At 55.7% G+C, this 57479-nt stretch carries 56 protein-coding genes and 1 pseudogene (1 of these 57 running past the window's edge); 30 read left to right on the plus strand and 27 right to left on the minus strand.

The window, feature by feature from the left end:
- The 4 genes from RT613_RS12730 to RT613_RS12745 all read right to left on the minus strand — a co-directional run.
- Window positions 1-919, minus strand: a 919-nt coding sequence (locus RT613_RS12730) for a histone deacetylase family protein (protein ID WP_313615853.1), incomplete at its 3' end; no start/stop codon positions are given.
- Window positions 920-968: 49 nt separating this feature from the next.
- Window positions 969-1532, minus strand: coding sequence for a biotin transporter BioY (locus RT613_RS12735; RefSeq protein ID WP_313615854.1), 564 nt, complete (start codon window positions 1530-1532; stop codon window positions 969-971).
- A gap of 4 nt (window positions 1533-1536) precedes the next feature.
- Window positions 1537-2169 (minus strand): energy-coupling factor transporter transmembrane protein EcfT, encoded by a 633-nt coding sequence (locus tag RT613_RS12740; RefSeq protein WP_313615855.1) that lies wholly within the window; start codon window positions 2167-2169, stop codon window positions 1537-1539.
- Complete coding sequence (locus tag RT613_RS12745; RefSeq protein WP_313615857.1) at window positions 2166-2846, minus strand: ABC transporter ATP-binding protein; 681 nt, start codon at window positions 2844-2846, stop codon at window positions 2166-2168. Before RT613_RS12745 ends, RT613_RS12740 begins: the two co-directional genes overlap by 4 nt.
- A gap of 151 nt (window positions 2847-2997) precedes the next feature.
- Between RT613_RS12745 and RT613_RS12750 the strand changes: the two genes are divergently transcribed.
- Entirely contained in the window at window positions 2998-4191 is a 1194-nt protein-coding gene (locus tag RT613_RS12750) for a winged helix-turn-helix domain-containing protein (RefSeq protein ID WP_313615858.1), read from the plus strand.
- A 32-nt stretch (window positions 4192-4223) separates the two neighbouring features.
- Here the strand turns inward: RT613_RS12750 and ribB are convergent, their stop codons facing one another.
- From ribB to RT613_RS12765, 3 genes and pseudogenes are all read right to left on the minus strand, one after another.
- A complete protein-coding gene (gene ribB, locus RT613_RS12755) occupies window positions 4224-5333 on the minus strand; it encodes a 3,4-dihydroxy-2-butanone-4-phosphate synthase (protein ID WP_313615859.1) in 1110 nt (369 codons plus the stop codon).
- 10 nt (window positions 5334-5343) lie between these two features.
- Complete coding sequence (aroC, locus tag RT613_RS12760; RefSeq protein WP_313615861.1) at window positions 5344-6441, minus strand: chorismate synthase; 1098 nt, start codon at window positions 6439-6441, stop codon at window positions 5344-5346.
- A 132-nt stretch (window positions 6442-6573) separates the two neighbouring features.
- Window positions 6574-8666: pseudogene (locus tag RT613_RS12765) on the minus strand (EAL domain-containing protein); the annotation flags it as partial.
- Between the two features lie 1177 nt (window positions 8667-9843).
- On the opposite strand from RT613_RS12765, the gene RT613_RS12770 reads away from it, so the two are divergent.
- Window positions 9844-10005: a hypothetical protein gene (locus RT613_RS12770; protein WP_313615862.1), complete on the plus strand. Its 162-nt coding sequence runs from the start codon at window positions 9844-9846 to the stop codon at window positions 10003-10005.
- Between the two features lie 4 nt (window positions 10006-10009).
- Window positions 10010-10270, plus strand: coding sequence for a DUF1344 domain-containing protein (locus RT613_RS12775; protein WP_313615863.1), 261 nt, complete (start codon window positions 10010-10012; stop codon window positions 10268-10270).
- 47 nt (window positions 10271-10317) lie between these two features.
- Here the strand turns inward: RT613_RS12775 and RT613_RS12780 are convergent, their stop codons facing one another.
- The 4 genes from RT613_RS12780 to RT613_RS12795 form a co-directional block, all read right to left on the minus strand.
- Window positions 10318-10908, minus strand: coding sequence for a histidine phosphatase family protein (locus RT613_RS12780; RefSeq protein ID WP_313615865.1), 591 nt, complete (start codon window positions 10906-10908; stop codon window positions 10318-10320).
- 34 nt (window positions 10909-10942) lie between these two features.
- Window positions 10943-11761 carry an enoyl-ACP reductase FabI gene (gene fabI / locus RT613_RS12785; RefSeq protein ID WP_313615867.1) on the minus strand — a complete coding sequence of 273 codons (819 nt, stop codon included), beginning with the start codon at window positions 11759-11761 and terminating at the stop codon, window positions 10943-10945.
- A gap of 232 nt (window positions 11762-11993) precedes the next feature.
- The gene (locus tag RT613_RS12790; protein ID WP_313615869.1) at window positions 11994-13121 is read right to left on the minus strand and encodes a DnaJ C-terminal domain-containing protein; all 1128 of its coding nucleotides are present in this window, start codon (window positions 13119-13121) and stop codon (window positions 11994-11996) included.
- A 204-nt stretch (window positions 13122-13325) separates the two neighbouring features.
- On the minus strand, window positions 13326-13688 hold the full coding sequence (locus tag RT613_RS12795) for an RT0821/Lpp0805 family surface protein (protein WP_313615870.1): 363 nt from the start codon (window positions 13686-13688) through the stop codon (window positions 13326-13328).
- Between the two features lie 148 nt (window positions 13689-13836).
- Between RT613_RS12795 and pdxH the strand changes: the two genes are divergently transcribed.
- Together pdxH and RT613_RS12805 are read left to right on the plus strand one after the other, a co-directional pair.
- Window positions 13837-14457, plus strand: coding sequence for a pyridoxamine 5'-phosphate oxidase (gene pdxH, locus RT613_RS12800; RefSeq protein WP_313615973.1), 621 nt, complete (start codon window positions 13837-13839; stop codon window positions 14455-14457).
- 123 nt (window positions 14458-14580) lie between these two features.
- Window positions 14581-15183, plus strand: coding sequence for a hypothetical protein (locus RT613_RS12805; protein ID WP_313615872.1), 603 nt, complete (start codon window positions 14581-14583; stop codon window positions 15181-15183).
- Here the strand turns inward: RT613_RS12805 and RT613_RS12810 are convergent.
- The 3 genes from RT613_RS12810 to RT613_RS12820 form a co-directional block, all read right to left on the minus strand.
- Window positions 15175-15843 carry an HAD family phosphatase gene (locus tag RT613_RS12810; RefSeq protein ID WP_313615874.1) on the minus strand — a complete coding sequence of 223 codons (669 nt, stop codon included), beginning with the start codon at window positions 15841-15843 and terminating at the stop codon, window positions 15175-15177. The two genes, RT613_RS12805 and RT613_RS12810, sit on opposite strands and share 9 nt — an antisense overlap.
- Window positions 15840-17255: a metalloprotease TldD gene (gene tldD / locus RT613_RS12815; RefSeq protein WP_313615876.1), complete on the minus strand. Its 1416-nt coding sequence runs from the start codon at window positions 17253-17255 to the stop codon at window positions 15840-15842. Before tldD ends, RT613_RS12810 begins: the two co-directional genes overlap by 4 nt.
- A gap of 156 nt (window positions 17256-17411) precedes the next feature.
- Window positions 17412-17945: an invasion associated locus B family protein gene (locus tag RT613_RS12820; protein ID WP_313615877.1), complete on the minus strand. Its 534-nt coding sequence runs from the start codon at window positions 17943-17945 to the stop codon at window positions 17412-17414.
- 322 nt (window positions 17946-18267) lie between these two features.
- Here RT613_RS12820 and coxB point away from each other — a divergent pair, with 322 nt between their 5' ends.
- From coxB to RT613_RS12875, 11 genes are all read left to right on the plus strand, one after another.
- Complete coding sequence (gene coxB / locus RT613_RS12825; RefSeq protein ID WP_409558819.1) at window positions 18268-19164, plus strand: cytochrome c oxidase subunit II; 897 nt, start codon at window positions 18268-18270, stop codon at window positions 19162-19164.
- A gap of 16 nt (window positions 19165-19180) precedes the next feature.
- A complete protein-coding gene (ctaD, locus tag RT613_RS12830) occupies window positions 19181-20881 on the plus strand; it encodes a cytochrome c oxidase subunit I (protein ID WP_313615879.1) in 1701 nt (566 codons plus the stop codon).
- Between the two features lie 72 nt (window positions 20882-20953).
- Window positions 20954-21907 carry a heme o synthase gene (cyoE, locus tag RT613_RS12835; protein WP_313615881.1) on the plus strand — a complete coding sequence of 318 codons (954 nt, stop codon included), beginning with the start codon at window positions 20954-20956 and terminating at the stop codon, window positions 21905-21907.
- A gap of 277 nt (window positions 21908-22184) precedes the next feature.
- A complete protein-coding gene (locus RT613_RS12840) occupies window positions 22185-22790 on the plus strand; it encodes a cytochrome c oxidase assembly protein (RefSeq protein WP_313615882.1) in 606 nt (201 codons plus the stop codon).
- A 74-nt stretch (window positions 22791-22864) separates the two neighbouring features.
- The gene (locus RT613_RS12845) at window positions 22865-23740 is read left to right on the plus strand and encodes a cytochrome c oxidase subunit 3 (protein WP_313615883.1); all 876 of its coding nucleotides are present in this window, start codon (window positions 22865-22867) and stop codon (window positions 23738-23740) included.
- Window positions 23741-23877: 137 nt separating this feature from the next.
- Complete coding sequence (locus tag RT613_RS12850; RefSeq protein WP_313615885.1) at window positions 23878-24261, plus strand: DUF983 domain-containing protein; 384 nt, start codon at window positions 23878-23880, stop codon at window positions 24259-24261.
- Between the two features lie 7 nt (window positions 24262-24268).
- Window positions 24269-25006: an SURF1 family protein gene (locus tag RT613_RS12855; RefSeq protein ID WP_313615887.1), complete on the plus strand. Its 738-nt coding sequence runs from the start codon at window positions 24269-24271 to the stop codon at window positions 25004-25006.
- Window positions 25007-25046: 40 nt separating this feature from the next.
- On the plus strand, window positions 25047-26099 hold the full coding sequence (gene ispH / locus RT613_RS12860) for a 4-hydroxy-3-methylbut-2-enyl diphosphate reductase (RefSeq protein WP_313615888.1): 1053 nt from the start codon (window positions 25047-25049) through the stop codon (window positions 26097-26099).
- An 18-nt stretch (window positions 26100-26117) separates the two neighbouring features.
- A complete protein-coding gene (locus tag RT613_RS12865) occupies window positions 26118-27086 on the plus strand; it encodes a homoserine kinase (RefSeq protein WP_313615890.1) in 969 nt (322 codons plus the stop codon).
- Window positions 27083-27523 carry a ribonuclease HI gene (rnhA, locus tag RT613_RS12870; RefSeq protein ID WP_313615892.1) on the plus strand — a complete coding sequence of 147 codons (441 nt, stop codon included), beginning with the start codon at window positions 27083-27085 and terminating at the stop codon, window positions 27521-27523. Before RT613_RS12865 ends, rnhA begins: the two co-directional genes overlap by 4 nt.
- Before the next feature lie 79 nt (window positions 27524-27602).
- Window positions 27603-27911, plus strand: a complete 309-nt coding sequence (locus RT613_RS12875) for a Dabb family protein (RefSeq protein ID WP_313615894.1) — start codon at window positions 27603-27605, stop codon at window positions 27909-27911.
- Window positions 27912-27991: 80 nt separating this feature from the next.
- On the opposite strand, the gene RT613_RS12880 is transcribed toward RT613_RS12875, so the two are convergent.
- A complete protein-coding gene (locus RT613_RS12880; RefSeq protein ID WP_313615896.1) occupies window positions 27992-28477 on the minus strand; it encodes a peroxiredoxin in 486 nt (161 codons plus the stop codon).
- A gap of 89 nt (window positions 28478-28566) precedes the next feature.
- Window positions 28567-29394, minus strand: a complete 828-nt coding sequence (locus RT613_RS12885; protein ID WP_313615898.1) for a protein-disulfide reductase DsbD domain-containing protein — start codon at window positions 29392-29394, stop codon at window positions 28567-28569.
- Between the two features lie 150 nt (window positions 29395-29544).
- On the opposite strand from RT613_RS12885, the gene RT613_RS12890 reads away from it, so the two are divergent.
- The 3 genes from RT613_RS12890 (at window position 29545) to RT613_RS12900 (ending at window position 31694) form a co-directional block, all read left to right on the plus strand.
- Entirely contained in the window at window positions 29545-30150 is a 606-nt protein-coding gene (locus RT613_RS12890) for a YqgE/AlgH family protein (RefSeq protein ID WP_313615899.1), read from the plus strand.
- Between the two features lie 133 nt (window positions 30151-30283).
- On the plus strand, window positions 30284-30475 hold the full coding sequence (locus RT613_RS12895; protein WP_313615901.1) for a CsbD family protein: 192 nt from the start codon (window positions 30284-30286) through the stop codon (window positions 30473-30475).
- A 130-nt stretch (window positions 30476-30605) separates the two neighbouring features.
- Window positions 30606-31694 carry a putative zinc-binding metallopeptidase gene (locus RT613_RS12900; RefSeq protein WP_313615903.1) on the plus strand — a complete coding sequence of 363 codons (1089 nt, stop codon included), beginning with the start codon at window positions 30606-30608 and terminating at the stop codon, window positions 31692-31694.
- Here the strand turns inward: RT613_RS12900 and RT613_RS12905 are convergent.
- The 4 genes from RT613_RS12905 to thrC are packed head-to-tail and all read right to left on the minus strand — an operon-like array spanning window position 31673 to window position 37964.
- The gene (locus RT613_RS12905; protein ID WP_313615977.1) at window positions 31673-34576 is read right to left on the minus strand and encodes an EAL domain-containing protein; all 2904 of its coding nucleotides are present in this window, start codon (window positions 34574-34576) and stop codon (window positions 31673-31675) included. The two genes, RT613_RS12900 and RT613_RS12905, sit on opposite strands and share 22 nt — an antisense overlap.
- A gap of 11 nt (window positions 34577-34587) precedes the next feature.
- On the minus strand, window positions 34588-35196 hold the full coding sequence (locus RT613_RS12910) for a GNAT family protein (protein ID WP_313615904.1): 609 nt from the start codon (window positions 35194-35196) through the stop codon (window positions 34588-34590).
- 51 nt (window positions 35197-35247) lie between these two features.
- Window positions 35248-36546, minus strand: coding sequence for a pitrilysin family protein (locus RT613_RS12915; RefSeq protein ID WP_313615905.1), 1299 nt, complete (start codon window positions 36544-36546; stop codon window positions 35248-35250).
- A 20-nt stretch (window positions 36547-36566) separates the two neighbouring features.
- The gene (gene thrC / locus RT613_RS12920; RefSeq protein WP_313615907.1) at window positions 36567-37964 is read right to left on the minus strand and encodes a threonine synthase; all 1398 of its coding nucleotides are present in this window, start codon (window positions 37962-37964) and stop codon (window positions 36567-36569) included.
- Window positions 37965-38171: 207 nt separating this feature from the next.
- On the opposite strand from thrC, the gene RT613_RS12925 reads away from it, so the two are divergent.
- Window positions 38172-38735, plus strand: a complete 564-nt coding sequence (locus tag RT613_RS12925) for a PilZ domain-containing protein (RefSeq protein ID WP_313615909.1) — start codon at window positions 38172-38174, stop codon at window positions 38733-38735.
- A gap of 104 nt (window positions 38736-38839) precedes the next feature.
- On the opposite strand, the gene RT613_RS12930 is transcribed toward RT613_RS12925, so the two are convergent.
- Window positions 38840-39529, minus strand: coding sequence for an HAD family hydrolase (locus RT613_RS12930; RefSeq protein WP_313615910.1), 690 nt, complete (start codon window positions 39527-39529; stop codon window positions 38840-38842).
- Between the two features lie 113 nt (window positions 39530-39642).
- Between RT613_RS12930 and RT613_RS12935 the strand changes: the two genes are divergently transcribed.
- The 4 genes from RT613_RS12935 (at window position 39643) to RT613_RS12950 (ending at window position 42848) form a co-directional block, all read left to right on the plus strand.
- Entirely contained in the window at window positions 39643-40323 is a 681-nt protein-coding gene (locus RT613_RS12935; RefSeq protein WP_313615912.1) for a GntR family transcriptional regulator, read from the plus strand.
- Window positions 40324-40504: 181 nt separating this feature from the next.
- The gene (locus RT613_RS12940) at window positions 40505-41080 is read left to right on the plus strand and encodes a biotin transporter BioY (protein WP_313615914.1); all 576 of its coding nucleotides are present in this window, start codon (window positions 40505-40507) and stop codon (window positions 41078-41080) included.
- Window positions 41077-41529 (plus strand): DUF1284 domain-containing protein, encoded by a 453-nt coding sequence (locus tag RT613_RS12945; protein ID WP_313615916.1) that lies wholly within the window; start codon window positions 41077-41079, stop codon window positions 41527-41529. The genes RT613_RS12940 and RT613_RS12945 overlap by 4 nt, the downstream gene beginning before the upstream one ends.
- A gap of 173 nt (window positions 41530-41702) precedes the next feature.
- Window positions 41703-42848 carry a site-specific DNA-methyltransferase gene (locus tag RT613_RS12950; protein ID WP_313615918.1) on the plus strand — a complete coding sequence of 382 codons (1146 nt, stop codon included), beginning with the start codon at window positions 41703-41705 and terminating at the stop codon, window positions 42846-42848.
- Between the two features lie 340 nt (window positions 42849-43188).
- Here RT613_RS12950 and RT613_RS12955 read toward each other — a convergent pair whose 3' ends face one another.
- Window positions 43189-43800 carry an HAD family phosphatase gene (locus RT613_RS12955; protein WP_313615919.1) on the minus strand — a complete coding sequence of 204 codons (612 nt, stop codon included), beginning with the start codon at window positions 43798-43800 and terminating at the stop codon, window positions 43189-43191.
- The gene (mutY, locus tag RT613_RS12960; RefSeq protein WP_313615920.1) at window positions 43797-44900 is read right to left on the minus strand and encodes an A/G-specific adenine glycosylase; all 1104 of its coding nucleotides are present in this window, start codon (window positions 44898-44900) and stop codon (window positions 43797-43799) included. Before mutY ends, RT613_RS12955 begins: the two co-directional genes overlap by 4 nt.
- A gap of 157 nt (window positions 44901-45057) precedes the next feature.
- Here mutY and RT613_RS12965 point away from each other — a divergent pair, with 157 nt between their 5' ends.
- From RT613_RS12965 to smc, 4 genes are all read left to right on the plus strand, one after another.
- Complete coding sequence (locus RT613_RS12965) at window positions 45058-46278, plus strand: O-antigen ligase family protein (RefSeq protein WP_313615922.1); 1221 nt, start codon at window positions 45058-45060, stop codon at window positions 46276-46278.
- Complete coding sequence (locus RT613_RS12970) at window positions 46265-46780, plus strand: DUF721 domain-containing protein (RefSeq protein ID WP_313615924.1); 516 nt, start codon at window positions 46265-46267, stop codon at window positions 46778-46780. Before RT613_RS12965 ends, RT613_RS12970 begins: the two co-directional genes overlap by 14 nt.
- 174 nt (window positions 46781-46954) lie before the next feature.
- A complete protein-coding gene (locus tag RT613_RS12975; protein WP_313615925.1) occupies window positions 46955-47635 on the plus strand; it encodes a DsbA family protein in 681 nt (226 codons plus the stop codon).
- 84 nt (window positions 47636-47719) lie between these two features.
- The gene (gene smc, locus RT613_RS12980; RefSeq protein WP_313615926.1) at window positions 47720-51184 is read left to right on the plus strand and encodes a chromosome segregation protein SMC; all 3465 of its coding nucleotides are present in this window, start codon (window positions 47720-47722) and stop codon (window positions 51182-51184) included.
- On the opposite strand, the gene RT613_RS12985 is transcribed toward smc, so the two are convergent.
- Complete coding sequence (locus RT613_RS12985) at window positions 51185-52162, minus strand: VOC family protein (RefSeq protein ID WP_313615928.1); 978 nt, start codon at window positions 52160-52162, stop codon at window positions 51185-51187. It lies immediately after the preceding gene.
- A gap of 230 nt (window positions 52163-52392) precedes the next feature.
- On the opposite strand from RT613_RS12985, the gene ppdK reads away from it, so the two are divergent.
- Window positions 52393-55068: a pyruvate, phosphate dikinase gene (gene ppdK / locus RT613_RS12990; RefSeq protein ID WP_313615930.1), complete on the plus strand. Its 2676-nt coding sequence runs from the start codon at window positions 52393-52395 to the stop codon at window positions 55066-55068.
- A 13-nt stretch (window positions 55069-55081) separates the two neighbouring features.
- Here the strand turns inward: ppdK and RT613_RS12995 are convergent, their stop codons facing one another.
- Entirely contained in the window at window positions 55082-55354 is a 273-nt protein-coding gene (locus RT613_RS12995; protein WP_313615931.1) for a hypothetical protein, read from the minus strand.
- Window positions 55355-55605: 251 nt separating this feature from the next.
- Here RT613_RS12995 and RT613_RS13000 point away from each other — a divergent pair, with 251 nt between their 5' ends.
- On the plus strand, window positions 55606-56517 hold the full coding sequence (locus tag RT613_RS13000; RefSeq protein ID WP_313615933.1) for a DUF1499 domain-containing protein: 912 nt from the start codon (window positions 55606-55608) through the stop codon (window positions 56515-56517).
- 13 nt (window positions 56518-56530) lie between these two features.
- On the opposite strand, the gene RT613_RS13005 is transcribed toward RT613_RS13000, so the two are convergent.
- Together RT613_RS13005 and RT613_RS13010 are read right to left on the minus strand one after the other, a co-directional pair.
- Window positions 56531-57439 carry an MBL fold metallo-hydrolase gene (locus tag RT613_RS13005; protein ID WP_313615935.1) on the minus strand — a complete coding sequence of 303 codons (909 nt, stop codon included), beginning with the start codon at window positions 57437-57439 and terminating at the stop codon, window positions 56531-56533.
- A 17-nt stretch (window positions 57440-57456) separates the two neighbouring features.
- On the minus strand, window positions 57457-57479 hold the 3' end of the coding sequence (locus RT613_RS13010; protein ID WP_313615936.1) for a cupin. It continues 274 nt past the right edge of the window; only the last 23 of its 297 coding nucleotides appear in the window; its start codon lies beyond the right edge, outside the window; the stop codon is at window positions 57457-57459.

A 57479-nucleotide genomic window follows, 5' to 3' on the forward strand; every position in this document is an offset into this window, starting at 1 on the left:
TCAAAATATGCATGGCTGCCGATTCCGCCAGCCCTTCCAGATCATAACCGCCTTCAAGCAGGCTGACGACCCGGTTCTGGCAATATTTGTCGGCCATCTCCAGAAGACGACCGGTTGCCCAGTCGAAATCATCACCCACCAGATTGATATGCGCGAGCGGATCACGGTGATGCGCATCAAAACCGGCAGAGATGATGATCAGATCAGGCGAGAAATCTGCAATGGCCGGCAAAACGCGGGATTTGAAGGCTTCGCGGAAATGATCGCTGCCGGTGTTGGGTGAAAGCGGGGCGTTGACAACATTGTCTTTGACGCCAGTCTCGTTCTTGGCGCCACTCCATGGATAAAGTGGCATTTGGTGGGTGGAGCAGAACAGGACTGACGTATCGTCCCAGAAAATGTCCTGTGTACCATTGCCGTGATGAACATCCCAATCGACAATCGCCACCCGTTCGGCACCGTGAACCTTCTGGGCGTGGCGTGCAGCGATTGCTGCATTGTTAAACAGGCAAAACCCCATGGCCTTGGATTTTTCGGCGTGGTGACCGGGTGGCCGTGACGCAACGAAAACATTGTCGGCTGCACCTGTGAAAACGTCGTCCACTGCAGCCATGGCAGCACCGATACCGGTCAACGCGGTCTGCAGGCTTTTGGGCGAAGCATAGGTATCGGCCTCAAGCCGGTTGATCCTGCCTTCTTCCTCGGGAATTTCACGCATCACACCGATGAGATGCTCTTCCGGATGCGCCAGAAGCACCGCATCCTCATTGGCCTGTGGCGCCTGCTTGCGCTCGAGGCCAACGAAATTCGGGTGCTCCAGCGCAATGTTGAGCGACCGTAACCGATCGGGGCGCTCAGGGTGTCCCTCCGGTGTCAGGTGTTCGAGAAAAATAGGATGCTCATAAAGACGTGTGGCCATGGTCTATCCAGGTGTCTTTTCGAAAAATGATCGGACGTGAAAACGGGGATCAGGCGCGTTGTGGCAAAAGCGGATAGCCCGCCAGAACTGCACGTCCGGCAAGCGCTGCTAGAACAGCCTTGACGACGTCACCTGGAATGAAAGCCATTGAGCCCCAAAAGGCGTTACTGAAACCAGTGCCTGTCGCAATTGCCAAATAGGTGATGCCGAAAACATACAGGACGACAACACCGCCAGTTAAGCTGGCCATGAAAAAGCCGACGCCTTGAACGAGACCGGATTGCTGGCGGTTGACCAGCATTTCAGACAAGTAGCCAGTCACGAAGGCAGCGGCGACCCAGCCGATCAGAAAACCGGTTGTGGGTGTGTAAAATATCGACATACCACCGCGGCCACCCGACAGCACCGGCAGGCCAATGGCGGCAATCAGGATCGTCAACAGCACGGCCAATGTGCCACGTTTCGCACCGAGCACGACGCCGGCCAGCATGACGCCGAGCGACTGTGCGGTGATGGGAACGGGGATAAAACCGAGCGGGATCGGTGGCAGCAATCCAAGCGCGATGATGATCGCTGAAAACAACGCAATAAGAACGATGTCACGGGTCTTCATGGGTTTAGTCTCCCCTCAAAATATCTGGAGATGAGGTTTGGCCTCTGAAACCGCGCGCGTCAATGGCGTCGGCAATCGCATCAGCATCCTTCAACGTCATTATAACAAGCGGAACAAGGATCGTGTGCAGTTTCGTGCGTATCCCGCGAGCCCGGTGGGCATCCTGCAACAACTCGTAGCGATGAATAACCTCCGGCACGAAACGGATGACCAGCCCCACGGCAAGGCCAATGTCGGCCGCCTTTACCAGCCCCAGTTTTTCCAGGGGACGAAGGGCAAGCGTAATTTCATCCATGAACTGCGAAATACTGACGCTGGCGGTCACCGCAGTTGCCAGCAGTGTCAATGCGGTCAGGCGTAGCAGGGCGATGATTGCGTCGAGCGGCGAGGCAAACACGAAACTGAAAAGAGCAATAATGCCAATGGTCAACAGCACTGGCCGCAGCCGTGACAGGGTCTCACGCAGCCCCAGACGAGCCTGCCACAGAACAATTCCACCGACCAAAACGCCTGTTGCCAGAAGGGGGAGGTCTCTGGTCAGAAAAAGCGCAATACTGAAAGCCGCAAGACCAAGCAGCTTGACGCGTGGCGAAAGCCGATAGAGCCAACCGGTTCCTTCGACGTGAAGGCTCCTCATGACAGGGCCAGCTTTTTATAAAGCTCGATAGCCTCGCCAGGCGATGTATCGGCGTGCAGATGGCCCTGATGAAACCCCAGGACCCGGTCGAAACTTGCAAGCAATGGCAGGTCATGGGTGATGACGATCAGATCCTGCTCCAGTCCCGCCATGGTGTTCTCCACCAGCGCCCGGTTCTTCAGATCAAGCTGGTTGGTTGGCTCATCCATGATCAGGATTTTGGGGCCGGTGATGGTGAGTGCTGCCAGTGCTGCAAGCTGCAATTCGCCGCCGGAGATTTCATGAGCGCGGCGGGTTGCCAGATGTTCAATGCCAAGGCGCTGAAGCGTTGTATCGACTGCCGCATCGATTGCAGCCTTGTCCATGCGCCGGTTTTTCAGGCCAAAGGCTATGTCATCACGAATGATCGGCAGGATGATCTGGTTTTGCGGGTTCTGGAATATGAAGCCCACCTGTCTTAGAACCGCGGCATCGTCCTTGACCGTATCAAGACCATTGACAGTGACAGTGCCACTCGTCGGTTTGGTCAGGCCATTGACCATGCGGGCGAAGGTGGTTTTTCCGGAACCATTCAGGCCGATAATGCCGATACGTCGCTCGGTCAGCGTCAGGCTGAGGGGGTGAAGAGCGACCCGATTTTCAAACTGTGCGCCCGCTTGGCTGAAGCAGATATCCAACCGCTCCGTCTCCTGAACATGCGATGACTGTATCAATTGCGTGCGGCACGTTTGGAACATTGCGCTCAACCTGTAAAGGTCCCGCCATGTAGCGAATGTGAACAAAAAAAGAACATTGCATTTCGAAATATATCGCACTAACCTTTCGACCATGGCTATTCAGATCGAAAATCAGCTGGCGCGACGGTTGTTTCTGGCAAAGCAGGGGCTTTGTGCAGCACCGGCACGCGCCATGAACAAGCAGGGTCTGCTGCAACTTGTCGATGATATCGGTTTTGTGCAGGTCGACAGTATTGCGACCGTGGAGCGCGCCCACCACCAGATCATCTTTTCGCGCAATCGCACCTATAAACCCAAACATCTGACCGAACTTCTTGAGAAGGATCGGTTGCTGTTTGAGCACTGGACCCACGACGCCTCCATTCTGCCGGCGCGGTTTTTCCCTTACTGGAAACATCGTTTCCGTCGCCGCGAACCAGTGATCATTGAGCGCTGGAGCAAGTGGCAGGGGGAGGGGTTTCGTCAATCTGTCGATGAAACCTATGCCCGCATTGTGGAAAATGGCCCGGTGATGTCGCGTGACATGAAGGCTGAGGATCATAAGTCGGGCGGCTGGTGGAATTGGCACCCCTCCAAAACGGCACTGGAATTTCTGTGGCACACCGGCAAACTGTCCATTGCTGGTCGGGTGAATTTTCAAAAGGTTTATGACCTGACCGAACGCGTGCTTCATCAGCACCACCATGAACCTGATGTTGAACACGATGAATTTCTCGACTGGGCATGCCGGGAGGCGCTCAAGCGGCTTGGTTTTGCGACATCGGGCGAGATTGCCGCCTTCTGGGATATCGTTACGCCGCAGGAAGCCAAGGAGTGGATTGAAACACACCGCGATGAGCTGACCGATGTGACCATCGCATCCTCCGATGGCAAGACATTGCGCTCGTGTGTTGCTTTCCGCGAGATCTCCGATGATCTGCAAGCCATGCCCGAGGCGCCGAATGGAATTCGCGTTTTAAGCCCATTTGATCCGCTATTGCGAGACCGGGCGCGGGCCGAACGGCTGTTTGGCTTTTTTTATCGCATCGAGGTGTTCGTGCCCGAACCGAAGCGGCAATATGGCTATTACGTCTTTCCCCTCCTGGAAAAGGACCGGATGATCGGGCGGATCGACATGAAGGCGGATCGCAAACAGGGAACGCTGGATGTGCGCCGCCTTTGGCTGGAGCCGGGTATCCGTGCCTCCGCAGGGCGCCTTGACAAGCTGGACGCCGAGCTGAAGCGGTTGGCCCGATTTACCGGTGTTGAAAGCGTCAATTATCTGGATGGCTGGAAAGGGGAATGATCCCCTTTCACCGGCAATCTAAAACTCTGTTATCAGCAGATTTCGGTTTCCGTGATATTGATGCCAAACCCTTCAAGGCCGACATAATGGCGCTCGCGGCTGGCCAGCAGCTTGATTGACGTGATGCCAAGATCCTTGAGGATCTGCGCGCCAAGACCAATTTCCAGCCACTCATGTTCACGTGACCTTGCCTGTGCATGGTCTTCGTCAATCGTTGTCTTTTTGCGATTGCGGCTTGGATCGCTTGACTGTCCAACACCAACAGAACCTTCGCGCAGGTAGACGATAACACCGCGTCCCTGTTCGGCAATCTTCTGCATGTAATGCTGCACGGGCTGTTTGTTGCCAAAGATATCGTCGGCAACATTTTCTGGATGCAGGCGAACTGGAATATCGACGCCGTCACGGATATCACCGAAGATGATCGCCATATGCTGCATCGGATCCCAGGGCAGGGAGTAGGTTTGTGCCTTGGCAGGCCCATAGGGCGTGTCGATGGTGAAAGCCGATTCCATGTCCACCAGCGTTTCCTTGCGCTGGCGGTAGGCGATGAGATCGGCAACAGACACCTGTTTCATGCCGTGGGTTTCGGCAAAAGCCGACACCTGCGGGCCACGCATGACGGTGCCGTCATCATTGACCAGTTCACTGATCACGCCAATCAATGGCAGGCCTGCGAGCTTGCACAGATCAACGGCTGCTTCCGTATGGCCGGAGCGCATCAGAACGCCGCCCTCACGCGACACCAGCGGGAAGATATGGCCGGGGCGAGTAAAATCGGCCGCACCGACATTGGGGTTGGCGAGATTGCGCACCGTCAAGGTGCGATCATCGGCCGAAATGCCTGTTGTGGTGCCGTGTTTGAAATCCACAGAAACGGTAAAGGCCGTGGTGTGGGCGCTGTCGTTTTCAGCCACCATGGCATTGAGGTTCAGGCGTTTCGCTTCTTCACGGGGCATTGGCGCACAGACGATGCCGGAGGTGTGGCGCACGATGAAGGCCATCTTTTCCGCTGTGCAATGCACGGCAGCTACGATCAGATCGCCTTCGTTTTCGCGGTCGTCATCATCCATGACCACAACGATTTCGCCAGCTTCGAAGGCACGAATTGCTTCAACGACGCGTTTTTGATCATAGGCCATGCTTACGCTCCTATTTCAGACGGCCGGTCTGGCCACGATCTCTCAGATAATGATCGGCAACAGTGCAGGCAACCATGGCCTCACCGATTGGAACAGCGCGGATACCAACGCATGGATCATGCCGACCCTTGGTGCGGACATCGACATTCTTGCCATCGGCATCGATCGACTGGCGTTCCGTCAGAATGGAGGAGGTTGGCTTGATTGCGAAACGTGCCACGATAGGCTCGCCGGTAGAAATACCACCAAGAATGCCACCTGCATGGTTGGACAGGAAGATAGGCTTGCCATCATTGCCCATTCGCATCTGGTCGGCATTTTCTTCTCCGGTCAGTTCCGCAGATGCAAACCCCTCACCAATCTCGACGCCCTTGACGGCGTTGATAGACATCAGGTTGCTGGTGATGTCCTGGTCGAGCTTGGCGTAGATCGGTGCGCCCAGACCTGCCGGTACATTTTCCGCGATAACCTCGACAACCGCGCCGATCGACGAGCCAGCCTTGCGAATACCGTCGAGATATTCTTCCCAAACTGGAACCATCTCGGCGTCAGGGCAGAAGAACGGGTTCTGGTCGATCTGGTCCCAGTCCCAATTGTCACGGTTGATCTTGTGTTTGCCGATCTGCACCAGTGCGCCTCGCACCGTCACCTGCGGCAATATCCGGCGGGCGAGTGCGCCTGCGGCGACACGGGCTGCGGTCTCGCGCGCCGATGAACGGCCGCCGCCGCGATAGTCACGAATGCCATATTTCAGGTCATAGGTGTAATCGGCATGGCCGGGGCGGTATTGGCGGGCGATCTCGCCATAATCCTTGGAGCGCTGGTCTGTGTTTTCGATCAGCATGGAAATCGGTGTGCCGGTGGAAATGAATGTCTCGCCATCCTCATCCAGCATGACGCCGGAGAGAATTTTGACGATATCGTCTTCGCGGCGCTGGGTCACAAAACGGCTTTGACCCGGTTTGCGCTTGTCGAGAAAGTCCTGAATGTCCCGTTGTGTAAACCGGACGCCGGGAGGGCAGCCGTCAACGACACATCCCAAGGCTGGACCGTGGCTCTCGCCCCAGGTGGTAACGCGGAAAAGATGACCGAAAGTATTGTGCGACATGTATTCAGACCAAGGCAATCGCGGCCTGTTGTGTCGGCCACATTGTTGATGAAAGCAAAGCTGTCATAGTGGAAAAAGGAAAGAAGGCAAAAGCCTTTCTTCTCCTTTTGGGATCAGAAAGGCATTTCCGTCTCACGACGCCATCGACCAGACGCCTGACTTGGCCTGTGCAGAAAAGTCTTCCGCACTCAGTGGTTTGGCAAATGCGTATCCCTGCAAAATGTCACATCCCATCTGCGCCAGCATGGTGGCATGGTCCATGCTTTCCACACCTTCCGCCACGGTTTCAATGCCCAGTGAGCGGGCAATATCTATGATGGAGCGGACAAGCGCGCGTTCCTGCGACGCCCCAAGAATGGGCATGACGAGCTGGCGGTCAATCTTCAAACGCTTCGGTTTCAGGCGCAGCAGGCTGACAATGGAGGTATGACCGGTGCCGAAGTCATCGACCTCGATATCGATGCCCAGCGCCTTGATCCGTTCGATGTTTGAGGAAACCATGTGTTCGCTATCGTCGAGGAAGATGGATTCGACCAGTTCGAACGCTACTTCGCCGGGCATGATGTTCAGATCGGCAAGACTTTCAATCAGGTTTTCATTGTTGAGCCGCCGCAGCGAAACATTGACCGACACCCTCGGCAAGGTCACGCCCTTGAGGTTCCACAGGCGTTTGTCGGTCAGCGCCGTTTCCAGCACCTGCCGGTCGAGAGACGCCATCACATTGAGATCTTCGGCAATTTTCAGGAACTTGTCGGATGACGCCAACGGATCAGTGCCTCTGCCCCGGCAATTTCCCGGGTCTTGGCGCAGAATTGCGGCTGATACCAGGTTTCGAATTCACCGTTTTCGATGCCGGACAGAATCTCGTCCGCTATACGTTTGTTGTTGATGACTTCGGCCTGCAGGTTCTGCGTGAAGAACTCATAACGATTACGACCCATGCTCTTGGCCCGGTAAAGCGCAAGGTCTGCATTGATCAGAGTCTTGCGGGCATCGACATTGTGGCCTTCGGCAAAGGCAATACCGATGGAAACGCCGCAGCGACAGGAGAAGCCTTCAAAATCCATCGGCTGGCGGAAAGCTCCGATAATATTGAGTGACAAGGTCTTGAGTTTTTCCCGTTCGCAATTGTTGTGCACCACAATCACGAACTCATCACCGCCAATACGCGCAACAAGATCATCCTCATGCACGTGGTGCTTGAGAATTTTGGCAGCATGCACCAGCATCGCATCACCGGCCGCATGGCCGAGCGTGTCGTTGATCTGCTTGAAACGGTCGAGATCCAGATGGATGATGGCAAAGCGGCTCCGGTTGATGGACTTGTGCTGTGACAGCGCATCCAGTTCCAGATCCAGCTTGCGACGGTTGAACAGTCCGGTCAGTGGATCATGCAGCGAATTGTGCTCGATGCGGTTCTTGGCAATTTCCAACTCGGCATTCTTGGCTTCTGCGTCTTCCTTGGCCGTTTGCAACTGCTGGGCCAGCAGCATGTCAGTGGTGATATCAAAGGCAATACCGACGATTTTGCCTTCGCCACTGCGTCCCCTGTAAATCTGGCCAACCGAGCGGACATAGCGTACATCACCGGACGGCATGCGCACACGCTGGATATCGGACAACTGCGTATTGTTGGCGGTAGAGGTGTCGGCGCGTTCTGCTGCCGTCTCGCGATCTTCAGGCACTAGACATTGCAGCCAGCGCTCGCGGGTAACATGGCCGTCGCCAACATAGTCCAGCTCGTAAAGCTGGTGCATGCGTCGGTCCCAGATTGCTCCGCTCTGGTTGAGGTGCGATTCCCAGGTGCCACACTGATAAGAGGCAAGCGCCAGATCAAGGCGGCCAGACAACTGCTCAAGATCCTGTTCGCGGCTGAACAGTTCCTGCAAGGCAAGCTCCAGCTCTGCGTTCTTGATCTCGGTGGTGGACATGGCGTCGCGCAGATTCTGCTCCATGACGCTGTCGGCCGACACATCCCAGGCAATGCCTGTGGTGCGCCGTGTGCCATCCGGTCTGGTATAATTTGCGCCAGCCGAGCGAATATAACGGATCGTGTTGTCTGCCAGTTTCAGGCGGTAAACCTGCGAGAAGGTCTTGGTGCCAAGCATGCAGTTAAAGACATAGGCTTCGGTCGCGGCCCGATCTTCCGGCACCACCATGTTCAGCCATTGCTGCAAGGACACGTCCTGTTCCAGCATCTGCAGGCCATGCAGGCCACAGGCGCGTTCATCCCAGAAACAGCGTTCGCCGTGCTCATCCAGTTCCCATATGCCGATGTTGGATGATTCCATTGCCAGTTTGAAACGTTGGGAAATTTCCTGCAGCCGGCTTTCGCGGGCACGCAAAACCGCGATGTTGCGGTTGCGTTCGGAAATCAGGAAACTGGCAATAAAGATTGGCAGGATCATTGCGATGGCGGCGGAAGACAGCGCCAGCCGGAACGTGCCTTTGCCTTCAGGCATAGCGTCCCAGCCGTTCTTCGGGCTGGCCATGATGTCCCAGGACCCGCCGGGAATATTGAGCTGGCGGATGGCGGGATCGGCATTGACGATATGCCCCGCACCACTGAAAGCCGATACCGCATCGGTGTTCTTCAGGGCAACTTCAAGCCCGTCCATTTCTCTGGCAACGTCATTGTCCGGATGGGCATTGGCCGCTTCCAGGAACTTGTCCTGATCAATGACCAGAACAACCGCGCCGTGGGCATTGGCATCATCCGTTTCGCTGTCCATGATCGGGACAACCAGAATGAGCGTGCCGTCTTCGGCATTGGTCATGATGGGGGTGGTGAGTTTGCCATCCCCTGCAGCGCCTTGACGGATTTCCTCAAGCCGCTTTTCCATCATCTCCCGGATTTTTTCCTTTGGAAAATCCGAGACCCAGCGAGCAGGGTAGATATTCTGCAATTGGAAGCCAGGCGCTATGCCAATACTGATGAAATGACCGCTTGAATTGAGGTTGTGTTCGGCGAGGCTCCCGAAACGCTCGATTGGATCGGCGGACAGATTGATGGTTGAATGCGCCAGAGAGCGTATCAGACTGACGTCATGGTTAATGCGCTTAGACAATCTGTTGTGCAGCAGTTGCGACAGCTTATGCGCCGTCGTGCGCAATTCGGCGCGGAAATTATCGGTATGGCGCATGTCCACGATAATGACGGCAACAATCACCACGAAGGAAAGCAACAGCGATGCGACGAGCGAACCACGGTAAGTGCTAGAAATTTTTGTATATTTTTGCTGAAAAAAAGATGCTGCACTCAAATCGGGAAAATTCTCCTCGCCAGAAAGTGTGCCTCATCGGTGAAATACTGTGAAATAAAACACAGTTTTCATAGGCATTCTCAATTTACCCAAGCCAGCATAATAGTGGACACGAGTTAATATAGACTTGAAATTTTACTTGGCAGCAGTTGGTGGGGAAATCCCGTTGCGGCAACTTGATTGCTTTTGGAAATCAGGTCATCAATTGCGCCAAAATGTCATTGTTAAGGGCGAATTCCGCCACAATCAGGAGGCAAATCTTGTCACAGGTTTTGATGGCGAATGCGCTTGGGAAGGTTAAGTCAATGCGTTTGATGATTGCGGCACTTTTGGCGACGGCAAGTCTCCTGTCACCCATCAACGGCTTTGCACAGAGCGCTGACGTGGAATCCACCATCAGCAAGGTCGACGAAAACGGCCTGAGCATCACCCTGAGCGATGGCAAGAACTACAAGGTTCCGGAAGAGTTCAATTTCGAAGGCCTGAAAGCTGGCGTGAAAGTGGTCGTTTTCTACACTGAGGTTGACGGCAAGCGCGTCATTGATGATCTGGAAGTTCTCCAGTAACATCAGGCTGATCTAACCAGTTCAGCTCAAACAACGAACTGGCTGGTTCACAGCCAGTTGGCTGACTTTTCAGCAAGGGAAAGTTTCAGGATACGATCCTGGGGGATTTCTGTATTGGCCGCAATGGCGGTGTCCATTCCCGTTACCAGCCTGAAAATCGACCTGATAACGCCGCCATGGCACACGCAGACCGTTGGCTTATCGACCGACGACAGCCAGGCGCCAATCCGCCATGACAGGATCTCGTAGCTTTCGGCGTGTTTGCCCGGTGGAATGAAGTCCCACTTGGCCTTGTTGCGGGCCTTGACGCGGTCGGGCACATCTAGTTTCAGCTCGGGAAGGGTGCGGCCTTCCCAGTCTCCAAAAGAAATTTCCACCAAGCGGTCGTCGGTCCTGTAATCCAGTGGAGGCAGCTGCATCGCACCACGGATAAGCTGCATCGTTTCCCGGGTGCGGCCAAGCGGACTGGCCACAAAATCATATTGCGGGACCGTATCTCCCAGCAGGTCTCCGAGAGCTTTGCCATTTGCGACTGCCTGAGAGCGGCCGAAATCATTCAACGGTATGTCTTTTTGCCCTTGAAGGCGGCGTTCGGCATTCCAGTCGGTCTGTCCATGTCTGATTACATAGATAAGCACGCGTATCCTTTCGCCGCCTTCCGGCGCATTACAGTCAGTCTTTGACGACAGAGATGTCTGGTGCATCCACTGCCTTCATGCCGATGGTATGATAACCCGAATCGACATGGTGAATTTCGCCGGTAACACCGGTCGAAAGATCAGACAGCAGATATAGTGCTGACTTGCCGACTTCCTCGATGGAAACGGTACGCTTGAGCGGCGCGTTATATTCGTTCCACTTGAGGATATAGCGGAAGTCACCGATGCCGGATGCAGCCAGTGTCTTGATCGGGCCTGCCGAAACGGCGTTGACGCGGATACCACGGTTGCCGAGGTCTACCGCGAGGTAACGAACGCTCGCCTCGAGAGCTGCCTTGGCAACACCCATGACGTTGTAGTTCGGCATGACCTTTTCCGCACCGTAATAGGTGAGGGTAATGATGGAGCCGCCATCATTCATGATTGGCTCGGCGCGCTTGGCAACAGCGGCCAGCGAGAATACCGAAATGTCCATGGTGCGGTTGAAATTGTCGCGGCTGGTGTCGAGGTAACGGCCTGTTAGTTCGTCCTTGTCGGAAAAGGCGATGGCGTGCACCACGAAATCGATCTTGCCCCAGTGCTTCTCAAGCGCTGCAAAAACCTCGTCAATCGTTGCTAGGTCCGTGACATCACAGTGGCCGGCCATGAACGCGCCCAGCTCTTGTGCCAGCGGTTCAACACGCTTTTTCAAGGCGTCGCCCTGCCAGGTCAATGCAAGCTCTGCACCTGCGTCAGCGCAAGCCTTGGCAATGCCCCAAGCGATTGAACGGTTGTTTGCGACGCCCATGATGAGGCCGCGTTTGCCAGCCATGAGACCGGATGCCTGAGCCATTTTATGCCCCCTGATACTTGCAGCGTCGTGCGGTTTGTAAAACGCACCAAGGACACCGCAACATTTTACGTTGCTGCATAATTTTTGCCTCCAATCGATTCCGATTGAAGGAACTACGCAGTGGATTGACCTGCCTATGGCATAGCCTGCTTTCCGGTTCAAGCAGGCAGCAGATCATCTCCTGTTTGGGAGCGTAACAAAGGGTGCGCCACCAACAGCTTTCGTGAAAATGTCACAAATAAAGGCCCTGACGCATGTGGCGCATCAGGTCGGTGACCTTCTCGTCCGGCTTTTCGAGCAGGACAATACGGATTTCCATCACCAGGTCTCCACGGCCGCCCTTGTCGTCATAAAGGCCTTTGCCGGGAATACGGATGGTCTGGTCGGAACCGGACCAGGCTGGAACGGTGACCGAAATTTCGCCTTCCGGTGCCAGCAATGTGGTTTCGCAGCCAAGCACGGCATCCTGAAGCGAGACGGAAAGCGGCGTGTGAATATCAAAGCCGTTGATGCGGAAATTGTCGCTGCGTGCCGCAAGCAAAGTGATGGTGAGATCACCGCGCTGCATGCCTGGAATTTTCAGGCCCTGGCCTTTCAACCGCACGACATGACCATCGGTCATACCGGGCTCAATCTGGAAGCGGACTTCGCGTTCATCGCTCAAGGTCAGGCTGATGGATTTCTTTTCCAGGAAATCGCTGACACTGACAGTGGCCTCGGCGGTGATATCTGGGGCTTTTTCAAGCACCGGCGCCGTATTGCCGGTCAAGCGCTTGAACAGCGACGTGATGAAGGAGCCGGCTGCCAGAATGGCAGCGGGTGTCTTGTCGGCATTAGGGTCAGTCTCGGCACTTGCTTGTGCCTCGTCCGAAGAAGCTGTCGAGCCCGAATTACCTGTTGTTGCCGTATCACTAGGCGAGGCTTTTGCTTGCTGCTGGCGTGCCTGCGCTCCGAAAATACGCTCGAGCATATCTTCTGGCGCTTCGGGAGCGGCCTGGTCACTGGTCTTGCCGGCTGTCGCACCTTGTGGTTTGCGGGCTTCGGCCTTTGCCAGCTCTTCCATCAGTTTTTCGGCAGCCTTGGCACGCTCGACGGCTTCACGCGCAGCTTCACGCTGTTGCATGATGGTTTGCTCACGTTTGTGCGCGGCGGCCTTGCGGGCCTGGTCGTAAAGATCACGTTTCTTGGGATCTTTCAGCATGTCGTAAGCCTGCCCGACTTCGGCAAAACGTTGTGTTGCGTTTGGATCATCCCGGTTCTGATCGGGATGGACAGACTTGGCCTTGGAGCGCCATGCCGCTTTTATTTCATCTGCGGCCGCGTCTCTTTTAACGCCGAGTACGGAATAAGGATCACGCATACGAACCACCGGTAACGCTTTTCCCTGTCCTTCTCGTCATGAGAACAAGGGTGAAAATACACTTGCGGTAAGCTGGTCGCGATCATTCGCGCCCTCTCCCTGCTTAAACTGCACATGATTTTGGCGATAAGTTGCTAATCAGACCTTTACGCATCGGGGTCTGCGGTCGTCGCGGTGGGTTTTCGCGTGGATAAGGTAAATAGTTTATTTCTGGTTGAAGCGGGTCATCAACCATTCGCCAGTCTCGGAAAGGCATGTCTGCCCCGAATAGCTGGCGATGCCCTCATAGGAATGGCGTGTCGTATCGAAATTGCGGCAAAGAAAGCCGCTTGTACTGTCTTCACGGATGGCAGTGATCACACCTGCACTACCGGTCGTGGTGTTGGCCCAGGGAAGGGGGCTGTTGGACAGTTTGGAAAGATCGGCCGAGGTGACGGCATTGCGCACGGTGACATCATCTGTCTGTGCATTGGAACGGCTGGTGCCGGAAACCGATCCGGTTGACAAGCTGCTGTCAGCCTTGTCGCCACCGAACAGGTTCAGGCTGCTGACGCAGGAAGTAAGCATCAAAACAGCCGACATGCACAGCAAAACACCTGCGCCTGTTTGTACGCTGCTCTTTGTTCGCCTGTTCGACTTTGCTATGACGTTCACCATCTTCATGCCGGAGATCATCTCCGGGTTTGCCAATCAGTTCTGGAGCTTTTTATTCAATATGTCTGAAAGTGGGTTAACAACCGGTGACTTCACCGAGGAAAACGAACCCTTTGCTCTTTTCGGGCAATGGCTGAACGACGCAACTACGTCTGAAATCAACGATCCGAATGCGGTCGCATTGGCAACTGTCGATGAATACGGCATGCCGAGCGTCCGCATGGTTCTCCTCAAGGATTTTGATGAGCGAGGTTTCGTATTCTATACGAACTTCGAGAGCCGCAAAGGACTTGAAATTCTTGGCCAGAAAAAGGCGGCCATGTGTTTTCACTGGAAATCGCTGCGCAGGCAGGTGCGCATTCGCGGCGAAGTCGAAGTGGTCAGTAATGAAGAGGCGGATGCCTATTATGCATCGCGACCACGGGGCAGCCGCATCGGCGCATGGGCGTCCAAACAGTCCCGTCCGCTGGAAAGCCGCTTTGCACTGGAAAAGGCAGTTGCCGAATATACAGTGCGGTATGCAGTTGGCGACATTCCGCGCCCGCCACACTGGTCCGGCTTTCGCATTCGCCCGGTCACCATCGAATTCTGGCATGACCGCAATTTCCGTCTGCATGACCGTGTCGAGTTCCGCCGTGAAACGGTAGAGGGTGACTGGAACAAGGTTAGGATGTATCCGTAATCTCTTCGCAGATGCATGGCCGAAATTCCGTCATGCATCTGCAAGCTATCTGCTTGTCATCAAGGCGCCCGGTCTCGTTCCGGGCTGCATCGCCTTGGGCAGTGCAGTTTTCCGAGGAATGAAATGAAGCGTCTTATGGCCTGCACGAAGGCTCTGGTATATGTGCAGTCGCTTGCTATTGTGGTTTTGGTATCTGGTTTTGCATCTGTCGCACCCGCACAGGAGTTGAACGAGGCGACACTCAAGGCAGGCGTCGCAGCCTATGGTGATGCGAAGGAAGCCAGACGTGTTGAAGCCGAAGTTTCCGGTTACGTAAAGTCAGGTGATATGGAGGGGCTCATTCGTTTGGCTGAAGATATTCAGACGAGGGATGGCGAGCTTTTGAATATCCTCACCGCAATTCTCGAACAACAGGGAGAAGGTGTGAGTGAGGAGTTTGCTGCCTTGGCGGTTGATCCTCACCAGATCGCGCTGTCGATAGGCCCGTGCCATCACGCCAATGTGGCCATCCGCATGCTGGCCATGATGATTGCCGATAGTGCCGAACCGGTGATCCAAAACGACGTGATAATGGTCGATGGCACCCAACTGGACGATGTCTTTGCGGACTCGATGAATCACTGCGAACGCATGAACCAGCTTCCGCAACGCGCCACAGAAATCGGTTCCAGTTGCGCCGTGACCGCTGCGTGCGAAATCGAGACGGAGGTTAGCCCGTCACCCTGACCTGAAAAAATCTGCGACATTAAATAGACTGTCGCAGATCGCCACGCATTTTTCCTGCATCTCGTCTGTTACATGCAAAATGTCAGGGATCATCACGGTCATCGCACCTGCCGCCGAAGCTGAGCGGACACCGGTATAGGAATCTTCCAGCGCGAGACAAAAGCGCGGTTCCACACCCAGTTTTTTTGCGGCCAGCAGATAGGGTGCAGGAGAGGGCTTTGGCGCATCATAATCGCCACGCGCCACAATGTGATTGAAACGTTCAATCAGCCCGAAATGGCCAAGACGCTGTTTCACCGTTTCATGGCCGGAAGAGGTGGCGACGGCGCAAGCCACACCCGATGCCTCAAGCACATCAAGGCATTCAACCACACCGTTTTTCAGCGGCACAACATCCCTCGACATCAACCCATGATGTTTCAGCCATGAACTCTTGAACGGCTCGACGGGAAAATCCGTGCCGTGGTTTTTGACGAGCAGTGTGGTGATGTCGGTCCATGTGCAGCCGCACAGACTATTATAAGCGTCCGGCTGCATGTCATGCCCGCATTCAGCCGCAGCCGCCATCATCGATCTGCGATAGAGCGCTTCACTGTCGATCAGCAGGCCGTCCATATCGAATATGACGGCCTGGGGGCGGTGGGGTAAAACAGCGATCAAGCCTGCGTGCCGCCCACAGTGACCTGATCCATGCGCAGGTGCGGCTGACCAACGCCAACCGGCACCCACTGGCCGGCCTTTCCACAATTGCCAATGCCGGTGTCGAGCTTCATGTCGTTGCCGACCATCGAAATGCGTTTCATGGCATCTGGACCATTGCCAATCAGCATGGCACCCTTGACCGGTGCGCCGATTTTGCCGTTCTCGATCAGATAGGCCTCGGTGCAACCAAACACGAACTTGCCGGAGGTGATGTCCACCTGGCCGCCACCGAAGGAAACGGCATAAATGCCCTTCTTGACCGAGGCGATGATTTCTTCCGGCGTCTTGTCGCCACCCAGCATATAGGTGTTGGTCATGCGTGGCATTGGCACATGCGCATAACCCTGACGTCTACCGTTGCCGGTCGGCGTCATGCCCATCAGGCGCGCATTCTGACGGTCCTGCATATAACCAACCAGCTTGCCGTTTTCGATCAGCACATTGTAGGCCGATGGTGTACCCTCATCGTCGATGGTGATGGAGCCACGGCGATTGTCGATGGTGCCATCGTCAACCACGGTCACACCAGGTGCAGCAACCATTTCGCCGAGCAGGCCGGCAAAGGCTGAGGTTTTCTTGCGGTTGAAGTCACCTTCTAGACCGTGGCCAACAGCTTCGTGCAACATCACGCCGGGCCAGCCCGAGCCGAGCACGACATCCATGGTGCCGGCTGGCGCATCGATGGCGCTCAGATTGACCAGCGCCTGTCGCAATGCCTCATCTGCGCCGCGCTGCCAGTTGTCGGTTGCAATGAAATCGCCAAAACCGATGCGTCCGCCGGAGCCGAAGGAGCCAGCTTCCTGACGATCACCTTCACCGGCGATAACGGAAATATTGATGCGGGTCATCGGGCGGATGTCGCTAACCCGGTGGCCATCGGCGCGCAGAATATCGACAACCTGCCAGCTTGCCGATACCGACGCCGTGACCTGACGGACCTTCGGATCCTTGTCACGAAGATAGGTGTCGATGTCCTGCAGCAGCTTGACCTTCTCTTCGAAGCTCGGCGAGCCGATCGGGTTCTCGTCACCATAGAGTTTACGGTTGGTGCCTTGTGGTGCCGCAGCGTAAGAACCGGAGTAACCCTTGGTTACGGCCGAAACCGCATCTGCAGCACGTTTGAATGCGCCCTCGGACAATTCGCCTGCATGGGCATAACCGACGGTTTCACCGGCAACGGCGCGCAAACCAAAGCCCTGGTCTGTATTGAAGCTGCCACCTTTCAGGCGGCCATTGTCGAAAGTCAGCGATTCCGCCTGGGCGTGTTCAATAAAAAGCTCGCCGTCATCCGCTCCTGAAAGAGCATCTGCCACAAGCGAGCGCATCTTTGCTTCGTCGCAATCAAACAGGGACAGAAGATCTTTCGTCATCACTTGCTCCATCGGTTTGCCATGGTTGCCGTAAAACTAGGGATTTACCGCACACTGCCAACCACAACGTAAAATTATGAAGGGCGTCCGCCGGGTCTGCGAACGCCCTTGTCATGATGTAGGCTCTGGTGCTCGCTGGTGCAAGCAGGAGATGAATTACGGCAGCGCGTCATAACCTTCCGCAAAGCCGGAAAGTTCGATCGGAATACCGACGCGGTCCTGATCGACCGATTCACGCAGCGCAAAAACGGCGTTCTTGCCAGCGCGCAGCACCTTCATCAACTCGTCGTCAATGTCCACTTCAACATAGCAGCCTTCGGAAAAGCAGCGTGTAAAATAGGCGCGACCAATATTGTTGTTGTCGACGTAAAGCTCCATGCCGTCCTTCAACAGAACGCCCAGCGGTGCGAGAATACGCAAAATACGCGACTTGCGGTCAGCGGTTTTCAGAACGACGACCGAAAGGCCAACTTCCGGCCTGTCATCAGCAATCACGTTCTGCATCAGCGCGCATTGTTCTTCGGATGCACCGGCAGGTTTGTCGCAGATAACCGACCATGAACCATGGTTGGAGCGTGCCATGCCAGGGGCGGCTGGCTGCTGTTGTTGCGCCATAACCGAAGCGGTAGGCATGATGATCGCAAGTCCCGCTGCTGCAAGGACAGTACGGGCAAACGGGGTGAAACCCATGAGTACCTCTGGAATTCGAATCAATGCGGCTATTTTGCCCTTCGCTCAAGGAAATGAAAGCCTTAATCCTTCAATTCCAGTTGAGTGCGGCGGAAATTGGACTGAGCCGCGAATTCTTCAAACGGGACGGGGCCTGCGCCTAGTCCCTGTTTTTAAGATATAAACGATGAAAAACATTCTGAAGTTGATGAATGGCAAAAAGCCGCACCCGCTTTCGATTGCGGATATTGCGGCAACGTGCAAACTATGGTTTGAGTTTATTCTATAGCATGGATTCTGCGTTTGAGTTTGAGATGGATCAAACGCGTGAGGGAGAGATACCGTGATTAACAGAATTTACGTGGCGCTGGGGGCATTTTTCTGTCTGCTCACGGCTGGCGGCGCCCATGCCGACCAGCCGGTACATTGGCAAATGGGGATGCAGGAAGCCGCTACATCTATCATGCACGACATTCGTGCATTCGAGCAGTACACCCTGTGGTTCATTGTGCCGGTTACGCTTTTTGTACTTGTGCTGCTGATTCTCGTGGCAGTAAAGTTCCGCGCATCGGCCAACCCGGTGGCATCCAAGACCAGCCATAACACGGCCATTGAAGTGGTCTGGACGCTGGCGCCAGTGTTGATTCTGTTGCTTCTGGCATTCCCGTCGTTCAAACTGTTGAATGCACAGCTTGTTCAGCCGGAAAACCCTGACCTGACATTGAAGGCGACGGCCACCCAGTGGCTGTGGAGCTATGAATACGAGGCGGTGGAGGGGGCCGAACCCGTATCTTTCGATAGCTACATGTTGAAGGAAGAAGACAGAGCGGCCATCGGCAAGACCGACAAGGCTGTTTATCCGCGTCTTCTCGCCGTTGATAATGAACTGGTTGTTCCGGTTGGCAAAACCGTTCGCCTGCTGGTGACGTCTGCACCGACCGACGTTATCCATTCCTTTGCAATGCCAGCCTTCGGTATCAAGATCGATGCTGTGCCGGGCCGTTTGAACGAAACCTGGTTCAAGGCAGATCGTGAAGGTCTTTATTATGGTCAGTGTTCCGAGCTTTGCGGCAAGGACCATGCCTATATGCCAATCGCCATACGGGTGGTTTCCGAAGATCAGTACAATAGCTGGCACGCTGCTGCAGGTTCCGACCTCGGCGCGGCCAACAAGGCACTGACTGCTTCTGTCGAGGGTGGGGAACGCACCGTCGAAGTGGCTGGAAACGAAACCAAGTAAAGGTAGGGTGAGGCAAATGGCTGGACATTCCGCACACGACGACCATCACTCTCATGGTCATTCCGCTCACGATGAGCACGCGCATGACGAACATCATGCACATACACCAGGCTTTTTTGCGCGCTGGTTCCTGTCGACCAACCACAAGGATATCGGCACGCTGTATCTGATTTTCGCGATCATCGCGGGTATCGTCGGCGGCGGCCTTTCGGTTGTCATGCGTATGGAACTGCAAGAGCCGGGCATTCAGATTTTCCACGGCCTTGCGGCCATGGTTTATGGGTTTGAAGGTGATGCCGCCATCGACGGCGGTAAGCACATGTTCAACGTGTTCACCACCGCGCACGCCCTCATCATGATCTTCTTCATGGTGATGCCTGCGCTGATCGGCGGTTTTGCCAACTGGATGGTGCCGATCATGATCGGTGCGCCTGATATGGCGTTCCCGCGTCTGAACAACATTTCTTTCTGGCTGATCGTACCGGCCTTTATCCTGCTGATCCTGTCGCTTTTTGTGGAAGGACCTGCAGGTGCCTATGGTGTCGGTGGCGGTTGGACGCTTTATCCGCCACTCTCAACGACTGGTATGCCCGGTCCGGCGGTTGACCTTGCGATCTTTGCGCTGCACGTTTCTGGTGCGTCGTCGATCCTGGGTGCGATCAACTTCATCACCACCATTCTCAACATGCGTGCGCCTGGCATGACCCTGCACAAGATGCCGCTGTTTGCATGGTCGGTGCTGGTCACTGCATTCCTGCTTCTGCTCTCTATGCCAGTTCTGGCTGGTGGCATCACCATGCTGCTGACCGACCGTAACTTCGGTACGGCGTTCTTCTCGCCGGAAGGCGGCGGTGACCCTATCCTGTACCAGCACCTGTTCTGGTTCTTCGGTCACCCTGAAGTGTACATTCTGATCCTGCCTGCATTCGGTATCATCAGCCACATCGTGTCCACCTTCTCGAAGAAGCCGGTTTTTGGTTACCTCGGCATGGCTTATGCCATGGTGGCCATCGGCGCCGTTGGCTTCATCGTCTGGGCGCACCACATGTATACGGTTGGCCTTTCGCTCGAAGCACAGCGTTATTTCGTGTTTGCAACGATGGTGATCGCCGTTCCGACCGGTATCAAGATCTTCTCGTGGATCGCCACGATGTGGGGTGGTTCCTTGACCTTCCGCACACCGATGATCTGGGCCATCGGCTTCATCTTCCTGTTCACCGTTGGTGGCGTCACGGGCGTGCAGCTCGCCAATGCCGGTCTCGACCGCTCGCTGCATGACACCTATTACGTGGTTGCACACTTCCACTACGTACTGTCGCTGGGTGCGGTGTTTGCGATCTTTGCTGGCTGGTACTACTGGTTCCCGAAGATTACCGGTTACATGTACAACGAAACCATTGGTAACATTCACTTCTGGGTCATGTTCGTGGGCGTGAACCTGGTGTTCTTCCCGCAGCACTTCCTCGGTCTTGCAGGCATGCCGCGTCGTTACATCGACTACCCGGATGCCTATGCCGGCTGGAACATGGTTTCATCCTACGGTTCCTATATTTCCGCAGTGGCTGTTCTAATCTTCCTTTACGGTGTATGGGAAGCCATGGCGAGGAAGCGTGTTGCGGGTGATAACCCGTGGGGCGAGGGTGCGACCACCCTCGAATGGCAGCTTTCGTCGCCGCCTCCTTACCACCAGTGGGAACAGCTTCCGCGCATTCGCTAAGGCGAAGTGACGTAGGCTCAAGGATATCGCGCCGATGCGCGGTATCCTGTTTGAATCAGGATTAAGTTTGAAATGACCGTTATCGACAATCACGACGTATTGGACGCTAAAGGCGCTGGCCTGTCAGAAGCCGGTGCGCGTGATTATTTCGAATTGCTCAAGCCGCGTGTGATGTCGCTTGTGGTGTTCACGGCCTTTGCCGGCCTTATTGTTGCCCCTGGCAGCCTGAACCCTATACTCGGCTTCATTGCCGTTCTGTGTATTGCCGTTGGTGCTGGCGCCTCCGGTGCACTGAACATGTGGTATGATGCGGATATCGACGCCGTGATGACCCGCACCGCCAAACGCCCGGTTCCCTCCGGACGGATCGCGCCGGGCGAGGCACTGGCTTTCGGTCTGACGTTGTCGGCCTTTTCCGTGATGATCCTTGGCCTGGCCCTGAACTGGCTGGCCGCAGGCATTCTCGCCTTTACAATATTCTTCTATGCTGTGGTCTACACGGTTTGGCTGAAGCGCTCGACACCGCAGAACATCGTTATCGGTGGCGCGGCAGGCGCGTTTCCTCCGATGATCGGCTGGGCCTGCGTTACCGGTGACGTGACGCTGAACAGCGTTCTCCTGTTCCTTATCATCTTCCTGTGGACGCCTGCGCATTTCTGGGCGCTGGCGCTGTTCAAGATGAAGGATTATGGCTCTGTCGGTATTCCTATGATGCCGAATGTTGCGGGCGAAGCCTCGACCAAAAAACAGATGCTGGCCTATACGCTGCTGACCTCGGTTGTCGCTGTTGCGCCATCCTTTACGGGCCTTGCAGGTGTTGGGTACGGTATTTTTGCCGGCGTGCTCAGCATCATCTTCATCTACTTTTCGCTCATCGTTCTGCGCATGCCGGATGGTGATGAGAAGATGGTGCCCGCAAAGAAGATGTTCGCCTATTCGGTATTTTACCTGTTTGCGGTTTTCTCGGCTTTGCTGGCCGATCATGTCGTGCCGTCGTTCCAGACACTGATGGCGGGGTGGGCCTGATGGAAACTGTAAAGCCGAGCGAAGCGCAGAAGAAATCCCGACGTGCGAGAAACATCGCCCTGGGCCTCGTCCTGGCCGGACTGGTGGTACTTTTCTACGTCATTACGATCATCAAGATCGGATCGCATTAGACCATATCGCGTAAAACATGCTGCAATTGTGTAATGCGGCCATGCGAGGAAAGAAGACTGAGACGGCAGTAGCGGCATTTGAAAATTCGAAACATGCTTTGAAGGGTCGCCTTCGTAGAGTGTGGCGAAAATGGGAGGAGGAGCAGATGACGACGGCAAATGTGGAGCCCGCCAAGCGGACAAGTAACAGTACCATTCTGGTGCTGTGCCTTGTGTTTGTCTGTGGCATGGTCGGCATGGCCTATGCAGCCGTTCCTCTCTACCGGCTGTTCTGTCAGGTTACCGGCTACAATGGAACGACGCAGCGCGTTGAGCAATATTCAGAAACCATTCTTGATCGCACCGTAAAGGTAACATTCGATTCCAATACATCGAACGGCCTGAACTGGGATTTCCGCCCGGCGCAACGCGCCATCGATCCAAAGATTGGTGAAACGGTCGAGGTGCGCTTTACGGCCACCAATCGCTCTTCGGTGCCAACGACAGGCACCGCAGTCTTTAACGTCACGCCGATGGAGGCTGGCGCCTATTTCAACAAGGTGGAATGTTTCTGCTTTACGGAAACCACCTTGCAGCCGGGTGAAACACTGGAAATGCCAGTGGTGTTTTTCGTGGACCCGGATATCGTCAAGACACGCGAAACGAAAGACATACATACACTGACTTTGTCCTATACCTTCTATCCGTCAAAAACGGATAAGCCGGTGGCAGCGCTGCCAGCGAAAACGGAAGGTCAGGAACAGAAACTTTGAGAGAGGGAATCACAACGCCACCGATCAGCGGCGGGTGATTTTGGGAAAGCAGTCAATTCGGGGAATTGTCGGTTATGGCAGACACGCACGAAAAGAAACATGATTACCACATTATAGATCCCAGCCCATGGCCGTTGCTGGCCGCTGTTGGTGCATTTGTGCTGACTTTTGGTGGCGTCTGTTACATGCGCTACCTCTCGGGTAGTTCGATGAAGCTGTTTGGTCTGGAAATGGCCAATCCCTGGCTGTTCTACATCGGCCTCGTGCTGGTGCTCTACGTCATGTACGCCTGGTGGGCCGACACGGTGAAAGAAGCGCATGAAGGGCATCACACTCGCGTTGTGTCGCTGCACCTGCGTTACGGCATGATCATGTTCATCGCCTCGGAAGTCATGTTCTTCGTGGCATGGTTCTGGGCGTACTTCGATGCAAGCCTTTACCCGCATGAGGCAATTCAGGCATCACGCCTTGAATATACCGGCGGTCAATGGCCACCAAAGGGCATCGAGGTCATCGATCCATGGCACCTGCCGCTGTACAACACCGTTATCCTGCTGCTGTCGGGCACCTGTGTTACCTGGGCGCACCATGCGATTCTGCACAATGACCGCAAGGGTCTGATCAACGGTCTGGCACTGACGGTGGCTCTTGGCGTGTTGTTCTCGTCCGTGCAGATCTATGAGTACATGCACGCACCGTTTGACTTCAAGAACTCCATCTATGGTGCCACCTTCTTCATGGCGACCGGTTTCCATGGTTTCCACGTGTTTGTCGGTACCGTGTTCCTGCTGGTCTGCATGTTCCGCGCCATGGCGGGGGACTTTTCGGCAAAACAGCATTTCGGTCTCGAAGCCGCCGCCTGGTACTGGCACTTCGTGGACGTGGTATGGCTGTTCCTGTTCTTCGCGATCTACATCTGGGGCGGTTGGGGCGCACCAGTTCACGGTTGATGGCCTTGTGCCGGATCGTATCGGGCGGCAGAGATGCCGCCCTTTCTATTTGTGGAAGCATGTCCCGCCGTAAACCGCTGGCCACTTTCGAAGGGCTGGTTTTCGTGCGAGGATGACGCAGTGGCAGAGGAACACCCATGCAGGATGACAGCGCACTTTACCCGCCGGTTGACCCGGTAAAATGCGGTATGAGGGGACAGTGCCCCCGGTGCGGGCAGGGGAAACTGTTTGACGGTTTGCTCAAGGTTAAACCGGCCTGTTCAGCCTGTGGTCTTGATTATTCCTTTGCCGATGCAGGTGATGGCCCTGCGGTGTTCGTCATGCTGATTGTCGGTTTTCTGATCGTGGGCCTTGCCTTGTGGCTGGAGGTGACCTTTGAGCCACCGGCCTGGGTGCATGCCGTAATATGGTTGCCTTTGACAATAGGGGTGTCTCTTGCACTTTTGCGGGTTCTTAAAGGCATCATGATTGCCCTGCAGTACAGAAACAATGCCAGCGAGGGCCGCATAGATCGTGCCTGACATCAACATGACGACAGCTGGAAAATCCCGCAAGCTCGTGGCCGGTGTAAGCGTGCTAATAGCGCTCGCAATTCTCCTGGGGCTTGGCACATGGCAGGTGCAGCGCCTGCACTGGAAAGAAGCGCTGCTGGCGGATATCGAAGTTCGCCGCACGTCGGAGCCGTTGACACTTCAGCAGGCTGAGCTGATGCTGGGTAACCAGCCGCTGGAATATCGCCGGGTCAAGGTTGAGGGCAGGTTCGATCACAGCCGCGAACGCCACTTCTTTGCCACCCATCGCGGCCAGACCGGTTATTATGTCTATACGCCGCTGCGGCTGGATGATGATCGTTTCATCTTCATCAATCGTGGTTTTGTGCCTTATGAATTGAAGGATCCGGCAAAACGGCTTGCCGGCGAACTGGCAAGTGGGCCGGTCGCCATCGAAGGGCTGCTGCGTGAAAAGCTGGAAGGCAAGCCATCCTCCATGGTGCCAGACAATGATCTGGCCAAGAATATCTTCTACTGGAAAGATTTTGACGCAATGGTGATGAGTGCCGGTCTTGATCCGGCCAAGGTCGTAGGCTTTTTTATCGACGCCAACGACGCGCCCAATCCCGGTGGATGGCCGCAAGGTGGCGTCACGCTGATCGATTTGCCAAACAATCATCTGCAATATGCGATAACGTGGTACGGACTGGCCGCTGCCCTTGTCATTGTCTCAGGATTTGCCTATTTCCGAGGGGCAAAAGGTAAAACCGGGTAGCATATGGCCGGCTCGCCATGGAGAAGGCCAAGGAGAAGGAATGAACACCATAGTTTCCAAGTCGCCCCTGACGATACGGCTTTGCGGCCCGCGCGGTTTTTGCGCCGGCGTGGACCGGGCAATCCAAATCGTCGTTCTGGCGCTGAAAGCCTATGGTGCTCCTGTCTATGTGCGCCACGAAATCGTTCACAACCGCTACGTGGTTGAAGGCCTTGAGGCAAAGGGTGCAATCTTCGTTGAGGAACTCCACGAAATTCCGCCGGAGCATCGTGAGCAGCCGGTGGTGTTTTCCGCTCATGGTGTGCCGAAATCCGTGCCAGAGGATGCTCAGGCTCGTAACCTCTTTTATCTCGATGCAACATGCCCGCTGGTTTCCAAGGTGCACAAGCAGGCCATGCGTCACCAGCGTCTGGGTCGCCATGTCGTGCTGATTGGCCATGCCGGCCACCCTGAGGTCATAGGCACCATGGGGCAATTGCCGGATGGCACCGTTTCGCTTGTCGAAACGATTGAAGATGCCGCCGTCTATGAGCCTGCGGATGCAGAAAATTTGGGTTTTGTGACCCAGACCACGCTGTCGGTTGATGATACGGCTGGTGTTATTACCAAGCTGCAGGAGCGTTTTCCGTCCATTCAGTCACCAGCGGCAGACAGCATTTGTTATGCAACCACCAACCGCCAGGAAGCCGTCAAGCAGGCAGCACCCGGTTGTGACCTGTTCATTGTGGTTGGCGCCCCCAACTCGTCCAACTCCAAGCGCCTGGTTGAAGTTGCGTTAAGAGCAGGGGCCACGCGCTCGGTTCTGGTCCAGCGTGCCTCCGAAATCGATTGGGATACGATCGGTGATATCCGAACCGTTGGCCTGTCGGCGGGCGCGTCTGCTCCCGAAGTGATTGTTGACGAGATTATTGCTGCATTCCGCGAACGTTACGACACGACGCTTGATCTGGCCGTCACGGTTGAAGAAACCGAACATTTCCTTGTCAACAGAGAGCTGCGTAGCATTGAACTGACCACGGCAGATATGGCATTCGTGAATGGCGATTCCCGCGACATCATGCCTGCAAAATCCGTTTTTGCTGCAAACCTCTGATATTTAAGAGACTTCAAATTGGCAGTTTACACTGATATCACCGAAGACGATCTCAAGACCTTTCTGGAAGCCTATGATGCAGGGCAGTTAACGTCTTACAAGGGCATTGCGGAGGGCGTGGAAAACTCTAATTTCCTGTTGCATACCACTCAGTCGCCACTCATCCTGACGCTGTATGAAAAACGCGTGGAAAAATCGGACCTGCCGTTTTTCCTCGGCCTGATGCACCATCTTGCCGACAAGGGGCTGTCCTGCCCGCTGCCACTGCCACGTAACGACGGTGAATTGCTGGGTGAGCTCTCCGGCCGTCCTGCCGCGCTGATTTCCTTCCTTGAAGGCATGTGGCTGCGCAAGCCGGAAGCCAAACATTGCCGCGAAGTGGGCAAGGCGCTGGCTGCCATGCACCTGGCAGGCGAAGGTTTTGACATCAAGCGTCCAAATGCTCTCTCCGTCGAAGGCTGGAAAGTTCTCTGGGAAAAATCCCGTGAACGCGCTGATGAGGTGGAAACCGGTCTGCAAAAGGAAATTCAGCCGGAAATCGAATTCCTGGCCGCCAACTGGCCGACAGACCTGCCAGCTGGCGTCATTCATGCCGACCTGTTCCAGGACAATGTGTTTTTCCTTGGCGATGAACTCTCCGGCCTGATCGACTTCTATTTCGCCTGCAACGACTTCCTGGCCTATGACGTGTCCATCTGCCTCAATGCCTGGTGCTTTGAGAAGGACGGCGCCTATAACGTCACCAAGGGCAAGGCGCTGCTGGAGGGCTATCAGTCGGTCCGTCCGCTGAGCGCTGATGAGTTGAATGCCTTGCCGCTGCTGGCACGTGGTTCTGCTCTGCGCTTCTTCCTGACGCGCCTTTATGACTGGCTGACGACGCCGGAAGGTGCGCTGGTCGTCAAGAAGGACCCGATTGAATATCTGCGCAAGCTGCGCTTCCACCGCTCGATCGACAATGTGGCCGAATACGGATTGGCCAGCCAATGAAACATGTCGATATCTTCACCGATGGCGCCTGTTCGGGGAACCCTGGGCCGGGCGGTTGGGGTGCTGTGCTGCGTTACGGTGAAATAGAAAAGGAAATGTGCGGCGGGGAGGCGGAAACGACCAACAACCGCATGGAGTTGATGGCGGCCATTCAGGCCCTGAATGCGCTCAAGTCACCTTGCGAGGTCGATCTTTACACCGACAGTTCCTACGTTAAGGACGGCATTTCCAAGTGGATTTTCGGCTGGAAGAAAAAAGGCTGGAAGACCGCTGATAACAAGCCGGTCAAAAATGTCGAGCTGTGGCAGGCGCTGGAAGAAGCGCGTGATCGGCATAAAGTGACGCTGCACTGGGTCAAGGGCCATGCCGGTCACCCGGAAAACGAGCGTGCCGATGAGCTTGCGCGCAAGGGCATGGAACCGTTCAAGACACGGTAAGCCCGGTTTGCGCCTGATTTAATCTTGCCAAAGCCTCATCTCGACCTATCTTGTCGTCAAAGAACAGGAGAGGTCATTGATGATTCAACACTGCGTATTCCTGCGTCTGAAGGCGTCGACCACGGCGGATCAGAAGCAGGCAATCTATGACGCTATTGCCGCCTTGAAGGATGTTGTTCCGGGAATTCTGGACGTGAAATCCGGGCAGAATGTGTCACCTGAAGGGCTCAATGGCGGCTTTCTGGACGGGTTTATCGTAACCCTTGAAAGCATCGAGGCACGTGATGCCTATCTGACACATCCACAGCATCTCGAAGTTGGCGACCAGATCATAACGCTGACCGATGGCGGTCTCGCCGGCATTCTCGTGTTCGACATGCTGGTCTGAAAACGTAGCTACAAAAGAATAGAACGCATTCCGGTCTGATCGAAATGCGTTCTAAAACGATCTTCAGTCGATAGAACTGATTAAAGCTGTTCGATCATCGTGGCAGCAGAGGAAACGGTCGCCTGACCAGGGTTTTCCTCAATATTGAGAGATTTCACCACGCCGTCCTCAACCAGCATCGAGTAACGCTTGGAGCGAACGCCGAGGCCACCGCCGGACAGATCAGCATCAAGGCCGAGTGCCTTGGTAAAGGATGCGTCCCAATCCGCGAGGAAGTGGATCTTGCCCTGACCGCCTGACGATTGTGCCCATGCGCCCATCACGTGCCAGTCATTGACCGCGATGACGGCAATATCGTCAACGCCGCGCGACAGAATGGCGTCGCGGTTTTCGAGGTAACCGGGCAGGTGATTGAGAGAGCAGGTCGGGGTAAATGCGCCGGGAACGGCGAAGAGAACGACCTTCTTACCTTTAAAAAGGTCTTCCGTGGTGGTTTCCACCGGGCCATCTGCTGTTTTTTCCTTGAACGTGGCCGAAGGCAGCTTGTCACCGATTGCGATGGTCATAGGATGCTCCTGTTGTGTCAACGCATTGTATATAGCGGTTTTCCTGATGGAGCGTACTGACTAAATCACGCTCTCAAATATGATTTTTGTTAAAAATTCAGCGGGCTTTCAATGGCCCTGCCACCTGATTTTATTAAAATACGCCAGTTGCTTCCCTGCATGGTAAAACGTTTGGGAAGCCCGCTAATATCCATGTCGAATACGGCGTTTCTGCCGCTCTTTTTGAACCCTGACAGGCTGGAAAAGGCATAACCATCCGGTCCGGTCAGGAAAACCTCCGGCGTGTCGCCAGGACCTTCCGGGAGCAACACGTCGAAGGAAATTGTGTTGTCCTTTTTGTATTCGTAGGCTGTGACCCTGAAGCTGTCGTCCGGTTGCTGTGGCAGCTTCTTATAGGTGTTTTCGATGCTGAGGCGTTCATCCGCTGTAGCGGTGGATGTTTTCCCAACCTTGATGTCGAATTCCGCCTGGAACGGTATGCAGATGTTCTGGCAGACGCCAATGAAGGCAGACAGTTTGACGGTCTTTTCCTTGCCAATCTCGAAGGTGCCGATCTTGAAGGGCAGAAGCACGGACTGGTCGTACCCGATATCGCGCAAATCGCCGTTCAGGATGAGTTTTGGGACGGGATAGAGAACAGTACCAACGGAAACACCACTGTCTGGCGGGCTTGAAATATGCGGTGGGATTCCGGCTTCACCGGGTTCGCGCCAATAGGTGATCCAGCCTGGAGTAAGCTCGATTTCCAGAGCAGCCTGTAGCATACCATTGTCGTTGACATCCAATGTCACCACCCGCATGCGGCCGCCTTCGCTTTGCGCCCACTCGGTCACAGCGGCATTGCCGGTGGCAGCAGTCAGGAAAAAGCTGATGGCGGCAAATGAAAACAAAGCCGGGACTGATTGAAAAATACGCATGGGCTCTGATTTACTCCACCCGCCTGCGCTCTGCCACTTGATATCAAAATATTTCAATCATTTTCAGTTGATTGATTGGCCGCTATGCCGCATCCTGAAAGAATTGAGCGAAGGGCAGGGCCGATAGTTTCTAACGATCCGGAGGTGAATATGAAATTTTCAACTCTCATGGACAAGCGAGAACGTGGCTTTCTGGATGGGCAATTTCTGATTGCCATGCCGGGAATGAACGATGGCAATTTTGATCGTTCGGTTATTTACATTTGCGCGCATTCGTCTGCTGGTGCCATGGGCTTTATCATTAACCGGCCGCAGCAGATTACCTTTACCGACGTGCTGCTGCATCTCAATCTGATGGATAGCAATGATGCGATCATGCTGCCAAACCATACGCGAGAATTCCCGATCCAATGCGGCGGTCCGGTGGAAAGTGGCCGTGGATTTGTGCTGCATTCTGACGATTATTCCAGTGAATCCAGCATTCCGGTCAGTGACGAGATTTCCCTGACGGCAACGTTGGACATTGTCCGTGCCATCTCCAATGGCAGCGGTCCGGACCGCGCAACCATGTTGCTTGGTTATGCAGGCTGGGGCCCAGGCCAGCTTGAGGAAGAAATTGCCCAGAATGGCTGGCTGAACTGCGCAGCCAATGACGCGATGATTTTTGACCGCTCACTCGACAATAAATACGAGCGTGCGCTTTCCCTAATGGGTATCGAGCTTTCCGCATTGTCTACCACCGCCGGGCACGCATAAGTGCCCGTGCGCCTTGTGATGCGTGCAAGGCGCTTCATTTGAAATTCTACGATGTGATTGGAACCAGCTAGCGGCATCGGCGTTTTCTCCACGCTGCCGGGATAGACGGCAGAAAAGTTAAAGGAGAATTCCAATGGGTAGCATGTCTGATAAGGTTACTGGCAAGGCAAACGAAGTTGCTGGCAAGGTAAAGCAGGGCGTTGGCAAGGCTACAGGCAATGACCGTCTGCGCGCCGAAGGTACTGTTCAGGAAACCAAGGGCAAGGTCCAGACAGCAACCGGCAAAGCGAAAGACGTTGTCAAAGATGCTGTCGACCGCATGTAAGGTGCAAAACGCCCGGCCTACCGCTTGAGCGGCATGCGTCCGGAACTGGCTGTTCCCACAGCCTCAAGTGCAGGTAAATTTTTGCCTGCACTTTTCTTTTCTCTAGAGCTGTGACGACAACGGGGTTGAGATGAGACTCTTCAATTGCGCTACCTGCGGCCAATCCATTCACTTTGACAATCGTTTTTGCGTGAAGTGCGGCAGCCGCCTGGCATTTGTGCCGGAGATGGCGTCGATGCAGGCGCTGCAGCCTATTGGCGAGCCCTTGTGGAGCGTGATGTCGTCACCGGAAAGACAAATCCGCTTCTGCGCCAATGAGGTGCATGACATCTGCAATTGGGCGGTACCAGCAGAGCATGACGGCGAGTTTTGTCAGGTGTGCAAACATAACCGTCTGGTGCCTGACGCGGCGACACCGGTTGGGCTGGAACGATGGAGGCGTATCAGCCAGGCACAGCGCCATCTGTTCTATTCCCTGTTACGGCTGAACCTGCCCGCTCCAGACCGTCTGGAGGACCCTGAGGGCGGTCTGGTGTTTGATTTTCTGGTGGATGAGGTTGCGCCCGATGGCAATATCATTCCGGCCATGACCGGCCATGAGGAAGGGCTGATCGCCATTCGTGCGGCCGAAGCCGATGATGCGACGCGCGAGCAGGTCCGCACCAACATGAACGAACCCTATCGCACCATGCTGGGGCATTTCCGGCATGAGACCGGCCACTTCATCTGGAACAGGCTGGTGCGTGATGCCAACCGGCTGGAGGCGTTCCGGTCCGTGTTCGGTGATGAAACACTGGACTACGCCGAGGCGCTTGAGCGCAATTACCAAAGTGGTCCAACGGAGGGTTGGCAGGAGAGCTATATCAGCACCTATGCCGCCAGCCATCCTTGGGAGGATTTTGCAGAATGTTTCGCGCATTATCTGCATATCATCGATACGCTTGAGACTGCGGGCTCATTTGGCATGGCAATCGAACCGGAAGGTCATCGGGAAATGGCGACCGAGGTCGAGTTCGACCCCTATAATGCCCGCAATGCCGAACAGCTGGTATCCGTCTGGATCCCGCTCAGCGTTGCGCTGAACTCCATTCACCGCTCCATGGGGCAGGGGGATCTATATCCCTTCGTGCTGACCCCAGTGGTTGCCGCCAAGCTCCAGTTCATTCACGAACTGGTGCATGGCGGAATAGCCGCGGATCAGGCGCGTTTGGCAGGCTGAAAACGCTCGCGCAGCAATTTGAGTGAGGCGTCGGCATTTTCAGGTGTGCCGAAAATGAAGCTCTGACCGTAATGGCAATTCATGCGTGCCAGTTCGGCTGCATCTTCTGGCGTCTCAATGCCCTCTGCCACCACATGCATTTCAAGCGCGCGCGCCATGGCAATAACCGACATCAGCAGAATGTTGCGCTTTTCGGTGGAGTTGGCGACCAACGCCTTGTCCAGCTTGATGGTGTCGAACGGGAAACGCGTGAGATAGGCGAGCGATGAATAACCCGTGCCGAAGTCATCAAGGGCGAGGCTCAAGCCAGTTTCCTTGAGTTTGGCAAGCACAAGCCGCGCTTGTTCCGGATTTTCCATCACGATGGATTCGGTCAGTTCCAGCTTCAACTGCGCAGGGTTGCAGTGGGTGCGGGCCAGCATGCTGCGAACATCATTATAGAGTTCGTTGTTCAGAAGCTGGGCGCTGGAAATATTGACAGAAACGAAAATCGGCAGCTTGTCGATTGCCTGTTGCCATTCCACCAGATTGGTGGCTGCACGCTCGAGCGCAAACATGCCCAGTTGCTCGATTAGGCCTGAGGCCTCGGCAATCGGAATGAATTCGCTTGGCGGAATATTGCCTCGCTTGGGGTGCTCCCAACGCATGAGCGCTTCGAAACCGGCAATATCGCCATTATCCAGCCTGATGATCGGCTGATAGGCGAGATAAAGCTCCTTGCGTTCCAAGGCACGACGCAGATCGCTTTCCATCTGCAAGCGATCAGTCCCGGAACTGCGGAAGGCCGGACGGAACGGTTCGACGCGGTTACCGCCAGACCGTTTGGCGCGGTACATGGCCAGCTCGGCGTCGCTCAGAAGTCCGGCAGCGCTGTCCTGCTGATCGATCCAGGAAACCAGACCAACCGAAGCCGTCAAAATGATTTCACGACCGGCAAAGTTGATCGGCACCATGATTGCCTTGTTCACCGCATCAGCGAAATCAGCAATACGGGCTGGATCGCGTTCCGACACTAGGATCAGACCGAATTCATCGCCGCCAAGTCTCGCAAGCGTGTCCTGTGGTTTCAACAGGCGGCGCAGACGGCGGGTCAATGCGATCAGGATATTGTCACCGGCGGCAATGCCAAGCGTGTCATTGACCAGCTTGTAGCGGTCGATATCGATCGCCAGCACGGTTGGGCGAACATTGTCGCCATCGGCTGTGAGGTTCAGGATGGACTGCAAACGGTCAAGGAACACCTGACGGTTCGGCAGGCCGGTGAGATTGTCGGTCAGTGCGTCCTGCAACAGGCGCTCGACCGAATTCTTCTGTTCGGTGATATCTGTGATCGTACCGACGCAGCGGATGATTTCGCCATTCGAGCCAAGAACCGGCCGGGCTCTGATCTGCAACCAGTGGAAATGACCATCTTCGGCACGAATACGGAATTCATGGTTGAAACGGCCCTTGCGGTGATCCAGCAGCACGTCGAGTGTTGCCTTGAAGCGGTCGCGGTCATCCGGATGCAGGCGTGGCAACCAGTTGCGAGCAGCGCCATGCATGCTGCCGGGGTGCAGGCCAAGCTTGATGGAAATATCAGGTGTGGTGACAATACGGTCGCGGGTCACGTCCCAGTCCCACACGGTATCACCACTGCCGGTCAGAGCAAGTGACTGGCGCTCGAGGTCTGAAAACAGCCCTTGCTGGTAGGCGCTGCCAGCAAAGGCGTGCTGGATGACCGTAAAGCCAATCAGCAGCACGATCAGGACCAGACCACCGCCAAGTGCCGGCTGGATTATGTCATTGTCCAACTGTCCGGTAACGGTCAGCCAACTGCCGAACAGCCAGGCAAGGATCAGCGCCCATGACGGCACCAGCAGAATGGCGCGGTCGTAGCGGTTGAAACCGAGATAGATGATCAGCGCAATGCCGACAATGCCGGTCAGTGCAAAGGAAATGCGCGCGATACCAGAGGCCACGGACGGATCGTAAATCGCAACGCCGAACAGCAGGGTCAGACCCACAACCCACGCAAATGTCGCGTAACCGAGATGCGCGTGCCATCGGTTGAGGTTGAGATAGGTAAACAGGAAGATCACAAGGCTGGATGCGAGAGCGACCTCCGCTCCCGCGCGCCATATTCGCTGGTCGCTCGAGGTGACGCTGATCAACTTCTCGAGGAAGCCGAAGTCCACGCAGATATAGGCAAGAACCGCCCAGGCAAGGGCTGCTGAAGCTGGAAGAACCGATGTACCCTTGACCACGAACAGAATGGTCAGAAGAACCGCGAGCAGACCTGCAATACCAAGCACGATACCGCGATAAAGCGTAAAGGCGTTGACTGTGTCCTTGTAGGCTTCCGGTTCCCAAAGGTAAATCTGTGGCAATTGCGGGGTGGAAAGCTCGGCAACAAAGGTAATGACCGAACCGGGGTTCAGGGTAATGCGGAAAACATCGGCATCCGGGCTTGGCTGGCGATCAAGCGCAAAACCTTCACTGGGGGTGATGGCGATGATACGCTGCGAACCGAGATCCGGCCAGAACAGCTTGGAATTTACCAGACGGAAATGCGGGGCAACAATAACGCGCTCAAGCTGCTCTTCCGAGACATTGGCGAGTGCAAAAACTGCCCAGTCACCCTGGTGAGTTGGGGAACTGGCACGAACTTCAATACGGCGGCGAATGCCATCGGGGCCGGGTGCAGTGGACACCTGAAAGGCCTCACCCTGATTGACATGAATGTCGGTTGTTGCCGTCAGGTCGAGTGCGGTGGCATCGCGCGAAATCTTCACCGGTTCAAAGGCAGCGGCCGTCGTTGCGAAGCCAGCCACCGCGAGCAAGGCCGAATACAGGATGGCGATTGCCGCGATCAGCCGTGAAAAGTGCGTTTTTGAATACATGCCAGCCATAATCAGTCCGGTTTCCTGCCGTCACGGCGACCATCAGCGATTAGGGAGAACATGGCATGGTCGCGCCACTCACCATTGATCTTGAGATATTCTCGCAAGAGACCTTCCCGCTGAAAGCCGGCATTTTCGAGCAACCGGATGCTTTTGAAGTTATCTGGAATACAGGCTGCCTCAATTCGGTGCAACTGTAGCCCGTTGAAGATGTAGGGTATTACCAGTCTTAATGCGGCAGACATATGGCCTTGTGCCGCATATCGTTCGCCCATCCAGTATCCGATCATGCAGCTTTGGGCCGCACCTCTGCGTATGTAGCCGATTGTAAGACCGCCGAGAAGTAACATTTCGGGCTGTTTGAAAACCAGAAGCGCAACGGCGCTGCCAGAATTGAATTCCTGACCGTTGCGGATAACGCGGGTGCGGAACGACCCTTCGGTAAGTTCATCGGGCCGCCAGGTCGGTTCCCACGGCTGCAGGAACTGACGGCTTTCGGAGCGAAGCACATGCCACTGCCGAAAATCGGAATATTGCGGCAGGCGCAGGAGATAGGACGAATCGCGAATTTCCGGTTTGTCGCCGTTTCGTAGGAAAAAACGCAACATGGATCGGCTCATTCAAGTCCCCGTCACGACCACTGCCTCCTGATCGCTGTCAGGGGCATCGACCTAGGCATTCGCCTTTTTCTGTATGTGCTGCGGCGCTGCGAGCGCAGCCGCGATATCATCCATGGATGCAAGATTTTCCAGCGGGCCGATGGCGGACAAGGTCGGGGCCTTGTCAAAGAACAGCCGTCCGGCAAGATCGGTCAATCGGTCGGTGGTGATGTCATGCAGGCGCTGCATCATCTCGTCATTGGGGATGGGGCGGCCGTAAAGCATCATCTGCCGGGCAATCTGTCCTGCACGGGCAGCCGGGCTTTCCTGGCCCATCAACAACTGCGCGCGGATCTGGGCGCGGGCGCGCTCGATTTCCTGGTTGTGGATTTTCTCCGACGACTTGCGCAACTCGTCTAGAATGACAGGAACGAGTTCCGGCAGGTCATTGGCACCAGTTGCAGCGTGAATGCCAAAAATCCCGGTGTCGGAAAAACCCCAGTGGAATGCGTAAACCGAATAACACAGGCCGCGATATTCACGCACTTCCTGAAACAGGCGCGATGACATGCCGCCGCCAAGAATATTGGCAAGGATCTGCGAGCAGTAGAAGTCGCGGGCGTGGTAGGCCTTGCCTTCAAAGCCCAGCAGCACCTGCGCATCCATCAGATCGCGTGTTTCGCGGATCTCGCCACCGGTATAAATGGCCTTCTGCATCACAGGCAATGCGTCCGGCGAGGTTGGCAGGCTGGAAAATCTCTGCTCGACCTGTTTGACGAAAGTCTCGTGATCCACCCCACCGGCGGCAACAACGAATATACGATCGGTGGTGTAATTGCGGGAGAGATAACCACGAATTTGTGACGTGGTGAACGACTGGACCGTCTCAGGTGTGCCGAGAATAGGTCGGCCAATGGTCTGGTCTTTATAGGCAACGCCTGAGAAATTATCGAAGATCACGTCATCGGGTGTATCGGTTGCGGCACCGATCTCCTGCAGGATGACATTTTTTTCGCGCTCCAGCTCGTCTTCGTCAAACGAGGATTCTGTCAGAATGTCTGCCAGAATGTCCACGGCCAGCGGAACGTCGTCTTTCAGGACGCGGGCGTAATAGGATGTTGTTTCAGTGGAGGTCGCGGCGTTCACTTCGCCGCCGACATTCTCGATTTCTTCGGCAATCTGGCGGGCCGTGCGTCGCGCCGTGCCCTTGAATGCCATGTGCTCAAGAAGGTGAGCAATGCCATGCTCATTATCGGTTTCATTACGTGAACCCGATTTGATCCAAACCCCGAGGGCCACACTTTCAATGTGTGGCATGCGCTCGGTTACGACCGTCAACCCGGACGCAAGCCGGGTTACTTGAACATTCATTTTAACGTCTTTCCGCGTCTCTATTCCTTGGCGCGCGCATGTTTGCCGATAAAGGTTTCAACGGCTTTAAGGTCGGCCTCCAGAATTTCGAAACGCTCCTCCCGGTTCATAAGATCAGCGAGCCATGATGGAAGGGCCGGATCGATTGCGCAAGCGGATTTTACTGCAGCCGGAAATTTTGCCGGATGGGCAGTGGCAAGCGTGACCATCGGGCTACGTGGCTTTTCGTATTTTTGGGCCACAAACACGCCGGTTGCGGTATGCGGATCAAGCAGATAGCCGGTTTCCTGCAACGTCTCGCGGATCGTTGCTGCAACCTGCTTTTCAGTTGCACGACCTGCGCGGAAGTCACGACGAATGAACTTCATCGCTTCTTCCGGAATTTCAAACGAGCCGGACTGCTTCAGCCCATCCATCGAGTTGCGCACGGCGCGGGAGTCCCGGTCATAGGCTTCAAACAGCAGACGCTCGAAGTTCGAGGAAATCTGAATATCCATTGAAGGCGAGGTGGTTGCCTTCACGCCGCGCATTTCATAACGGCCGGTTTTTAGCGTACGTGCCAGAATGTCATTGTCATTGGTCGCGATGACCAGACGATCGATCGGCAGGCCCATCTTCTTGGCCACATAACCTGCGAAGATGTCACCGAAGTTGCCGGTTGGCACGGTGAAGGACACCTTGCGATCTGGCGAGCCGAGCGACAGCGCCGAGGTGAAGTAATAAACCACCTGCGCCATGATGCGCGCCCAATTGATGGAATTGACGCCGGACAGCTTTACCGAGTCGCGGAACTTGGCGTCATTGAACATTTCCTTGACCAGGTTCTGGCAGTCATCGAAGTTGCCGTGCACGGCAATGGCATGCACGTTCGATGCTGTCGAACTGGTCATCTGGCGCTGCTGCACAGGCGAAACCTTGCCATGTGGGAACAGGATGAAGATGTCGGTGCGTTCACGACCGGCAAAAGCGTCGATGGCCGCACCACCGGTATCGCCTGAAGTCGCGCCAACAATGGTGGCACGCTGGTTGCGCTGGGTGAGCGCGTAATCCATCAGGCGACCGATCAGCTGCATGGCGACGTCCTTGAACGCCAGCGTCGTGCCGTGGAAAAGTTCGAGCACATAGGCATTGGGACCGGTCTGGACCAGCGGCACGACGGCCGGATGGCGGAACGTGGCATAGGCCTCGTCAATCATCGCACGGAAGTCGTCAGCCGGGATTTCACCGCCGGTGAAGCGGTACAGCACTTCAAAGGCGATTTCCTGATAGGATTTTCCACGCAGCGCGCGAATTTCCTTTTTGCTCATCGAAGGCCATTTACGCGGCACATACAGCCCGCCGTCGCGTGCCAGACCGGCAAGCAATACATCGCAAAAACCCAGCGAAGGGGCTTCGCCCCTGGTCGAAACATATTCCACGAGATGGTCCCTTGTCGTAAGCAGTCAGGTCGCCGAAGCAAAACAGATATGGTGGTATTCAGTGATGCTGAGGAAAATTCAAGCAAATCCGAACAGGCCAATCGATTTTTTCCGACGTCGCTGCTATAGACCATCGCCAACTGGCGTGAAAGGCCGTTAAACAGGTTCTCCGGTACACCTCGGAGGCAGTGTAGAGGATTGAACAGAGTGTCAGGTCAAATTTTGCGTTTATCCGCCGCCATGTCGATGCTTGCTATCGTTGCCGGATGCAACTCTTCGAGCCCATCGGAGGCACTCGGCATAGGCGAAACCGGCAGTGCTGCACCCGCAGCTGCGGCGGTAACCCCTGTGGTGCAGGCAAACTGCCCGAAGGTCACGGTTCTGGATAGCAACGCCATTCACCGCGTTTATGCGCGTGGCGCCAAGGATAATCCCGAGCAACTGGTTTATCAGGCATCGCTGGCAGACAGCACCCGTGCCTGCACGATGAACACGGATACGTTGACGGTCAACGTGCTGGTGCAGGGGAGAATCGTTCCCGGCCCGCAGGCAAAGGCTGGCAAGGTAACTCTGCCAATTCGCGTGTCGGTTAAAGACGGCGAGGGCGAAATTTTTGGTGAAACAAGCCAGTATCAGGTCGACCTGTCGACTGATGGCGGTGGACAGTTCATCTTCAACAATGACCACGTTGCCATTCCAAATGGCCCAGGCGGCGCACCAAAGACTGTCAATGTCTTTGTTGCCTTTGATGACGGTGCGAAGCGGAAGTAATTTTTTCGCTCGGCAAAGGAGCCGGGGGGCGTTGTGCCCCTCAAGGCAATCGGAATGTAGAATAAAGGCGGAAGAACCAATGTTCTTCCGCCTTTCTGCTGAGATCAGGAAATGCCGCCCCAGTCTGACAGCGCAGCCACAACAGCTGGCAAGTCCATCATGCGGGAGATAACTGTTTCAGCGCCCGCATCGGTCAGCTTGTCGGCATGTCCTGGGTAGGTGTGTGATGCGCCGGTAAAACCGATTACCCGCATGCCGGCTGCCTTTGCCGCGTGAACGCCGTGAACGCTGTCCTCAACAACAACCGTCTTCGATGGCGAGACATTGAACTGGCTGGCGCCATGCAGAAAAATGTCCGGCTTCGGTTTGACGCGGTCTGGACCCAGATCCTTGGCGGAATAGATGTGTGGATCGAAATAGGGCTTCAAGCCAACCTTGGTCAGCATCATGTCCAGGCGCTTGCTCCCGGAATTGGAGCAGATGCAACGCTGCATTGTCAGTCTCGACAGCGCGAATTTTACGCCTTCGATGATTTTGACGTCGCGCTGCAGCCGTGCATCGAGCAGCTTTTCCGACTTGTCGAGCAGTGAGGCGGACAACGGGATGCTGGCTTCACGCTCGACGGCCAGCAGAATGTTGTGCCATGTCATGCCGGCAAAACGCTCGCCCATCTCTTCGACGGTGATCGGGTAGCCGGCATCTGTCAGAAGGGCGGATTCGACCTGGGCGGCAATGATTTCGGAGTCGACCAGCACGCCGTCGCAGTCAAAAATGATAAGGTCGAAGGCGCTCATCTGCGCTCCTTTCAGCATAAGAAAACGCGGCGCTTTTAGACCATGCTGCCGTTAAGCTCAACCTGCTTGCGTTTGTTGCTCGACAAGCCCTGCGGCGCATTCTATGGGAAAGCATGGCCCCTAAAGAACCACGCAAACCGGATGATACAATTGCGGCGCGTATTGCACGCAGCCTTGCCGACCGTATCGTGCGGGGCGAATTGTCTCCCGGCGAGCGTTTGCGGCAGGATCATATTGCTGAGGAATTCGGCGCAAGCCATGTTCCGGTGCGTGAAGCCTTTCGCCGACTGGAGGCGCAAGGTTTGGCCATCAGCCTGCCGCGACGTGGCGTCAGGGTTGCAGATTTTGGCCTGAACGAGGTGCGTGAAGTCGCTGAAATGCGCGCCGCACTTGAGGTTTTGGCGCTGAGGCACGCGATCCCGCACATGACCGCCGCCATTCTGGATGAGGCCGAGGCGGCTACCGTGGAAGGGGACAGTGCTGCGGATGTGCGGAGCTGGGAGGAGGCCAACCGGCGTTTCCACCGGTTGATCATCACGCCCTGCGGAATGCCGCGTTTGCTGGAAACCATTGACGGATTGCATGCGGCCAGCGCCCGTTTTCTATTTTCCGCGTGGCGTGCCGGCTGGGAACGCCGCACGGACCATGATCACCGCGCCATCTTGAGTGCTCTGCGCGCAGGAAAGGGCGAGGAGGCCGTTCGTATTCTCGATGGCCACGTACAATGGATTGGCCGCACCGCCATTCGCACGCCAGCAGGCTCCACCAAGGATGCCTTTGCCATCGTTGGATAAAATTATAGATAATTTTAATTCGCGGTAATTGGCTGATTTAACGTCATTTTTGCGAAAATTTTCCACAGGGTCGGCTTTCGTCGATGCTCCTGATCCGTGGTCTGCCAAAAAACATTTGGTTTTTCGTCGACATTCTCTCTATAAATTCAATTATTATCTATAATTTTGAAAAGGAGAGCCAATGTCTGGACAAATACAATCTCTGAATGGCAGTCTTATCGATAATCTTGAAAAAACATGGTTTGGAAAAACCGTTCTTGTGATCGCCGGTACCGTGGCGCTGGCAATTGCGTCACAAATCTCGGTGCCGATGGTTCCGGTCCCCATTACCATGCAGACATTTGCCGTGACGATGATCGGCGCTCTTTACGGATGGCGTCTGGGCGGCCTCACAGTGCTCGCCTGGCTTGCAGAAGCCATGATTGGTTTGCCAGTTCTGGCCGAGTTCAAATCCGGCATTGCTCCCTTTATGGGCCCGACGGCTGGATATCTCGTGGCATTTCCGCTGATGGCTGTTCTTGTCGGCTCTTTCACGCAGAAGGGCGTCACGGCCAACCGGGTCTTTCTGGGATTTTCACTGCACTTTGCGGCCAATCTTCTATGCCTGCTGCTGGGCTGGCTGTGGCTGGCGCAAATCATCGGTGGTGAGAAGGCGTGGCTTGCCGGTGTTTTGCCCTTCCTTCTCGGTGCTGCATTAAAGTCTGCTCTTGCCGCTGCCGTATTGAAGGCAACGGTTGGTCGGACAAAGAACCATTGAGTGTTCAGTTGCGCGGGCATCATCTGCTCTGCATGTTGACGTTCGTTGGTGAGGGCTACACGGTAGCCTTCACCGACAATTACCGGAAAATCGCCAAACGGCTGTCGGCTGGCGAGACAATCGAGATCGTTGAAGGGCCGGACGATATCTGCCAGCCCTTGCTGTGCAGTGAGGGCGCTCATTGTCATAAGGCAAGTGTCGTACAGCGCGATATTGCTGCACTGGATGCGGTCGGGCGGCTGCTTGGAAAAACACTGGTGGTTGGTGATACGCTTGAGCCGGACCACGTGTTCCTGTCACGTTTGCGATTGGCATTTTCACACAATTCGATTCGCAAAGCTTGTCATGATTGCGAATGGAGTTCGCTTTGCGACAAGGTTGCCGCTTCGGGTTTCAAAGGCGTAAAAATCACATCAGAAACCGCTGAAGCCGCGGGCTGCCATGGTTAATGCTGTAGGCGGATACGTCGCATCACCGCGCAATTCTCTCCCAAAAAAACAACTGAAATAACGCTTTTAACTCAATTATTTGTGTTTTTCTGCGCGGCATTCAGTCTTTGATAACCATCTTCGGTAACCATAGGCACCAGTTCAGTTCGAGTAAGCGTATGGAGCGAGTACCGATGGCATCAGTTTATCCGCTGGCCGATTTTCGGCGTGCCGGTTTTGATCGTGCAGGCCAGGAAGATGCCTGGAAAGACAGCATCATCAAGGGGGACTGCGTAGCAGCCCTTGAAGCACTGCCGAGCCAGTCGGTAGATGCGATTTTCGCCGACCCACCTTACAATCTCCAGCTTGGCGGCACGCTGCATCGTCCGGATCAGTCGGTTGTCGACGCCGTTGATAATGACTGGGACCAGTTCGCTTCGTTTGAGGCTTACGATGCGTTCACACGCGCATGGCTTCTGGCTTGCCGCCGTGTGTTGAAGCCCAATGGCACCATCTGGGTTATTGGCTCCTACCACAATATTTTCCGCGTTGGCGCGATGTTGCAGGATCTCAACTTCTGGCTCCTCAATGATATCGTTTGGCGCAAGACCAACCCGATGCCGAACTTCAAGGGTCGCCGGTTCCAGAACGCCCATGAAACCATGATCTGGGCCAGCCGCGATTCCAAGGCCAAGGGTTACACCTTCAACTATGAAGCGCTGAAAGCATCCAACGATGACGTTCAGATGCGCTCTGACTGGCTGTTCCCGATCTGCAGCGGCCATGAGCGCCTGAAGGGCGAAGACGGCAAGAAGGTTCATCCGACCCAGAAGCCGGAAGCTCTGCTTGCCCGCGTCATCATGGCGTCGACAAAGCCCGGCGACATCATTCTCGACCCATTCTTTGGCTCAGGCACGACAGGTGCTGTTGCCAAGCGTCTGGGCCGTCATTTCGTCGGTATCGAGCGCGAACAGGAATATATCGATGCGGCATCTGCCCGCATTGCTTCGGTCGAACCGCTCGGCAAGGCTGAGCTGACCGTGATGACCGGCAAGAAGGCCGAGCCACGTGTTGCATTCAACACGCTGCTGGAAAGCGGTCTGGTGCGTGCCGGTCAGGTGCTGACCGATGCAAAGCGCCGTTATAGCGCCATTATTCGTGCGGATGGTACCATCGCTTCTGGCGGTGATGCGGGTTCAATTCACCGCCTAGGAGCCAAGGTACAAGGACTGGATGCCTGCAATGGCTGGACGTTCTGGCACTTTGAAGATGGCTCTGACCTCAAGCCGATTGATGAGTTGAGAAGTGTCATTCGTTCTGAACTGGCAAAGGTAGAATAAACGATCCACCGCCGCACCTTATCTGCCAGTTTCTCTTTCCGGTGTAAGTACCTCTAGTCCCGGAAAGAGATGAACGGCCCCCGACGCGAAAGCATCGGGGGCCGCTCTGTTTATAAGCTATTTCTGTATGGCGTTGAAATGTCGGCAATATAAGTATTGCTTTGCATAACAAAACCATGACAGTTTCACGCAAGGCTGTGTGTCTATCTCTATTCGCAGAGAAGACATGGCGCGTTGCGAAAGCAGAGACTTCTCACGCATGAATTCTGAAATCCTGCCGTTTACGGCTGGACTGACGCAGGTGGGAGACCGCCATTTCCCGCCTGCGTCAGAAATTCATTCAAAGCACGCCGTAAGCTTTCAAATCTTTCCTCAGCTTTTCAATGCCCGTGAAATGCACGGCATTCCATCCTGCCTCGCGCGCGCCTTCGACGTTCGGGTAGGAATCGTCGATGAACAGTGTAGCAGCAGGTTCAAGATCAAACGCCTTGTGGTGCGTTTCGTAAATCGCGACATCCGGCTTTATTAAGCCAACATCACCGGACACGGTCACGCCGCGCGGGGCCTTGAGAAATGGATACATTTCCTGCGCCTGGCGGAATGTATCTGATGCAAAATTGGTCAGCATTGTCACGTCGCGACCCTCTTCGATCAGACCGAGCATGATGGCGACGGAATCGTCATAGGAATGCGAGACCATTTCATGCCAGTTCTGACGAAAGGCGCGGATTTGGTCTGTTTTGTCAGGGAACTCCGCAATCAGCAGTGCTTCGGCATCCTGCCATGTGCGGCCGCGGTCCTGCTCAAGGTTCCAGTCATGGGTACACACATTCTTGAAAAACCACTGGCGTTCTTCCGCGTCGGGAATGATGCGGCTGTAGGGAATGTCGGGATCGTAATGGATGAGTACTTTGCCAATATCGAAAACAATATGCCGAATAGTCGTTGTCATGCGGAAGTCCTGTTTGTGTCGAAGGCAAAGGGAATAGCTTGTTTGATCGCTTTTTTCATGACTGTCGGCAGCGCTTGCGCATCAAGATTTGTGACCGGTTCCCACCATCCGTTATTGCTGTCGACCAGCGGTGTTACGGTTACCTTGGCACGGTAAACCGAAAGCCTGAGTTCAAAGTGGGTAAAGACATGCACGATTGCGCCGGCGGCATCCCAGTCTGCGCTGAATGGTGCGTGTTCGCTGCCGGTGCCGCCATCGATCCGCGCAGTCCAGCCGGTGGTCGGCACTTCCGTCATGCCGCCCAGAAGACCGGTTTCTTCCCGCCGTCTGAGCAGAATTTCACCCTTGTCATTAACCGCGACAAACGCCGCGCCGACCCGCACCGGCTTTTGTTTTTTCAGCGCTTTGACGGGAAAACGTTCCGGATAATCACTGGCCAGCGCCAGACAGTGCTCCTTGAACGGACAGAGTGCGCAGGCGGGACGTTTGGGTGTGCAGATCGTGGCGCCGAGATCCATCATCGCCTGCGCAAAATCGCCGGGCCGCTTGGCCGGTGTCAGCGCAACGACCTTGGATTTCATCACCGGTTTTGAGGCGGGCAAGGGGGCATCAATGGCAAACAGCCGTGAAATGACTCGCTCGACATTGCCATCCATCACCGCAGCCTGGCGATTGAAAGCAATGGCCGCGACGGCAGCTGCCGTATAATCACCAATGCCGGGCAGCGCCCTCAAGGCGTCTTCGGTATCGGGGAAAATGCCGTCATGTTCGCGTGCGACGGTTTCGGCACATTTTCGAAGGTTACGGGCGCGCGCATAATAACCAAGGCCAGCCCAGGCGGCCATCACATCCTCAACCGGCGCATTGGCCAGATCTTTGACTGTCGGCCAGGCAGCGAGAAATTTTGCAAAATAGGGTTTGACCGCCTGAACGGTCGTTTGCTGCAACATCACTTCTGACAGCCAGACGTGATAGGGGTTGGCGGTCAAACCTCTGGCAGCCATCACCGGTGAGGTGCGCCAAGGCAGGTCTCTGTGATGCCTGTCATACCATTGCAAAAGCAGGTCTGATAATGGCGGATTGTCATTCATAGGTAGCATTACACCTTTTCCGCGAGATTTATTTCACACGACACCCTTCGTAGAAACGGTTTTCAACGGAAAAGCAGGGACATGTCACTGGTAATGGCGCATTGTTTAAACTATGCCAGCCATCTCATATAGGGCTGGGCAAGCTGTAGTCAATGAAAGCAAAATCATGAAGCCTCTGTCGATGAATGCAAATAACCACGTGTTCATTTTTGCTGTGGCGGCATTGGCAGGCATCGGCGGATCCGTCACCACAATCCTGCTGGGCGCTTCGATTGTGTGGGCAATCATTTCGCTTTCGCTGAAACGGTTTCCACCCGCATTTGCCGCACATGACCGGTTTCTGATCGTGCCCGCGGTCATCTATGTGCTGGTGCAGCTTGTGGCCATGCTCATCAATTCGGATACGGGCCTGACACTGGTATTGCGCAAGCTGGTGCCATTGCTGCCGTTTCTGCTGTTTTGGCTGATGTTGCCGCGTTTGCGTATCAGCTCCGGTCGCTCGCTGTTCGAAAGCTTTGCACTGGGAGCTGCGTTCTGTGGCATTCTCGCCTTGCCGCTTGCCATGTGGCAGGGGCTTGTCCAACACGTGCGCGCCGAAGGTGGCGCCGGTAATGCGCTGCCATTTGCTTTGATCTGTGCATTGTTTTCGGTGTTTTCGCTGCTAAACCTGCTGTCAGACATCAAATGGCGTAAGATCGTTGGCTTCATTGGTTTTGTCGCCGGTTTCGTCTGTCTGCTGCTGTCGCAGTCACGCGGCATGTTGCCCGCAACGGTTTTTGCGATCGTGCTGTTTGGCGTGTTTTTTCCAGCAACCATCAAACCATGGCTGAATATCAAGGGCGCTCTGGTTCTCGCGGTCGTTGCGGTGATTGTCGTGTGGTTCGGCATCAGCAGTGCCGACCGCATTAGCGACACTATTGCCTATATGACCAGCGAAAATACCACGGCCACCGACAATTCCTACAGCATGCGTATGGATCTGTGGAAACACGGGTATGAATTAATCCAGCAAAATCCGATCTTCGGGCATGGCATTCAAAACCGCCGTACACTTGTCGAGCAGATCGGCCTGAATTTCTCCCACTTCCACAATGGTTTCATTACCGCGCTTGTCGATTCCGGTATTGTCGGTTTCCTGTCGCTGGTCGCACTTCTTTGTGCGCCGCTTCTGGCTGCAGTGAATGCTGCCCGTGATGCATTTTATCGCCAGCGCCTGTTTGTCGCCATCGTTCTGACGTCAACATATATCGTTGGTGGCTTGACGAACTTCATCTTCGGCCATGATATTTATGACAGTATATTCCTGTGGACGGCGCTGGTGATTTTCATTTCCTTGCCAGGTAGTGCTGAAGAAAAATCGGAAGGAAGTGTGCGTGGCACCGTTTAAGGGACGCAGACCATCTGTTGTCCAGATCTCGGAAGTAGCCAATGGCATTATCGACCCGGTGCTGGCGCGTCGGGCGGGTATCAGCACGGCACTGCTCGGCTCATGGGACGAGATTGCCGGCGAAGATTTTGCCGATTGCACGCGTCCTGAAAAGATCGTCTGGCCGCGCCGCGATGACAGTTCCGATGGCAGTGGTTATCAGCCAGGTGTGCTGACAATCGCATGTGAGGGTGCCCGTGCGCTGTTTCTGACCCATGCCCAGGGCGAGCTGATTGCCCGTATCAACGGCTTTTTCGGATATCCGGCCGTTCGCCAGATCCGCATTGTGCAAAAGCCCGTTTCGCAAACCGTTTTGCGCAAACGAAAGCCGCCACCGCTGCGTGGTGATGCGGCCAAACGGCTTGAAGATATGATGGAAGGAATTGAAAGCGAACAGCTGCGCAAGGCCGTGGAACGTCTCGGAACCGCTGTTTTACAAAAGCGTCTGCGCGGCCGTTCCTGATGCGGCACCGTGCCGCAAACCGGTAACACCCAATTTTATCAATGATATCGCGGCCAAACGAGCTTTGGTCACAATTCTTTGACAATAAGAATGAGAATGGCTGCTTGTTATGAACAGGCCGCCGCGATATCGGAAATACAGACATATCGAGTCTTCACACGAACAGGTGCTTCAATGCCTACTTCCGAATTTACCATGACCCGCCGTAATCTTCTTGGCAGCGTTGCTTTTGCAGCGGTTTGCGTCACCTTGCCGCTTTCGCTTTCTGCGGACTTCGCAAACGCACAGGAACTGCCTCAGTCCATCGGTGATGTGGACATGGCGGAAGTGATGAAGCCAGGCTCCTTGCCTGACAAGGCGCTGGGTGATGCCAACGCACCGGTCAAGATCGTGGAATACATGTCCATGACTTGCCCGCATTGCGCAAACTTCCACAACAACACCTTCGACAAGATCAAGGAAAAATACATCGACTCGGGCAAGGTGTATTTCGTCATCCGCGAATTCCCGTTCGATCCGCGCGCTGCTGCCGCTTTCATGCTGGCGCGTTGCGCACCTGAAAACCAGTACTACCCATTCGTTTCGATGCTGTTCAAGCAGCAGCAGACCTGGGCGACGGCACAGGATGCCCGCGCTGCATTGCTGCAAATGTCGAAACTTGCAGGTTTTTCACAGGAGAGCTTCGAAGCCTGCTTGACGAACCAGGAACTTCTGGATGATGTGAATGCCACGATGCAGCGTGGCGCGACGGATTTTGGTGTAAATTCGACGCCGACCTTCATCATCAACGGCAAGAAATACGCTGGAGACATGTCGCTTGAAACCATGTCGACCCTTATCGACAGCCTTATCTAAACGACGTTCCATTCATCTGACGGGCGGCGGATCATTCCGTTCGCCCGTTTTTTATTGCTTTTGCGGTGCCGGGGATAACGATCAATGAAGTTCAACAAGCTGCGCCTTGTCGGCTTCAAGTCGTTTGTCGAACCATCCGAGTTCATCATTGAACCCGGACTGACCGGCGTGGTTGGCCCGAACGGCTGCGGAAAATCCAATCTTGTCGAAGCCCTGCGCTGGGTGATGGGGGAAAACTCCTACAAGAACATGCGCGCCTCCGGCATGGATGACGTTATTTTCTCCGGTTCTGGTAACCGTCCTGCGCGCAACACCGCAGAGGTCGGACTTTATCTCGACAATGCCGACCGCACCGCGCCTGCAGCCTTTAACGATGCCGATGAAATCCAGGTGACGCGCCGTATCGAGCGTGAAAACGGCTCGGTATACCGCATCAATGGCAAGGAGGCCCGTGCCAAGGATGTGCAGCTGCTGTTTGCCGATGCCTCAACCGGTGCCCGTTCGCCGTCGATGGTCGGGCAGGGGCGTATTGGTGAACTGATCAACGCCAAGCCGCAGGCCCGTCGGCAGCTGCTGGAAGAAGCGGCTGGCATTTCCGGCCTGCATTCCAGGCGTCATGAGGCCGAACTGCGTTTGCGTGCGGCAGAAACCAATCTTGAGCGTCTCGAAGACGTAACCGCACAATTGGAAAGCCAGATTGAAAGCCTGAAACGTCAGGCCCGTCAGGCCAACCGTTTCAAGATGTTGTCTGCCGATATCCGCGCGCGTGAAGCCATGCTGCTGCATATCCGCTGGGTGGAGGCCAAGCAGGCAGAAGGTGAAGCGGAAAGTGCTCTGAACCAGGCAACGGTTCTTGTCGCTGAAAAAGCGCAAAAGCAGATGGAAACGGCCAAGGAACAAGGCATTGCCAGCCTTAAGCTGCCGGAACTGCGTGAGAATGAAGCGCGGGCCGCAGCAGCGCTGCAGCGCCTGCAGATTGCCAGAACGCAGCTTGATGAAGAAGCAGGCCGCCTGCTTAGACGACGCGACGAACTGACCAGACGTTTGGCTCAGTTGGGCGAAGACATTGCCCGTGAAGAACGCATGGTTGCCGACAACGCGCAGATCCTGTCCAGGCTTGATGCCGAAGAGGCCGAGCTTGTCGAGACCTTGGCCGATAGCGGGCGTTATGCCGAAGAAACGCGTGAAGCCTTTGAAGCGGCGGCTGCAAAGCTCAGTGAAAGTGAAAATGCAGCCACGGCACTGACCGCCCAGCGCGCTGAGGCGGCTGCGGCCCGCACCCAGCTAGAGCGTGCCATTCGTGATCTTTCCGACCGCAAGATGCGTCTGGAGAAACAGGCGCAGGATGCATCGTCCGAACTGGATGCCATTGCGGAAAAACTGTCATTGCTGCCAGACCCCGCAGAAAAGCGCTCGGTGGTGGATGCGGCGGAAGACGCCGTCAGCGACGCACAGATTGCTGTTGAGGATGCCGAGACGGCGCTGAGCAAAGCACGCAACGGTGAAGCGATGGCGCGTGCGCCCGTCGATGCTGCCCGCGCGCGGGTAAACGGTCTTGAAACAGAAGCGCGCACGATTTCGCGCATGCTGGCGGCGGGCGCAAGTTCCGGTACATTTACGCCGATTGCCGAAGAGCTGAAGGTTGAAAAAGGTTTTGAGGTTGCCCTTGGTGCAGCGCTTGGCGACGATCTTGAAAGCTCGCTTGACCCTTCGGCTCCGGCCTATTGGAGTGTGTCGGGCGATGCGAGCAGCGATCCCGCCTTGCCGTCAGGGCTGGCAGCGCTGGCCGACTATGTCAAAGGCCCGGCCGCCCTGTCGCGTGCCCTGAAACAGATTGGCATCGCAACCAGCATTGAAGACGCACTTCGCCTGATGCCGAAATTACAGGCCGGCCAGCGACTTGTTACTCGCGAAGGCGCGGTCTTCCGTTGGGACGGCCACGTGACCGGTGCCGACGCACCAGGAACGGCAGCGCTGCGTCTTGCCCAGAAAAACCGTCTGGCTGAGCTGGAAGGCGAGATGGAGGAGGCAAGATATACGCTTGCCGAAGCCGAAGAGCAGCTTGCAGCGACAGCCGACGAAATACGTCTTGCCGATATTCGCCTGAATGAAGCGCGCGAGATGAGCCGCCTTGCGGTGCGTCACCTCTCCGAAGCGCGGGAAGCGCTTTCCGCTGCCGAACGCGCCTCCGGGGACCTGATGCGCAGACGCGATGTGGTCAGCGAAGCCGTCAACCAGATCCGCTCGCAGATCGAAGAGGTCGTTATTCAGGAAGAAAATGCGCGTATCGAAATGGATGACGCGCCTGATCTGACGGAGATCGATGCACGTCTGCGCGACGTGCAGATGGAGGTTGCGACCGATCGTGGACTGCTGGCCGAAGCCCGCGCCCGCCATGAAGGATTGAACCGGGAAGCCGAAGCCCGCCAGCGCCGTATCAGTGCCATTGCGCAGGAACGCAGCACCTGGCAGGCGCGTGTCGCCAGCGCTTCCGATCATATTTCGACCCTGCGGGAGCGCGAGGAAGAAGCCCGCGAGGAAATGCTTGATCTGGAAGTGGCACCGGAAGAGTTCGATGAAAAACGCCGGGCACTTCTCACCGAATTGCAAAAGACCGAAGAGGCACGCCGTCTGGCCGCCGACCAGCTGGTGCATGCGGAAAACCTGCAGCGCGAGGCAGATCGCACGGCGGCCACTGCTCTGTCAGAACTGGCCGAAGCACGTGAGCGGCGCGGACGTACCGAAGAACGTCTTGTGTCTGCCCGCGAAAGACGGCAGGAAACCGAACATCGCATTCAAGAGACACTCAATGTCGGCCCGCATCAGGCCTATCGTCTGACCGGCCTCGCTGTTGACGCTGTTATCCCTGACCTGCGCGAAGTCGAGCGTGATCTGGATCGCCTCAAGATCGAACGTGAACGACTGGGTGCCGTCAACCTGCGTGCCGATGAGGAGCAGGCGGAGCTGTCGGAAAAACTGACGGCGCTCGTCAAGGAGCGGGATGACATTATCGATGCCATCAAGAAGCTGCGCGCCGGTATCCAGAGCCTGAACCGCGAAGGCCGCGAACGGCTGATTGCCGCCTTTGATGTGGTCAACGCCCAGTTCCAGCGGCTATTTACCCATCTGTTCGGTGGCGGAACGGCAGAGCTGCAACTGATCGAATCGGAAGATCCGCTGGAAGCAGGCCTTGAAATTCTGGCCCGTCCGCCGGGCAAGAAACCGCAAACCATGACGCTGCTTTCCGGCGGTGAGCAGGCGCTGACGGCAATGGCGCTGATCTTTGCGGTGTTCCTGACCAACCCGGCACCGATCTGCGTGCTGGACGAGGTGGATGCACCGCTTGATGACCACAATGTCGAGCGTTATTGCAACCTGATGGATGAGATGGTGGCGTCGACGGCAACACGCTTCGTCATCATCACCCATAACCCGATTACCATGGCCCGCATGAACAGGTTGTTCGGCGTGACCATGGCAGAGCAGGGTGTATCGCAACTGGTGTCGGTTGATCTGCAGGCCGCAGAGCGGCTTGTCGAGGTTGCCTGATCAGGACTTTTGCAGTCTGAGGCCCGTTCCCCACGGGTCTTTGGCTTCTATGTCGCCATTATCCAGCATGGACACGGTGTAACCTGCCGCCTCAAGGCGCGCCTGCTGTTGTTTGATATCGGCGGCATCGGTGATGGTGAGCGAGAACCACGCAAGGCCCGTCTGTTTATCGTCACGAAGTGCGGCGCCACGGCTGTTCCAGGTGTTGATCGCGACATGGTGATGGTACCGCCCGGAGGACAGGAAGGCCGCGTCTTCGCGGTTGCCACGGGTTGAGGCAAGGCCGACGGCATTTTCATAAAATGCACGTCCCTTGGCGATATCGCCGACGCGCAGATGCATGTGGCCAATGCGCAGGCTGGCTGGCGCGATTGAATAGTCATCCTTCGTTGTATCGGTCAATGCGACGATGTCGTCGATATCAAGCTCCTTGGTGCCCATCGTCACCACATCACCATCCCATTTCCAGGTGTCCTTCTGGCGATCACTATAAACTTCGATGCCGTTGCCTTCGGGATCGTTCAGGTAAACGGCCTCACTGACATTATGGTCGGCAAAACCGGTGATTGGTGCCTGCATCATCGCCACATGCACCAGCCAGCGGGCAAGATCCTTGCGGGTTGGCATCAGGTAAGCAATGTGGAACAGCCCGGCAGAACTCTGGCTTTCAAAGTCTGCATCAGGCGTGTGAATGAGGTGCAGCAGCGGCACACCACCGGCACCCAATGTCACCGTGTTGCCGTTACGCGATATTTCCGTAAAGCCCATCACCTGGCGGTAATAGGCCAGCATGTTGTTGAGGTCCTTGACCTTGAGCGCTGCCTCGCGGACATGCATTGGCGTCGTCAATGCAAATGGCAGCATATCGGCAGACAGTGTCAGGTTGGTCATGCCTTCGGCCTTTACGGCACCGGCCATAGCTGCAGCGGCGGAGGTAACACCGGCAAGTTTCAGGATATGTCTGCGGGTAAGTGTCATGGGGAATGTTCCAGAGATGAGATCAATTTCCCTTACGCTGCGTTTTTTACGCTTGCATCTCACGAATGCGTCAACTGCATTGCTGTTTTTTACAAACCATCGCACTGCGGCATGCAATCGCCGCAATTATATTACACTGCGCCAAGGCAGTTATTCGGTGTAGATTTCCAATGCCCGGATGATGTTATAAAGAGTTGAAAAACAATACCGCTTCTGGGTGGAGAGCGTTGATGAAGAAATGGGTCTACACCTTTGGCAACGGGGCAGCCGAAGGCAGGGCGAGTGACGTCGAGATCCTTGGCGGCAAAGGGGCAAATCTTGCTGAAATGGCAAGCCTTGGCCTGCCGGTGCCACCCGGCCTTACCATCATCAGCGAAGCCTGTGGTTGGTACCATGTCAATGGGCGCGACCTACCGGATGAGCTGAAGCAACAGGTCATTGCGGGTATTGCTGGCATGGAAGCCATGTCAGGCCGCAAATTTGGCTGTGGCGCACAGCCCTTGCTTTTGTCGGTGCGCTCCGGCGCAAAAGTGTCGATGCCTGGCATGATGGACACTGTCTTGAACCTCGGCCTCAATGACGAAACGGTGCAGGCGCTTGGCCATGATGCTGGCGACGCCCGTTTTGCATGGGACAGCTACCGCCGTTTTATCCAGATGTATGCCGATGTCGTCATGGGACTGGACCACGAAATCTTCGAGGAAGTGCTGGAAGATGAAAAGGCGCGCCTCGGTTATGAATATGATACCGAACTGTCGGCTGTCGAATGGCAGCACATCGTCACGCTCTACAAACAGATCATCGAAGATGAACTGGACGAGGTGTTCCCACAGAACACCGAAGTACAGCTGTGGGGTGCGATCAAGGCGGTGTTTGCCAGCTGGATGAACCCGCGTGCCGTCACATACCGCCAACTTCACAATATTCCGGCGGCCTGGGGAACGGCGGTCAATGTTCAGGCCATGGTGTTCGGCAACCTTGGTTCGACCTCGGCAACCGGCGTGGCATTCACCAGAAACCCATCGACCGGTGAAAAGGCGCTTTACGGCGAGTTTCTGGTCAATGCGCAGGGCGAAGATGTCGTATCGGGCATTCGCACGCCGCAGTCGATCACCGAAGAAGGCCGTATCGCCTCGGGCTCCGACAAACCTTCCATGGAAAAACTCATGCCGGAGGCTTTTGAGGAATTTTCCAGCATCTGTGAAAGCCTCGAGCGCCACTACTGCGACCTGCAGGACATGGAGTTTACCATTGAACGCGGCAAGCTCTGGATGTTGCAGACCCGCTCTGGCAAACGCACCACCCGTGCAGCGCTAAAAATCGCCGTTGATATGGTCGATGAGGGGCTGATTTCCCGCAAGGAAGCGGTGTCCCGCATCGAGCCATCGTCGCTTGATCAGCTTTTGCACCCAACAATCGATCCGCGCTCGCAGCGTTCTGTCATCGGGTCCGGCCTGCCTGCATCGCCCGGTGCCGCAACCGGTGAAATCGTCTTTACGGCCGAAGCCGCCGTTGCTGCCGATGCGGAAGGTCGCAACGTCATTCTGGTGCGCATGGAAACCAGCCCGGAAGACATTCACGGCATGCATGCGGCTGGCGGCATTTTGACGACCCGTGGCGGCATGACCAGCCATGCTGCGGTGGTCGCGCGCGGCATGGGCATCCCCTGTGTTTCCGGTGCAGGCTCCATGCGCGTTGATCTGCGCAACAACACCCTGATCGGTATGGGATGTGTGCTCAAAAAGGGCGATATCATCACCATTGACGGTTCGTCCGGCCAGGTTCTGCGCGGCGAGGTGCCGATGGTACAGCCGGAACTGTCCGGTGATTTTGCCAAGCTGATGTCCTGGGCGGATGAAACGCGCCGCATGACGGTACGCACCAATGCCGATACGCCGCAGGACGCGCGTGCAGCCCGCGCCTTTGGTGCGGAAGGCATTGGCCTTTGTCGTACCGAACACATGTTCTTTGAAGAAGACCGTATTCATTCGATGCGGGAAATGATCCTTGCTGACAGCGAAGAGGGCAGGCGGGTTGCGCTTGACCGGTTGCTGCCCATGCAGCGCTCCGACTTCACGGAAATCTTCAAGATCATGCATGGCCTACCGGTGACCATCCGTTTGCTGGACCCGCCATTGCACGAGTTCCTGCCGAAGACCGATGGCGAGATCGTTGAGGTTGCAGCCGCCATGGGCATGCCGCAAACCGTCTTCCGCCAGCGGTTGGATGCGCTGCATGAGTTTAACCCGATGCTGGGTCATCGCGGTTGCCGTCTTGCCATTTCCTATCCGGAAATTGCCGAAATGCAGGCGCGGGCGATTTTTGAAGCGGCCGTTGCGGCCGCCAAGGAAACCGGCGCGCCCGTGGTGCCTGAAATCATGGTGCCGCTGGTCGGTTTGCGGTCAGAACTGGATTATGTGCGTGCCTGTATTGACCGGGTTGCTGCCTGCGTGGCGGAAGAAACCGGCATGAAGATTGATTACCTGACCGGCACGATGATCGAGTTGCCGCGCGCTGCCCTGCGCGCCCATATCATCGCGGAAGCCGCCGAATTTTTCTCGTTCGGTACCAACGACCTGACACAGACGACCTTCGGTATTTCGCGCGACGATGCCGCGCGGTTTATCACCACCTATCAGCGTAAGGGCATTATTGAACGTGACCCGTTCATATCGCTCGATTTTGATGGTGTGGGTGAACTGATCCGCATTGCCGCTGAACGCGGCCGGCAGACAAAAAGTGATCTGAAGCTTGGCATTTGCGGTGAACATGGCGGCGATCCGGCATCCATCCATTTCTGCGAGGATGCGGGGCTGGATTATGTGTCCTGCTCACCATTCCGTGTGCCGATTGCCCGGCTGGCGGCTGCTCAAGCCACCATTACCGCACAATCCGAAGCGGCCTGACGGCCGTTTTGCCTTACGAGGATTTCTGTACGATTACCCGGCGTTCAATAACGACCGGCTGGCGGAAGAACATGTCATTCTGTCTTTGCTGCCAACTGCGCGCCTCGGCACGGCGGTCGAGATCGATATCGAGAAGGCACCTTGCCATCGCATCCGTCCCGGCCTTGAAGCCATAACCACGGCACGTCGCTTCATCGGCGGCACGCCGTTCTTCCGGGGTCATGGTCTGGCATGACGCCAAGGTTATTGCCGCACACAAAACGCTCATAAGAGAGACAACACGCATCTGAACACCTCCAATGCCGACTGGCCTGATGCACATTTCCGTCAACGAACGGGACGTGCATCTGGTTCGACTGATACGCCCGTTTGTACGGTTTCGGAAGATGGAACGAGATTTCTTTTGCGCTCACGTTTGCCGCAAGCCGAATCCGGTTTATTTACTGGCTATTGGCGATTCTTTGGCCATGGTCTGACTATTCGTTGCCGGATGTCAGGCGTCCTTGAGAGTTGAAAAATATCCGGGTGGCTGTTTCCATGGCTGTGCGCTTCGTTCGACCTGTTTCCCGTGCCGCAGCCGCCTCGCGTTATTTCGGCCTTGCCGCACTGTGCCTGCTGGTTTTTGCAGTGCCGCTGTTTCGTTTCGGGCCTTTGACCATGCCCGATTTTGTCAGCCTTGCTCTGATCGCTGCGGGACTGGCTCTTGTGGCTGTGCTTTTGGCTGCGTTTGGTCTTTACCGGCTGTGGGTCGTTGGCTCTCGGGGTGGCCTTTCCGCCTTCAAGGCGCTGATATTGTCCGCCTTGCCGCTGGGTGTCGCCATCTGGGCCGGTGTTCTCTACTGGCAAAATCCCGTTCTTTATGATGTCTCGACTGATATCAGCGATGTGCCTGAATGGATTTCGGTGCCTGAGGCCAATCAGCAATGGTTTACGAGACCGGCCATCACACCGCAGACCAGACTGGAGCAGGCAGAGGCCTATCCCGGTTTGACCGGCCGCCGTTATGAAGGTGCAGTTGACCGCATCTATCAGGCGGCGCGCAAGGTTGCGGCAGCACAGGGCATTCGCATCGCTGAAACCCGTGGTCTTGCCGGCGCCATTCCCGATGCGCCGGAAACCTTGCCTGCACCCGAAGAAAGCCCAGCAGGGGAAGCGCTGAATGACGAGCCACCAGCCAATGTGCCGGTGCCGCTTTCCAGACCGGCCGATGCACCACGGCCGATGTTTGGCACCGGTGGTGATGTGCTGGTGCAGGGCGCCACGCGCACCCTCATTCTTGGTGCACGTTTTGATGTGCTGCTGCGTCTGCGCGAAGAAACCGAAACGACCTTGGTCGATATCCGGGTCGCCTCACGGTTTGGTCCACATGATCTGGGAACAAGTGCCTCGATTGCCGATGCCTATCTGCAGGCGCTGGACACTGAGATGCAGGGCGGATCAGGCGACTGACGGTGACGGTGCCTCAGGTCGGAAAATAAAGGCCTGACAGCGATGGCGGGCCATCGGTCTCAACCCGGCCCTTTTCAACCAGATCTTCCAGATGTGCTAAAACGGAAAGCGCTGCTGCACCATGCAGGCGTGGATCGGTGCTCTGGTAAATCACCTTGACCATGTCAGCGATCTTGCGGTCTCCGACCTTGATGCGTTCCAGAACAGCGCGTTCGCGCATGCGTCTATGGGTTCTCAAACCGCGCATGAAGGAGGAGGGGTCACGCACCGGGCCTCCATGGCCGGGTAGAAACAGCCGGTCATCGCGTTCCAGCAATTTTTCCAGCGAAGCCATATAGTCGCTCATCGCACCGTCTGGCGGGGCAACGATTGTGGTGGCCCACGCCATGACGTGATCGGCTGAAAACACGATACCGCTACCATCCAGTGCAAAGGAAGCATGATTGGCGGCGTGTCCCGGTGTATGCAGCGCAGTCAGTGTCCAGCCGTCACCTGCTATGCTTTCATTGTCGCCAATCGCTATATCCGGCGCAAAGGCATAATCAGAGCTTTCGGAAAACGGATTTGTTTCATTGGCATGCAGCGGCCGGGCAGAACGGTGCGGACCTTCTGCAACAACGATGGCGCCGGTGGCGGCCTTCAACCGTGCAGCAAGCGGCGAGTGGTCGCGATGTGTGTGGCTGACAAAAATATGGCTGACTTCACGGCCTTTCAGGGCGTCCATCAGTGCCTGAAAATGCGCGTCATCTTCCGGTCCGGGATCAATGACGGCCACTGATCGATTGCCAACGATGTAGCTGTTGGTGCCATGAAAGGTGAAAGCGGAGGGATTGTTGACGGTGATCCGCTGGATATGATCGCTCACCGGCACGGCAGTGCCATAGGCTGGCTGGAAATCGAGGCTGAATTCCGGATCTGTCATTGTTCTGGCAAGTGCCCTTATTTGTATTCTATTTCGATGA

It is taken from the genome of Agrobacterium sp. (assembly GCF_032092815.1).
Taxonomy (GTDB): domain Bacteria; phylum Pseudomonadota; class Alphaproteobacteria; order Rhizobiales; family Rhizobiaceae; genus Agrobacterium.

What these genes read in the sequence shown, in the direction of transcription:
- RT613_RS12735 (WP_313615854.1), bottom strand. Translation starts at nt 1,532, where the DNA reads ATGAAGACCCGTGACATCGTTCTTATTGCGTTGTTTTCAGCGATCATC.
- RT613_RS12740 (WP_313615855.1), bottom strand. Translation starts at nt 2,169, where the DNA reads ATGAGGAGCCTTCACGTCGAAGGAACCGGTTGGCTCTATCGGCTTTCG.
- RT613_RS12750 (WP_313615858.1), top strand. Translation starts at nt 2,998, where the DNA reads ATGGCTATTCAGATCGAAAATCAGCTGGCGCGACGGTTGTTTCTGGCA.
- ribB (WP_313615859.1), bottom strand. Translation starts at nt 5,333, where the DNA reads ATGGCCTATGATCAAAAACGCGTCGTTGAAGCAATTCGTGCCTTCGAA.
- aroC (WP_313615861.1), bottom strand. Translation starts at nt 6,441, where the DNA reads ATGTCGCACAATACTTTCGGTCATCTTTTCCGCGTTACCACCTGGGGC.
- RT613_RS12775 (WP_313615863.1), top strand. Translation starts at nt 10,010, where the DNA reads ATGCGTTTGATGATTGCGGCACTTTTGGCGACGGCAAGTCTCCTGTCA.
- fabI (WP_313615867.1), bottom strand. Translation starts at nt 11,761, where the DNA reads ATGGCTCAGGCATCCGGTCTCATGGCTGGCAAACGCGGCCTCATCATG.
- RT613_RS12790 (WP_313615869.1), bottom strand. Translation starts at nt 13,121, where the DNA reads ATGCGTGATCCTTATTCCGTACTCGGCGTTAAAAGAGACGCGGCCGCA.
- RT613_RS12795 (WP_313615870.1), bottom strand. Translation starts at nt 13,688, where the DNA reads ATGCTTACTTCCTGCGTCAGCAGCCTGAACCTGTTCGGTGGCGACAAG.
- pdxH (WP_313615973.1), top strand. Translation starts at nt 13,837, where the DNA reads ATGTCTGAAAGTGGGTTAACAACCGGTGACTTCACCGAGGAAAACGAA.
- RT613_RS12805 (WP_313615872.1), top strand. Translation starts at nt 14,581, where the DNA reads ATGAAGCGTCTTATGGCCTGCACGAAGGCTCTGGTATATGTGCAGTCG.
- tldD (WP_313615876.1), bottom strand. Translation starts at nt 17,255, where the DNA reads ATGACGAAAGATCTTCTGTCCCTGTTTGATTGCGACGAAGCAAAGATG.
- RT613_RS12820 (WP_313615877.1), bottom strand. Translation starts at nt 17,945, where the DNA reads ATGGGTTTCACCCCGTTTGCCCGTACTGTCCTTGCAGCAGCGGGACTT.
- ctaD (WP_313615879.1), top strand. Translation starts at nt 19,181, where the DNA reads ATGGCTGGACATTCCGCACACGACGACCATCACTCTCATGGTCATTCC.
- cyoE (WP_313615881.1), top strand. Translation starts at nt 20,954, where the DNA reads ATGACCGTTATCGACAATCACGACGTATTGGACGCTAAAGGCGCTGGC.
- RT613_RS12840 (WP_313615882.1), top strand. Translation starts at nt 22,185, where the DNA reads ATGACGACGGCAAATGTGGAGCCCGCCAAGCGGACAAGTAACAGTACC.
- RT613_RS12845 (WP_313615883.1), top strand. Translation starts at nt 22,865, where the DNA reads ATGGCAGACACGCACGAAAAGAAACATGATTACCACATTATAGATCCC.
- RT613_RS12850 (WP_313615885.1), top strand. Translation starts at nt 23,878, where the DNA reads ATGCAGGATGACAGCGCACTTTACCCGCCGGTTGACCCGGTAAAATGC.
- RT613_RS12855 (WP_313615887.1), top strand. Translation starts at nt 24,269, where the DNA reads ATGACGACAGCTGGAAAATCCCGCAAGCTCGTGGCCGGTGTAAGCGTG.
- ispH (WP_313615888.1), top strand. Translation starts at nt 25,047, where the DNA reads ATGAACACCATAGTTTCCAAGTCGCCCCTGACGATACGGCTTTGCGGC.
- rnhA (WP_313615892.1), top strand. Translation starts at nt 27,083, where the DNA reads ATGAAACATGTCGATATCTTCACCGATGGCGCCTGTTCGGGGAACCCT.
- RT613_RS12875 (WP_313615894.1), top strand. Translation starts at nt 27,603, where the DNA reads ATGATTCAACACTGCGTATTCCTGCGTCTGAAGGCGTCGACCACGGCG.
- RT613_RS12880 (WP_313615896.1), bottom strand. Translation starts at nt 28,477, where the DNA reads ATGACCATCGCAATCGGTGACAAGCTGCCTTCGGCCACGTTCAAGGAA.
- RT613_RS12885 (WP_313615898.1), bottom strand. Translation starts at nt 29,394, where the DNA reads ATGCGTATTTTTCAATCAGTCCCGGCTTTGTTTTCATTTGCCGCCATC.
- RT613_RS12890 (WP_313615899.1), top strand. Translation starts at nt 29,545, where the DNA reads ATGAAATTTTCAACTCTCATGGACAAGCGAGAACGTGGCTTTCTGGAT.
- RT613_RS12895 (WP_313615901.1), top strand. Translation starts at nt 30,284, where the DNA reads ATGGGTAGCATGTCTGATAAGGTTACTGGCAAGGCAAACGAAGTTGCT.
- RT613_RS12900 (WP_313615903.1), top strand. Translation starts at nt 30,606, where the DNA reads ATGAGACTCTTCAATTGCGCTACCTGCGGCCAATCCATTCACTTTGAC.
- RT613_RS12905 (WP_313615977.1), bottom strand. Translation starts at nt 34,576, where the DNA reads ATGTATTCAAAAACGCACTTTTCACGGCTGATCGCGGCAATCGCCATC.
- RT613_RS12910 (WP_313615904.1), bottom strand. Translation starts at nt 35,196, where the DNA reads ATGAGCCGATCCATGTTGCGTTTTTTCCTACGAAACGGCGACAAACCG.
- RT613_RS12915 (WP_313615905.1), bottom strand. Translation starts at nt 36,546, where the DNA reads ATGAATGTTCAAGTAACCCGGCTTGCGTCCGGGTTGACGGTCGTAACC.
- RT613_RS12930 (WP_313615910.1), bottom strand. Translation starts at nt 39,529, where the DNA reads ATGAGCGCCTTCGACCTTATCATTTTTGACTGCGACGGCGTGCTGGTC.
- RT613_RS12935 (WP_313615912.1), top strand. Translation starts at nt 39,643, where the DNA reads ATGGCCCCTAAAGAACCACGCAAACCGGATGATACAATTGCGGCGCGT.
- RT613_RS12940 (WP_313615914.1), top strand. Translation starts at nt 40,505, where the DNA reads ATGTCTGGACAAATACAATCTCTGAATGGCAGTCTTATCGATAATCTT.
- RT613_RS12950 (WP_313615918.1), top strand. Translation starts at nt 41,703, where the DNA reads ATGGCATCAGTTTATCCGCTGGCCGATTTTCGGCGTGCCGGTTTTGAT.
- RT613_RS12955 (WP_313615919.1), bottom strand. Translation starts at nt 43,800, where the DNA reads ATGACAACGACTATTCGGCATATTGTTTTCGATATTGGCAAAGTACTC.
- mutY (WP_313615920.1), bottom strand. Translation starts at nt 44,900, where the DNA reads ATGCTACCTATGAATGACAATCCGCCATTATCAGACCTGCTTTTGCAA.
- RT613_RS12965 (WP_313615922.1), top strand. Translation starts at nt 45,058, where the DNA reads ATGAAGCCTCTGTCGATGAATGCAAATAACCACGTGTTCATTTTTGCT.
- RT613_RS12975 (WP_313615925.1), top strand. Translation starts at nt 46,955, where the DNA reads ATGCCTACTTCCGAATTTACCATGACCCGCCGTAATCTTCTTGGCAGC.
- smc (WP_313615926.1), top strand. Translation starts at nt 47,720, where the DNA reads ATGAAGTTCAACAAGCTGCGCCTTGTCGGCTTCAAGTCGTTTGTCGAA.
- RT613_RS12985 (WP_313615928.1), bottom strand. Translation starts at nt 52,162, where the DNA reads ATGACACTTACCCGCAGACATATCCTGAAACTTGCCGGTGTTACCTCC.
- ppdK (WP_313615930.1), top strand. Translation starts at nt 52,393, where the DNA reads ATGAAGAAATGGGTCTACACCTTTGGCAACGGGGCAGCCGAAGGCAGG.
- RT613_RS12995 (WP_313615931.1), bottom strand. Translation starts at nt 55,354, where the DNA reads ATGCGTGTTGTCTCTCTTATGAGCGTTTTGTGTGCGGCAATAACCTTG.
- RT613_RS13000 (WP_313615933.1), top strand. Translation starts at nt 55,606, where the DNA reads ATGGCTGTGCGCTTCGTTCGACCTGTTTCCCGTGCCGCAGCCGCCTCG.
- RT613_RS13005 (WP_313615935.1), bottom strand. Translation starts at nt 57,439, where the DNA reads ATGACAGATCCGGAATTCAGCCTCGATTTCCAGCCAGCCTATGGCACT.